The organism is Lelliottia sp. GFLA7, from assembly GCF_056490165.1.
In genome coordinates, this window is sequence record NZ_JBWLAQ010000011.1 from 1 (window position 1) to 57039 (window position 57039).

General features: G+C 54.8%; 55 protein-coding genes and 1 pseudogene (1 of these 56 only partly in view). 20 read left to right on the plus strand and 36 right to left on the minus strand.

From position 1 onward, the window contains the following. The first annotated feature begins 805 nt into the window (after positions 1-805). Positions 806-1252, plus strand: a complete 447-nt coding sequence (locus tag AC07RN_RS19300) for a hypothetical protein (RefSeq protein WP_478337076.1) — start codon at positions 806-808, stop codon at positions 1250-1252. A 198-nt stretch (positions 1253-1450) separates the two neighbouring features. On the opposite strand, the gene gntU is transcribed toward AC07RN_RS19300, so the two are convergent. From gntU to AC07RN_RS19325, 5 genes are all read right to left on the minus strand, one after another. After that, the gene (gntU, locus tag AC07RN_RS19305) at positions 1451-2791 is read right to left on the minus strand and encodes a gluconate transporter (RefSeq protein ID WP_015960804.1); all 1341 of its coding nucleotides are present in this window, start codon (positions 2789-2791) and stop codon (positions 1451-1453) included. A gap of 3 nt (positions 2792-2794) precedes the next feature. After that, on the minus strand, positions 2795-3322 hold the full coding sequence (gene gntK, locus AC07RN_RS19310) for a gluconokinase (protein ID WP_015960805.1): 528 nt from the start codon (positions 3320-3322) through the stop codon (positions 2795-2797). Positions 3323-3448: 126 nt separating this feature from the next. Further along, a complete protein-coding gene (gene gntR, locus AC07RN_RS19315) occupies positions 3449-4444 on the minus strand; it encodes a gluconate operon transcriptional repressor GntR (protein ID WP_133632469.1) in 996 nt (331 codons plus the stop codon). A gap of 225 nt (positions 4445-4669) precedes the next feature. Beyond that, positions 4670-5365 carry a pirin family protein gene (locus AC07RN_RS19320; protein ID WP_015960807.1) on the minus strand — a complete coding sequence of 232 codons (696 nt, stop codon included), beginning with the start codon at positions 5363-5365 and terminating at the stop codon, positions 4670-4672. Positions 5366-5487: 122 nt separating this feature from the next. Continuing rightward, positions 5488-6525, minus strand: coding sequence for an oxidoreductase (locus AC07RN_RS19325; protein ID WP_478337077.1), 1038 nt, complete (start codon positions 6523-6525; stop codon positions 5488-5490). Between the two features lie 428 nt (positions 6526-6953). Between AC07RN_RS19325 and yhhY the strand changes: the two genes are divergently transcribed. After that, the gene (gene yhhY, locus AC07RN_RS19330) at positions 6954-7442 is read left to right on the plus strand and encodes an N-acetyltransferase (RefSeq protein ID WP_015960809.1); all 489 of its coding nucleotides are present in this window, start codon (positions 6954-6956) and stop codon (positions 7440-7442) included. 190 nt (positions 7443-7632) lie between these two features. Here the strand turns inward: yhhY and ggt are convergent, their stop codons facing one another. After that, on the minus strand, positions 7633-9378 hold the full coding sequence (gene ggt, locus AC07RN_RS19335) for a gamma-glutamyltransferase (RefSeq protein ID WP_478337078.1): 1746 nt from the start codon (positions 9376-9378) through the stop codon (positions 7633-7635). Between the two features lie 122 nt (positions 9379-9500). Between ggt and AC07RN_RS19340 the strand changes: the two genes are divergently transcribed. Further along, positions 9501-9926 (plus strand): DUF2756 family protein, encoded by a 426-nt coding sequence (locus tag AC07RN_RS19340; RefSeq protein WP_478337079.1) that lies wholly within the window; start codon positions 9501-9503, stop codon positions 9924-9926. Here AC07RN_RS19340 and ugpQ read toward each other — a convergent pair. The 10 genes from ugpQ to livK form a co-directional block, all read right to left on the minus strand. Further along, positions 9907-10656, minus strand: a complete 750-nt coding sequence (gene ugpQ / locus AC07RN_RS19345; RefSeq protein ID WP_478337080.1) for a glycerophosphodiester phosphodiesterase — start codon at positions 10654-10656, stop codon at positions 9907-9909. The two genes, AC07RN_RS19340 and ugpQ, sit on opposite strands and share 20 nt — an antisense overlap. Next, a complete protein-coding gene (locus tag AC07RN_RS19350; protein ID WP_478337081.1) occupies positions 10653-11723 on the minus strand; it encodes a sn-glycerol-3-phosphate import ATP-binding protein UgpC in 1071 nt (356 codons plus the stop codon). Before AC07RN_RS19350 ends, ugpQ begins: the two co-directional genes overlap by 4 nt. A 1-nt stretch (position 11724) precedes the next feature. Then, positions 11725-12570, minus strand: coding sequence for a sn-glycerol-3-phosphate ABC transporter permease UgpE (gene ugpE / locus AC07RN_RS19355; protein WP_478337082.1), 846 nt, complete (start codon positions 12568-12570; stop codon positions 11725-11727). Beyond that, positions 12567-13454, minus strand: coding sequence for a sn-glycerol-3-phosphate ABC transporter permease UgpA (gene ugpA, locus AC07RN_RS19360; RefSeq protein ID WP_015960815.1), 888 nt, complete (start codon positions 13452-13454; stop codon positions 12567-12569). Before ugpA ends, ugpE begins: the two co-directional genes overlap by 4 nt. Positions 13455-13735: 281 nt before the next feature. Beyond that, the gene (gene ugpB / locus AC07RN_RS19365) at positions 13736-15052 is read right to left on the minus strand and encodes a sn-glycerol-3-phosphate ABC transporter substrate-binding protein UgpB (RefSeq protein ID WP_041689549.1); all 1317 of its coding nucleotides are present in this window, start codon (positions 15050-15052) and stop codon (positions 13736-13738) included. Between the two features lie 350 nt (positions 15053-15402). After that, the gene (gene livF / locus AC07RN_RS19370; protein WP_133632481.1) at positions 15403-16116 is read right to left on the minus strand and encodes a high-affinity branched-chain amino acid ABC transporter ATP-binding protein LivF; all 714 of its coding nucleotides are present in this window, start codon (positions 16114-16116) and stop codon (positions 15403-15405) included. A 1-nt stretch (position 16117) separates the two neighbouring features. Continuing rightward, positions 16118-16885 (minus strand): high-affinity branched-chain amino acid ABC transporter ATP-binding protein LivG, encoded by a 768-nt coding sequence (gene livG, locus AC07RN_RS19375; RefSeq protein WP_235134230.1) that lies wholly within the window; start codon positions 16883-16885, stop codon positions 16118-16120. Beyond that, positions 16882-18159 (minus strand): high-affinity branched-chain amino acid ABC transporter permease LivM, encoded by a 1278-nt coding sequence (locus AC07RN_RS19380; protein ID WP_015960819.1) that lies wholly within the window; start codon positions 18157-18159, stop codon positions 16882-16884. The genes livG and AC07RN_RS19380 overlap by 4 nt, the downstream gene beginning before the upstream one ends. After that, positions 18156-19082, minus strand: a complete 927-nt coding sequence (gene livH / locus AC07RN_RS19385) for a high-affinity branched-chain amino acid ABC transporter permease LivH (RefSeq protein WP_015960820.1) — start codon at positions 19080-19082, stop codon at positions 18156-18158. The genes AC07RN_RS19380 and livH overlap by 4 nt, the downstream gene beginning before the upstream one ends. A gap of 61 nt (positions 19083-19143) precedes the next feature. Next, positions 19144-20253 carry a high-affinity branched-chain amino acid ABC transporter substrate-binding protein LivK gene (gene livK / locus AC07RN_RS19390; protein ID WP_235134231.1) on the minus strand — a complete coding sequence of 370 codons (1110 nt, stop codon included), beginning with the start codon at positions 20251-20253 and terminating at the stop codon, positions 19144-19146. Positions 20254-20676: 423 nt separating this feature from the next. Between livK and panM the strand changes: the two genes are divergently transcribed. Next, positions 20677-21060, plus strand: coding sequence for an aspartate 1-decarboxylase autocleavage activator PanM (panM, locus tag AC07RN_RS19395; protein ID WP_015960822.1), 384 nt, complete (start codon positions 20677-20679; stop codon positions 21058-21060). Between the two features lie 466 nt (positions 21061-21526). Here panM and AC07RN_RS19400 read toward each other — a convergent pair whose 3' ends face one another. From AC07RN_RS19400 to ftsY, 6 genes are all read right to left on the minus strand, one after another. Next, positions 21527-22627, minus strand: coding sequence for a branched-chain amino acid ABC transporter substrate-binding protein (locus AC07RN_RS19400; RefSeq protein ID WP_015960823.1), 1101 nt, complete (start codon positions 22625-22627; stop codon positions 21527-21529). A 197-nt stretch (positions 22628-22824) separates the two neighbouring features. Then, positions 22825-24090, minus strand: a complete 1266-nt coding sequence (locus AC07RN_RS19405; protein WP_478337083.1) for a 4-aminobutyrate--2-oxoglutarate transaminase — start codon at positions 24088-24090, stop codon at positions 22825-22827. A gap of 160 nt (positions 24091-24250) precedes the next feature. Then, entirely contained in the window at positions 24251-25108 is an 858-nt protein-coding gene (gene rpoH / locus AC07RN_RS19410) for an RNA polymerase sigma factor RpoH (protein ID WP_015960825.1), read from the minus strand. A 269-nt stretch (positions 25109-25377) separates the two neighbouring features. Next, the gene (gene ftsX / locus AC07RN_RS19415) at positions 25378-26433 is read right to left on the minus strand and encodes a permease-like cell division protein FtsX (RefSeq protein ID WP_015960826.1); all 1056 of its coding nucleotides are present in this window, start codon (positions 26431-26433) and stop codon (positions 25378-25380) included. After that, complete coding sequence (gene ftsE / locus AC07RN_RS19420) at positions 26426-27091, minus strand: cell division ATP-binding protein FtsE (protein WP_015960827.1); 666 nt, start codon at positions 27089-27091, stop codon at positions 26426-26428. The genes ftsX and ftsE overlap by 8 nt, the downstream gene beginning before the upstream one ends. A 2-nt stretch (positions 27092-27093) precedes the next feature. Then, a complete protein-coding gene (gene ftsY / locus AC07RN_RS19425) occupies positions 27094-28620 on the minus strand; it encodes a signal recognition particle-docking protein FtsY (protein WP_478337084.1) in 1527 nt (508 codons plus the stop codon). 138 nt (positions 28621-28758) lie between these two features. On the opposite strand from ftsY, the gene rsmD reads away from it, so the two are divergent. Together rsmD and AC07RN_RS19435 are read left to right on the plus strand one after the other, a co-directional pair. Beyond that, entirely contained in the window at positions 28759-29358 is a 600-nt protein-coding gene (gene rsmD, locus AC07RN_RS19430) for a 16S rRNA (guanine(966)-N(2))-methyltransferase (protein WP_015960829.1), read from the plus strand. Continuing rightward, positions 29342-29623: a DUF1145 family protein gene (locus AC07RN_RS19435; protein ID WP_015960830.1), complete on the plus strand. Its 282-nt coding sequence runs from the start codon at positions 29342-29344 to the stop codon at positions 29621-29623. Before rsmD ends, AC07RN_RS19435 begins: the two co-directional genes overlap by 17 nt. 242 nt (positions 29624-29865) lie before the next feature. Here AC07RN_RS19435 and AC07RN_RS19440 read toward each other — a convergent pair whose 3' ends face one another. Then, positions 29866-30225, minus strand: coding sequence for a DUF2500 domain-containing protein (locus AC07RN_RS19440; RefSeq protein ID WP_015960831.1), 360 nt, complete (start codon positions 30223-30225; stop codon positions 29866-29868). 129 nt (positions 30226-30354) lie between these two features. On the opposite strand from AC07RN_RS19440, the gene AC07RN_RS19445 reads away from it, so the two are divergent. Further along, positions 30355-30981 carry a lysoplasmalogenase gene (locus AC07RN_RS19445; protein ID WP_015960832.1) on the plus strand — a complete coding sequence of 209 codons (627 nt, stop codon included), beginning with the start codon at positions 30355-30357 and terminating at the stop codon, positions 30979-30981. A 75-nt stretch (positions 30982-31056) separates the two neighbouring features. Next, positions 31057-33243, plus strand: coding sequence for a Zn(II)/Cd(II)/Pb(II) translocating P-type ATPase ZntA (gene zntA / locus AC07RN_RS19450; protein WP_478337085.1), 2187 nt, complete (start codon positions 31057-31059; stop codon positions 33241-33243). A gap of 135 nt (positions 33244-33378) precedes the next feature. Here zntA and AC07RN_RS19455 read toward each other — a convergent pair whose 3' ends face one another. The 4 genes from AC07RN_RS19455 to tusA all read right to left on the minus strand — a co-directional run bounded on the left by AC07RN_RS19455 (position 33379) and on the right by tusA (position 36586). Next, positions 33379-34665 (minus strand): TRAP transporter large permease, encoded by a 1287-nt coding sequence (locus AC07RN_RS19455; RefSeq protein ID WP_015960834.1) that lies wholly within the window; start codon positions 34663-34665, stop codon positions 33379-33381. Positions 34666-34675: 10 nt separating this feature from the next. After that, a complete protein-coding gene (locus tag AC07RN_RS19460; protein WP_015960835.1) occupies positions 34676-35185 on the minus strand; it encodes a TRAP transporter small permease in 510 nt (169 codons plus the stop codon). Positions 35186-35210: 25 nt separating this feature from the next. Continuing rightward, positions 35211-36194: a TRAP transporter substrate-binding protein gene (locus tag AC07RN_RS19465; RefSeq protein ID WP_186753669.1), complete on the minus strand. Its 984-nt coding sequence runs from the start codon at positions 36192-36194 to the stop codon at positions 35211-35213. A gap of 146 nt (positions 36195-36340) precedes the next feature. Beyond that, positions 36341-36586 (minus strand): sulfurtransferase TusA, encoded by a 246-nt coding sequence (gene tusA, locus AC07RN_RS19470; protein ID WP_015960837.1) that lies wholly within the window; start codon positions 36584-36586, stop codon positions 36341-36343. Positions 36587-36807: 221 nt separating this feature from the next. Between tusA and AC07RN_RS19475 the strand changes: the two genes are divergently transcribed. Together AC07RN_RS19475 and AC07RN_RS19480 are read left to right on the plus strand one after the other, a co-directional pair. Then, entirely contained in the window at positions 36808-37473 is a 666-nt protein-coding gene (locus tag AC07RN_RS19475) for a 7-cyano-7-deazaguanine/7-aminomethyl-7-deazaguanine transporter (RefSeq protein WP_478337086.1), read from the plus strand. Positions 37474-37545: 72 nt separating this feature from the next. Further along, positions 37546-38103: a DcrB family lipoprotein gene (locus AC07RN_RS19480; RefSeq protein WP_478337087.1), complete on the plus strand. Its 558-nt coding sequence runs from the start codon at positions 37546-37548 to the stop codon at positions 38101-38103. Here the strand turns inward: AC07RN_RS19480 and AC07RN_RS19485 are convergent. Further along, complete coding sequence (locus AC07RN_RS19485; RefSeq protein ID WP_186753664.1) at positions 38096-39325, minus strand: MFS transporter; 1230 nt, start codon at positions 39323-39325, stop codon at positions 38096-38098. The genes AC07RN_RS19480 and AC07RN_RS19485 overlap by 8 nt on opposite strands. Positions 39326-39469: 144 nt before the next feature. Here AC07RN_RS19485 and AC07RN_RS19490 point away from each other — a divergent pair, with 144 nt between their 5' ends. The 4 genes and pseudogenes from AC07RN_RS19490 to AC07RN_RS19505 all read left to right on the plus strand — a co-directional run bounded on the left by AC07RN_RS19490 (position 39470) and on the right by AC07RN_RS19505 (position 42245). After that, the gene (locus tag AC07RN_RS19490) at positions 39470-40519 is read left to right on the plus strand and encodes an AI-2E family transporter (RefSeq protein ID WP_449554967.1); all 1050 of its coding nucleotides are present in this window, start codon (positions 39470-39472) and stop codon (positions 40517-40519) included. A 23-nt stretch (positions 40520-40542) separates the two neighbouring features. After that, positions 40543-40798, plus strand: a pseudogene (locus tag AC07RN_RS19495) (beta-ketoacyl-ACP synthase); the annotation flags it as partial. Between the two features lie 2 nt (positions 40799-40800). Continuing rightward, entirely contained in the window at positions 40801-41382 is a 582-nt protein-coding gene (gene acpT / locus AC07RN_RS19500; RefSeq protein ID WP_015960860.1) for a 4'-phosphopantetheinyl transferase AcpT, read from the plus strand. Positions 41383-41450: 68 nt separating this feature from the next. Continuing rightward, positions 41451-42245 (plus strand): SDR family NAD(P)-dependent oxidoreductase, encoded by a 795-nt coding sequence (locus AC07RN_RS19505; RefSeq protein ID WP_478337088.1) that lies wholly within the window; start codon positions 41451-41453, stop codon positions 42243-42245. Positions 42246-42249: 4 nt separating this feature from the next. Here the strand turns inward: AC07RN_RS19505 and AC07RN_RS19510 are convergent, their stop codons facing one another. Further along, a complete protein-coding gene (locus AC07RN_RS19510; protein WP_015960862.1) occupies positions 42250-42765 on the minus strand; it encodes an NlpC/P60 family protein in 516 nt (171 codons plus the stop codon). A 239-nt stretch (positions 42766-43004) separates the two neighbouring features. On the opposite strand from AC07RN_RS19510, the gene AC07RN_RS19515 reads away from it, so the two are divergent. Then, entirely contained in the window at positions 43005-43667 is a 663-nt protein-coding gene (locus AC07RN_RS19515) for an HAD family hydrolase (protein WP_478337089.1), read from the plus strand. A 173-nt stretch (positions 43668-43840) separates the two neighbouring features. On the opposite strand, the gene AC07RN_RS19520 is transcribed toward AC07RN_RS19515, so the two are convergent. The 3 genes from AC07RN_RS19520 to AC07RN_RS19530 all read right to left on the minus strand — a co-directional run bounded on the left by AC07RN_RS19520 (position 43841) and on the right by AC07RN_RS19530 (position 46755). Then, the gene (locus AC07RN_RS19520; RefSeq protein WP_407439079.1) at positions 43841-44869 is read right to left on the minus strand and encodes a TerC/Alx family metal homeostasis membrane protein; all 1029 of its coding nucleotides are present in this window, start codon (positions 44867-44869) and stop codon (positions 43841-43843) included. Between the two features lie 164 nt (positions 44870-45033). Continuing rightward, complete coding sequence (locus AC07RN_RS19525; RefSeq protein WP_015960865.1) at positions 45034-45432, minus strand: potassium channel family protein; 399 nt, start codon at positions 45430-45432, stop codon at positions 45034-45036. 129 nt (positions 45433-45561) lie between these two features. Further along, the gene (locus tag AC07RN_RS19530) at positions 45562-46755 is read right to left on the minus strand and encodes a BaiN/RdsA family NAD(P)/FAD-dependent oxidoreductase (protein ID WP_478337090.1); all 1194 of its coding nucleotides are present in this window, start codon (positions 46753-46755) and stop codon (positions 45562-45564) included. 230 nt (positions 46756-46985) lie between these two features. On the opposite strand from AC07RN_RS19530, the gene pitA reads away from it, so the two are divergent. Further along, positions 46986-48485, plus strand: a complete 1500-nt coding sequence (gene pitA / locus AC07RN_RS19535; protein ID WP_478337091.1) for an inorganic phosphate transporter PitA — start codon at positions 46986-46988, stop codon at positions 48483-48485. A gap of 65 nt (positions 48486-48550) precedes the next feature. Here pitA and uspB read toward each other — a convergent pair whose 3' ends face one another. Next, the gene (gene uspB, locus AC07RN_RS19540; RefSeq protein ID WP_015960868.1) at positions 48551-48886 is read right to left on the minus strand and encodes a universal stress protein UspB; all 336 of its coding nucleotides are present in this window, start codon (positions 48884-48886) and stop codon (positions 48551-48553) included. A gap of 283 nt (positions 48887-49169) precedes the next feature. On the opposite strand from uspB, the gene uspA reads away from it, so the two are divergent. Further along, positions 49170-49607, plus strand: coding sequence for a universal stress protein UspA (gene uspA / locus AC07RN_RS19545; RefSeq protein ID WP_015960869.1), 438 nt, complete (start codon positions 49170-49172; stop codon positions 49605-49607). Positions 49608-49769: 162 nt separating this feature from the next. Here uspA and rsmJ read toward each other — a convergent pair whose 3' ends face one another. Next, positions 49770-50534, minus strand: a complete 765-nt coding sequence (gene rsmJ / locus AC07RN_RS19550) for a 16S rRNA (guanine(1516)-N(2))-methyltransferase RsmJ (protein ID WP_015960870.1) — start codon at positions 50532-50534, stop codon at positions 49770-49772. Positions 50535-50541: 7 nt separating this feature from the next. After that, positions 50542-52584: an oligopeptidase A gene (prlC, locus tag AC07RN_RS19555; RefSeq protein ID WP_478337092.1), complete on the minus strand. Its 2043-nt coding sequence runs from the start codon at positions 52582-52584 to the stop codon at positions 50542-50544. A gap of 212 nt (positions 52585-52796) precedes the next feature. Here prlC and AC07RN_RS19560 point away from each other — a divergent pair, with 212 nt between their 5' ends. The 3 genes from AC07RN_RS19560 to AC07RN_RS19570 all read left to right on the plus strand — a co-directional run bounded on the left by AC07RN_RS19560 (position 52797) and on the right by AC07RN_RS19570 (position 56991). Beyond that, complete coding sequence (locus AC07RN_RS19560; RefSeq protein WP_015960872.1) at positions 52797-53639, plus strand: 23S rRNA (adenine(2030)-N(6))-methyltransferase RlmJ; 843 nt, start codon at positions 52797-52799, stop codon at positions 53637-53639. 71 nt (positions 53640-53710) lie between these two features. Continuing rightward, positions 53711-55063, plus strand: a complete 1353-nt coding sequence (gene gorA / locus AC07RN_RS19565; protein ID WP_478337093.1) for a glutathione-disulfide reductase — start codon at positions 53711-53713, stop codon at positions 55061-55063. Positions 55064-55341: 278 nt separating this feature from the next. Further along, positions 55342-56991: an alpha,alpha-trehalase gene (locus AC07RN_RS19570; RefSeq protein ID WP_478337094.1), complete on the plus strand. Its 1650-nt coding sequence runs from the start codon at positions 55342-55344 to the stop codon at positions 56989-56991. Between the two features lie 24 nt (positions 56992-57015). Here the strand turns inward: AC07RN_RS19570 and AC07RN_RS19575 are convergent, their stop codons facing one another. Then, positions 57016-57039, minus strand: the 3' end of a protein-coding gene (locus AC07RN_RS19575) for an STY4199 family HEPN domain-containing protein (protein WP_478337113.1). It continues 1572 nt past the right edge of the window; only the last 24 of its 1596 coding nucleotides appear in the window; its start codon lies beyond the right edge, outside the window; its stop codon occupies positions 57016-57018.

Consider the following 57039-nt stretch of genomic DNA (forward strand, 5'->3'; position numbering starts at 1 on the left):
ATGGTATCTCTCGCATCCCACGGCATAAGCGACTCCGGAAAAGGGGTTCGTATGCCTTAGTTGTAAGTGTCTACCATGTCCCCGAACAAGTGTTCATGATGTCCCCGGACCGTACAGTGGGAGAGGGTTGGGGTGAGGGCATCAGCCCGCACGATCAGAGTACCCTAACCCCGTAGCCGAGCGGAACATGCGACTCCGAACCCTGTTCCGTTCACCTTACGAACTCAGTTCCTCTGTTAATACCATAACCGGTGAACGTGTTAAGGGGGCTATCGCCGCTCCCTTAACAATCCCGGCTCCCGGCAAGAAAATCGCCGCTTCGCGATACCTTCGTCTTATTCCTTACAGCCATCGGGGACGGGCGCTGCAACGTCCCTGTAAATGCGCCCTCGCCGCGCATCCATGCGCGTCGCCCTGGCCTTCAGTCAACGACTCAGCGATTTACAGCCGGACCAGATCGTCGCTGCCAGATAATGCTTAACTTACTGTCTCCATTGCTGAAGTTTAATTTCAGTTTCTGCGAGCCGCTTTCCAGAGCCTCTCTTGCCAGCCAATCAGCAAAGCAGTATCTTCTCGCCACGCCTGCAAAATCAGGCGTCGGGATTAGCCTCCTGAACTACTTCTTCGGTGACACAAGCACTTTTGTGTCGCGCGCTTAGCTACACTCCAATGGTGGGCCGAGCGGGGGCGTCGCAAGACGCGCCGGTATCCGAAGAGGCCGGTAAGGCTAACCCTGCTCGGTTCCACCGCCAGCGAGATTAGCCTCTCCAGTGGTGGATAAAAACAACTCTTTGGAGGCTGTCATATGACAAAGACCCTTAGCTATTCTCATTCTTTATTTACCGTTCCATTCGATAGCAACACCGATTTCACCGAGCTGGCCGACAACTGCGAGCGGTTTGTCGACGTGCTGGTTGAATGCGAAGACCCGACACAAAAAATGGCGTTGTGCGGACGGCTCTCAGCCTGCCTCGACCTGCTTCAGCCAACGCTGCTGGAACCAGTGCCTGAACATTTAAAAGCGAGCCTGACGGTCGATGATCTGCCGCTGGACGTGCCAGTCTTCGAGCCGGAAGTGGATCAACTGGGACGGTATTGCCAGCTGTTAACGCAACTGCTGTTGACTCGTTCGCTATCGGAAAGTGACGAAAGAGTGGCGGGAGATTTGCTGCAGGATTTGGTCGGGTTTTACAGCGATACGCTAAAAGCGCCGCGCTGGTTGCGCACTGACGAGGGTGTGGTGCTGATGTAAAAAGAGGGATTTTGCGGTTTGATGCCCTCACCCCTGCTCTCTCCCACAGGAGAGGGAGGACACATTAAAAACGACAACTGTTGTTGTCGTTTTACTTTGAGCTTGTGCGGCCTGATGCCCTCACCTTAGCCCTCTGCCACAGGGAGAGGGCGAGAAATTTAAAAAGGCAACTGACGTTGCCTTTTGCTTTCACCTTGTCTAGCTCAACAGCGTAAACGCAATCATCCCGACAATCGCACCTGTTGTGCCGAGGATGGTTTCCATCAGCGTCCAGGTTTTCAGGGTTTGCGCTTCGGTCGCGCCGGTAAATTTACCGAACAGCCAGAAACCGGCGTCGTTGACGTGGGAGACCACAATCGAACCGCCCGCGATACAGATAGACAGTGCTGCCATCTGCGCGCCGGAGTAGTTCAGCTGTTCAATCACTGGCATCACCAGGCCCACAGCAGTCAGACACGCCACGGTTGCGGAGCCCTGGATAATGCGCACCGCGGCCGCCAGCACGAAGCACGTCACGGCGATCGGCAAGCCCATCCCGGTCAGCGCTTCGCCCAGTGCGGGACCCACACCGGAATCTACCAGCACCTGCTTGAACACGCCGCCTGCACCGATCACCAACAAAATGATACCCGCTGGCTGTAGCGCAGCACCGCAAATCTCCATGACTCTGTCTTTCGGCATGCCCTGACGTATCGCCAGGCCGTAAATCGCCACCAGACACGCCACCAGGATCGCGGTAAACGGATGGCCAATAAACTCGAACCATTCGTAGGTGCTGGAACCGACCGGCACAAAGCGTGCGGCGATGGTTTTCAGACCGACCAACACCAGCGGCAGCAGGATCAGCGCCAGGCTAAACCCGAAGGAAGGCATTTTGCCTTCGCCAAGGTGCGGCTCGGTGATGTCGTCAGGGATGTGCAACTCAACGTAGCGACTGATGAAATTGCCCCACAGCGGCCCGGCGATAATCATCCCCGGAATTGCGGCGCACAGACCAATCAGGATCATCCAGCCAAAATCAGCGTGCATCTGGGACGCCAGGAGCATCGGCGCAGGCCCTGGCAGCAGGAACGCCGCCGCGGCCGCAACGCCCGCAAACAGCGGGATCACCAGCTTCACGAGGTTGGTTCCGGTATGACGCGCCATCGAGAACGCCACGCTAATCAGCAGCACCACGGCCACTTCAAAGAACAGCGGCAGCGCGCAAATCAGACCGGCCAGACCAATCGCATAATGCGCGCGGCTGTGACCGAAGGATTTGAGCATCTTGACCGCAATCTGATCGACCGCGCCCGTTTCATGCAAAATCTTGCCAAACATCGCGCCGAGCGCGACCACAATTGCCAGGAAACCCAGCGTGCCTCCCATCCCTTTTTCCATGGTCGCTGCGATTTTGTCGAGCGGCATTCCAGAAAAGAGACCTGCGCCAATAGAAACCACCATCAAAGCAACAAAGGCGTGCATACGCGCTTTCATTACTAAAAACAGCAGCAGCAAAACGGAGCCGACTGCTGTCAAAACTAACGTTAATGTACTCAAAACTTACTGCCTTTTAGTAATGACCTCGATGGTGCTGGCAACAACACCGTCCAGCGGCTGATCGATATCCACAATCAGTACATCCGCTTCGTCCGCGCCCGGTTCCTGCAACGCGTCAAACTGAGTGACCAGCATCTGGGTTTTGAAGAAGTGGCCTTTACGCGCTTTCAGACGGCTTTCAATCACCTCGAAATCGCCTTTCAGATAGATGAAAGAGAGATTCGGATTGCCGTCACGCAGCAGGTCACGGTAGGTCTTTTTCAGCGCGGAACAGACGATCAACGACACTTTATTGGTGCGCTGCATGGCAAACGCGGCGTCATTCAGCGCCTGCAACCATGGCTTGCGGTCATCATCGTTCAGCGGTTCGCCAGCGGCCATTTTGGTGATGTTGCTGCGCGGATGAAGGAAGTCGCCATCAAGAAATGCGGCCTGAAGTTGATGCGCCACTTCGCTGGCAACGGCAGATTTACCGCTACCGGAAACGCCCATCAGGACGTAAACGTGGTGATCGAGATTCGTCGTGCTCAAAGGGAGTCCCTCAGTCAATTGTTACGGGTAACAGTTATCGGTAACATTGTCCTGCTGGGGCAAAAGAGAAGCAATATCCAAACGTGCGCGAAGTGAATAAGTGTGAGCTAGTTCAAACTTGTCAGACTAAATTGATCCACCTGGTGACAAGGTGAAACCTAAATCTAACATTTTCGGCGTCACCACTTCTCCCCGAATGCGCGCCAGCAGGCGTTCCGCACCGATGCGGCCCATGCGTTCACGCGGCGTCAGGACGCTCGCCAGTCGCGGCTCCATCACCTGGCCGATATCGTGGCCGTGGAAACCGGCAATCGCGATGTCGTCAGGGATTTTCAGCCCCAGACGCTGGCATTCAAACGCAGCGCCAACCGCCAGGTCATCGTTGGTACAGAAGATGCCATCGAGCTGCGGATACTCGCGACGCGCCTGACGCATCAGCTCAATGCCGGACGAATAGGAAGACGATTGCTCCACCATCACGCTGTACGGCGTTAAGTTCGCGTCGAGCATTGCCTGCTCGTAGCCCTTCTGTTTGATGATAGTACGTTCATCCAGACGTGCGCCAAGATAGGCAACGTGGCGATGCCCACGCGCAAGTATGGCGGCGGTCATCTGGCGGGCGGCCTCAAAGTTGTCGAATCCGACGGCGATATCCAGACACGGGGACTGGCTGTCCATCAGCTCAACGACCGGAATACCGGCGACTTCAATCATTTTGAGCGTGCGAGGGGTGTGAGTTCGTTCCGTTAAAATCAGACCGTCAATGTTCCAGGAAAGCATGGATTCAAGACGTTCTTCTTCCAGTTCCGGTTTGTACCCATAGTGCGCGAGCATGGTTTGATAGCCGTAAGCATCGGTGACGCTTTCGATACCGCGCAGCACTTCGGCGAAAACCTGGTTGGTCAGGGAAGGAAGCAGAACACCGACCGCGCGACTGGTGGAGTTAGAAAGAATATCGGGGGCGCGGTTGGGGATATAACCCAGTTCATCGAGAGCAGCGGCAATCTTGCCACGCAACGCCAGCGAAACTTGTTCCGGGTTACGCAAAAAGCGGCTGACCGTCATTTTGGTCACACCGACGCGATCGGCCACATCCTGAAGTACGGGTCTTTTCTTTTTCATCGTCCTGAGAAATCTTGAGTGAGAGATTTTCTCAGTTTATCACGGACAAAGCCCAACCTTCCCCTGACAAATGGGGAAGGTTGGGCTTTTATCAAAATAAATACACTAAATCATCCAAGTTGCATCGAGGCGGCGACGCAGCAAATCCCCGGGAGCGTACATAAGTACGTGACCGGGGTTTGCGAGGAAAGCCAACGAAGATGCGGCTTTTAGGATGACGTGTATTTAGACTGGAGGCAGATCGAACAGCAGAATTTCACTTTCACTGTCGGCATGAACGGACAGTGCCTGCTCATCCCAAATCGCCAGACCATCGGCCGTGGTGGCTTTGGTGCCGTTAATGCTCACCTCACCTTTTACAACCTGGATCCACACGCGGCGGTCCGCGGCAATCTGGTGTACGGACTGTTCGTTTTTCGCCAGTGCCCAGCGATACAGTTCCATATCCTGATGCACTTTCAGCGAGCCATCACGAGCATCCGGAGAGAGCACCAGCTGTTTGCCCTGCTCTGCATCAAAGCGACGCTGCTCGTAGCGCGGCTTGATGCCAGTTTCTTCTGGAATGATCCAGATTTGATACAGGTGCAGTTTTTCCGTTTTGCTCGGGTTGTACTCCGAGTGACGAACACCGGTACCTGCGCTCATGATCTGGAATTCACCCGCCGGAACCTGCTCTTCGTTACCCATGCTGTCTTTGTGCGCCACGGCACCTTCGAGCACGTAGGTCAGGATTTCCATGTCTTTATGCGGATGAGTACCAAAGCCCTGGCCTGCATCAATCACGTCATCGTTAATCACGCGCAGTGCCGAGAAGCCCATAAAATTCGGGTCGTAATAGTCAGCAAACGAGAAGGTATGCCATGAGTCCAGCCAGCCATGATTTGCGTGACCACGTTCGTTAGCTTTGCGTAAGAAGATCATTGTTTTCACCCCAGTTCGTTTCGATGGGATAAGTGTGGACGCATTCGCTCCGGGATGATAGTGGGTGAAAATTGACTCCTCTGTTCAAAAATTGTGAACAAGTCCAGAGGAGCCATTTTTGCTTATTTCGCGAGGGTTACCGTAGCAGGAGAAGCCTGCTCAAAGGCGCGTTCAAGGATTTCCAGATTAGTCAGAACTTCAGTTTCCTTGACGTAATTTGGCGTGCCGTGGGTGAGGGTTTCAAACAGCGCATCATAGACGCGGCCATAGTCGCCAATTTCCGGTGCGATCTCTTCTTTGACCGTCACGCCGTCGGCATTGACGTACTCCAGAATACCGATGGAATCATCCGCCGCAAAACCGGTTTCGCCGGGCATGATATTGGCTTTCAGGCTGGTTTCCTGCTGGTCGATGCCGTATTTGATAAACGAGCCTTTGGTGCCGTGAACGATGAATTTTGGATAGTCGATTTTCACCAGATGGCTGGTTTTGACGATCGCTTTTAAATCGCCATAAAACAGCTGCGCCTCGAAGGTGTCGTCGGGGTTGGCTTTATTACGCAGGCTACGGATGTCGTACGCCACATGATCCGGGCGGCCAAACAGAGAAATAATCTGGTCCATGGTATGCACGCCAAGGCCGTAAAACGAACCGTCCTGCGGCAGGCCAGGTTTGGTTTCAGCAATCGGGCGGAAGTAATCAAAATGACTTTCGACTTCAACAATCTCCCCCAACTTTCCGCTCTCAATCGCTTTTTTCGCCGTCAGGAAGCAAGAATCAAAGCGGCGGTTCTGGTACGGCGTCACGGTCAGCCCTTTGCTTTTCGCCAGGGCGAACAGCGCTTTAGCTTCAGCTATTGTTGGGGTAAAGGGCTTTTCCACCAGCACGTTTTTGCCCGCTTCCAGCGCGCGTTTCGCGTAATCAAAGTGGCTGTCGGCGTGCGTGCAGACGATCACCAGTTTGACCTGCGGATCGCCCAGTACTTCATCCAGGTCGCTGGTGAAATGAATATGGGAATACTGCGGAGCCTGCTCTTCCGGCTTTGCGCTGCGGCGGTATATATGCGCCACATGCCAGCTGTTTTTACGGTTGAGAACATACGGCAGGTGATAACGGGTGGTGCTTTTGCCGAATCCAATAAATGCGCAATCTAGGGTCATGGTCCAGTCCTTTTTAAGGTTGCTGTTCCCCACCATAGCGCAATTTTGATGTTCACCCCAGCGTTCAGCGTTCATGCTCGCGCATCGGCCGTCGGCGTCGCAGGCGGTTTGCTCACGGCAAGCGCGCAGCAACCGGAGCGTACTTAATGTACGTGAGGATTGCGAGCACTTCCCGGGGGCAAAATGGCAAGTAAGCCAGGCTGAAACAGGATAAAAAAAAAAGCCAGCGTTAAGCTGGCTAAAGTAATACTGGAAGCAATGTGAGCAATGTCGTGCTTTCAGGTTTCCGTAGAGGTCTTCCTGAACGCGAGACAATAATAATCATTCTCATTCGCACTTGTCCAATACTTTTTGCAAAAAAGTGAGTTGACTCAAATTTCAAAGTCACTGATGTTAATTGAGACACCTAACTAACAGAGGACGAAGGAATGAGTGAGATTGTGATACGCCACGCTGAACCGAATGATGCCGCGGCCTTACGCCAGAATTACATGCATCCGGGGGTGTATCATGACACGCTACAACTACCTCATCCTTCTCTCGAAATGTGGCAAGAGCGCCTGATGGTTAAGCCTGGACAAAGACGTCTTGTCGCCTGCATTGATGAGAAAATCGTCGGCGATCTGGCGCTACAGGTTGAAGCCAACCCAAGGCGCAGCCATGTGGCGACCTTTGGCATCAGCGTGGCGGCGGATGCGCAAGGGCGCGGCGTGGGCAGTGCGTTAATGCGTGAGATGATCACTCTTTGCGACAACTGGCTGCGCATCGAACGTATTGAATTGACGGTGTATTCAGATAACCCTGCTGCGCTGGCGCTGTACCGCAAATATGGCTTTGAAATTGAAGGCACCGGCAAGCAGTTTGCGCTGCGCAACGGCGAGTATGTCGATGCGTATTATATGGCGCGACTGAAGTAGTCTGATGCCCTCACCCTACCCCTCTCCCATAGGGAGAGGGAACTGTTTGGCGCTGTCTTTCCTGTCGCCATTATCGAGTCAGAGAACTGTTCCGTGCTGTTTTTCCTATCACCATTATCGAATTAGAGACCTGCTCCGTGCGGCTTTTCCCCTCACCCCGATGGGAAGAGGAACGGGGTGAGGGGAAATATCAGTACCCTTCCGTTAAATCATCGACGGTGCGCGGATCGGATGCCCCAAACAGCGTGCCGTCCGGCCCAACCATAATGCTCTGGGTGCTGCCCATCGCCTCTTTCACCGCAATTTTCTGCCCGCGCTGTTCCAGCAGTTTTAAGGTATCCGGGCTAAAGCCTTTCTCCACGCGCAGTTCGTCCGGTAACCACTGATGATGGAAACGCGGTGCGTTAGTTGCTTCCGCCACGTTCATACCAAAATCAATGCTGTTCACCACCATTTGCAGCACGGTCGTGATAATACGACTGCCGCCAGGGCTGCCGGTTACCAGCCAGGTTTTGCCATCCTTCACCACAATCGTCGGGGACATCGACGACAGCGGACGTTTCTTCGGCCCAACCGCATTGGCGTCGCCGCCCACCAGCCCGTAAACGTTCGGCACACCCGGTTTGGCCGAGAAATCATCCATCTCGTTGTTCAGCAAAATACCGCTATTACCCGCCACAATCCCGGTACCAAAAATAGTATTGAGCGTGTAGGTTACCGCCACCGCGTTGCCGTCTTTATCCACTACCGAGAAGTGGGTGGTTTGATTGCTTTCGTACGGGGCCAGCTTGCCGGGACGAATCTGGCTCGACGGTTTCGCCTTGTTGATATCAATCTGATCCGCTAGCGATTTGGCATAGGCTTTGTTGGTCAACGCCTGCCACGGCACTTTAACGAAATCTGGATCGCCCAGATATTCCGAGCGATCCGCGTAAGCATATTTTTCCGCCTCGGCCATCACCTGCATCGTATCGGCACTACCAAAACCGAATTTGTGCATATCGAAGTTTTCAAGAATATTGAGGATCTGCACGATATGGATCCCACCGGAAGATGGCGGTGGCATTGAGTACACCTGATACCCGCGATAATCGCCGCTGATTGGCTCACGCTCGATCGCTTTGTATTCCGCCAAATCCGCTTTGGTGATAAGCCCGCCGTTCTTTTGCATCTCTTGCGCGATTTGGTCGGCAATCGCCCCTTTATAGAACGCGTCAGGGCCGTTTTCAGCAATCAGCTCCAGGCTTTTCGCCAGATTTTTCTGCACCAGCTTGTCGCCCTTTTTCAGCGGCTCGCCGTCTTTCCAGAAAATCGCTTTGCTGTTTTCATGATTAGGGATGACTTCACTGCCGTAGGTTTTGAGATCGTCCGCCAGCGCGTCGTTCACTACAAAACCGTCGCGCGCCAGCTTGATCGCAGGCTGCACCACTTTGTTCAGCGGCATCGTGCCGTATTTGTCCAGCGCGAGCGAGAAGCCCGCCACCGTGCCCGGCGTACCGGTTGCCAGATGTAAGGTGAGGGACTTTTTACTGTCCGGGTTGCCCTGATCGTCGAGGAACATATCGCGGGAAGCCTGATTCGGCGCCATTTCACGGAAGTCGATCGCCGTCGTTTTCCCGTCTTTGGTGCGCAGCATCATAAACCCGCCGCCGCCCAGATTCCCCGCCTGCGGATGGGTCACCGCCAGCGCATAACCCACGGCAACCGCGGCATCCACCGCATTACCGCCCTGCTTGAGAATGTCCACGCCCACGTGGGTTGCCATCGCGTCAACCGACGCCACCATGCCCTGCTTCGCGCGAACGGGATGAAAAACATCTTCTTCGACGCCATAGGAGACAGGCGGCGCGGCAGGAGGGTTGGCCGCCACGGTAAACGTCCCGCCAGCCATTAGCGCAGCAATCGCTACCCAGCGCATAAACGTTGGTTTTATCATTGTTATTCTCCAGGTGATGGGATCCATATTCCCGTTTAAGCCTGGTTCACAACTCCTAAAAAATCATCGTGGTGACAGAATCGAGATAAACTTAAGAGAAGCCTCAGAGGGAGGAAATGATAATGAAACGACTATTGATTATTACGGCGCTGCTCCCGTTTGCTGCGTTGGCACAGCCACAGCCACTGAATACGATGAATAACCCCAATCAGCCGGGTTATGTCATTCCGAGTCAGCAGCGGATGCAGACTGAAATGATGAACCAACAGCAACAGCAAAAAGGGATGCTCAATCAGCAGTTGAGGACCCAAACGCAGCTTCAGCAGCAGCATCTGCAGACGCAGATGAACACCAATACCCAGCGAATCCAGCAGGGTCAGATGCGTGAGCAACCGTTGCAGAACACCAACGGCGGGATGCTCAACAGCACGCCGCGTCAGAGTTCTGGCACGCTTCTGGGGGGTGACAACGGAGGGGTTGCGCCGCAGCAACAGCACATGCTGCCGCAGCGTCAGAACGGGGATTTACTTACTCCACCGCTGAATTAAAGTCTGGCCCAATCACGTCGATGGCATCGGTACAGATACAGTCAACGCCCCAGCGCAGCAGCTCTGCCGCGCGCTGGGGTTTATTGACGGTATAAACCAGAATGTGTAATCCGGCGTCTTTCAGCATTTTTACGCGCGCCTCATCCAGGAGTTTGTGATTCAGATGAATCGACACGCAGCCTAAACGCGTGGTCAATGCCTGCCAGTCGTCACGCCATTCATCCAGCAGCAAACCGCGCGGCAGTTCAGGTGCGGCCGCTTGCGCCGCTTCCAGCGCGTCGATTTGAAACGACGACAGCAGTGGCGCGGTCATGCCTTCCCACATTTCACGCGCCGCCAGCGCAATCACTTTGCCCGTCAGCGACCCGCTGCCGGTTGTCGGCTTGATTTCGATATTGGCCATCATGCCATGCTGACGACAGCGATCCGCCACTTCCGCCAGCAGCGGCAGCGGTTCGCCTTTGAATTTGCCGCTGTACCAGCTCCCGGCGTCCACTTTCAGCAGATCGCGCCACGGCAACTCTCCCGCCACGCCCCAGCCATTACTGGTGCGTTCCAGATTGTCGTCATGCAGCAGAAAGATTTCACCGTCTTGCGACAGCTTGGCGTCGAACTCAATCATCAAATGCCCGTAATGCGCACCGACGTCGATCGCCGCCAGCGTGTTTTCCGGTGCCAGTTTACCGCCGCCGCGATGGGCGACGATGTGAGGATAAGGCCAGTGACTCATACGCGTTGTCCTGTTTCGCCATCAAATAAGTGCAGATGATTTTCGGGCAGATGCAGCCACAGCGTGCTGCCCGCTTTAGGGCGTTCCTGATGGGCAAGACGCACCACCATTTTTTGATCGCCCCAGCGCCCGTGCGCCAGGTTATCGGCCCCCAGCATCTCCAGCGTGTCCATCACTAACGGCACGCCGCCGTCCGCCTGCGAGCTTAGCGCAATATGTTCCGGGCGGATACCCAGCGTCATTTTACGCCCGGCATAACCGCGATAAAACCAGTTGATGGGCAGCGCCATGCCGCTCTCCAGCTCGAAATGGGTGCCCGCGTGGCTTATCCGCCCTTCCAGCAAATTCATCGCCGGACTGCCAATAAAGCTCGCCACAAAGCGGCTGGCTGGTTTTTCATATACTTCAACCGGCGTACCGATTTGCTCGGCAATGCCTTTATTCATCACCATCACGCGCTGCGCCAGCGTCATGGCTTCGACCTGATCGTGGGTGACGTACAGCGAGGTGGTTTTCAGGCGACGATGCAAATGCTGTAGCTCAAGGCGCATCTGCACGCGCAGTTTGGCGTCGAGGTTAGAGAGCGGTTCATCGAACAGGAAAACCGCCGGATCGCGCACGATAGCGCGCCCCATCGCCACGCGCTGACGCTGCCCGCCGGACAATTCGCGCGGACGGCGTTTCAGCAAGCCGTCGAGTTCCAGAATGCGCGCCGCCTCTTTGACGCGCTCGTCGATGTGGCCCTTGCCCATCCCGCGAATTTTCAGCCCCCAGGCCATGTTCTCTTCCACGCTCATGTGGGGATACAGCGCGTAGTTCTGGAACACCATCGCGATACCGCGATCTTTCGGCTCCATTTCCGTCACGCGCTGACGGTCAATCCAGATGTCGCCGCTGGTCACGCGTTCCAGCCCGGCAACCATACGCAGTAGCGTAGATTTGCCGCAGCCGGACGGACCGACCATCACGATAAATTCACCGTCCGCCACGTCGAGCGTCAGCGGCTGAATAACCTGGGTTTTACCATCCCAGCTTTTGGTGACTGCCTGTAGTTTTAAACCCGCCATTTTATTTCTCACTGTCCACTAAACCACGCACGAACGCGCGCTGCATGGCTAAAACGATAACGACCGGAGGGATGAGGGTGAGCAGCATCGCCGCCATCACCTGATTCCAGAGAGTGGTGCCTTCGCCCGTGGCGATCATGCCTTTGATACCCGCCACGGCGGTGCCGAGATTGACGTCCTGCACAATCAGCAGCGGCCACAAATACTGGTTCCAGCCGTAGATAAAGGTGATCACGAACAGCGCCGCGAGGTTGGTTTTGGATAGCGGCAGCACGATGTCACGGAAAAAGCGCATCGGTGACGCACCGTCGATGCGCGCCGCTTCAATCAGCTCGTCCGGCAGCGTCATAAAGAACTGGCGGAACAAAAACGTCGCCGTTGCCGACGCCATCAGCGGCAGCGTTAACCCCGCGTAGCTGTCGAGCATTTTCAGGTTGGCGATCACTTCAACGGTCGGGAAAATTCGCACTTCAACCGGCAGCATCAGGGTGATAAAAATCATCCAGAAGAACAGGTTGCGCAGCGGAAAACGGAACCAGACGATGGCGAACGCGGAGAGCATCGACACCGTGATTTTGCCGACCGTGATGCCAAACGCCATGATGAAACTGTTGAGCATCATCAGCCAAAACGGTGCGCTGTTCGCGCCCACGCCCTGCGTCCAGATGGTCGCCATATTTTCAAATAGATGACCTCCGGGGATCAGCGTCATCGGTGTTTCGAACACGGCTTTGGTGTCCAACGTAGCGGCCACAAAAGCGATGTACAGCGGGAAGAGGATGACGACAATCCCCAGAATCAGCATGGTGTGGCTGAAAATCGTCAGCCCCGGACGGTTCTCAATCATTGGTAGCGCACCTTACTTTCGACATAGCGGAACTGAACCACCGTCAGCACAATCACCAGCAGCATCAGCACCACCGACTGGGCAGCAGACGCCGAGAGATCCAGACCAGCAAACCCTTCGCGGTAAATTTTATAAATCAGCGTCGTCGTGGCCTGCACCGGCCCTCCGGCGGTGGCGGCGTCGATCACCGGGAAGGTATCGAAGAAGGCGTAAACCAGGTTGACCACCAGCAGGAAAAAACTCACCGGGGCGATCAGCGGCAGTGCCAGCTTAAAGAAGCGCCGAATCGGGCCTGCGCCGTCAATCGCGGCGGCTTCGACCAGCGATCGCGGAATGGATTGCAGCGCGGCAAAGAAGAATAAAAAGTTGTAGCTGATCTGCTTCCAGACCGACGCGAAAACCACCAGGAACATCGCCTGGCCGCTGTTTTGCGCATGGTTCCAGTCGTATCCCATCTCGCCGAGGAAATGGGTTATCAATCCGCGTCCTGGGTTAAACAGGAAGATCCACAGCACGGCGGCAACAGCAGGCGCCACGGCGTACGGTAGCAGCATGAGCGTTTGATAGAGACGACTGCCGCGCACCACGTAATCCACCAGTGCGGCGAAGAACAGTGAGGCCAGCAGACCGCTGACAGTGACCATGGTGCTGAATTTTATCGTCGTCCAGAAGGAGTCGATGTAGTAGCTGTCGCGCCACAGCGCGGCGAAGTTATCCAGACCCACGAACTGGCTGGACAAACCGAAGGGATCGACGCTTTGTACCGAGTACCACAGCGCTTCGCCCGCAGGCCAGATAAAGAAGATGACGGTGATAATCAGCTGCGGTGCGACCAGCAGATACGGCAGCCAGCGCGAACGGAACACCGGACGGGAAGATGACATAGATTAGCTCTGCGTTAAGTAGCCCTCACCCCGGCCCTCTCCCACAGGGAGAGGGGGATTCAATTCCCTCAATCTTTGGGATTGGAAGAATCAGTCCCCCATCTTTGGGAGTGAGAGAACAGTTCCTCAATCTTTGGGATTGAAAGAATCAGTCCCCCATCTTTGGGAGTGGGAGAACAGTTCCTCAATCTTTGGGATTGAAAGAATCAGTCCCCCATCTTTGGGAGTGGGAGAACAGTTCCCTCTCCCCCTGGGAGAGGGTTAGGGTGAGGGTAAAAAGATTAAGACTTCGTTGACTGCTCAAAGCGACGCAGCAGCAGATTTCCACGCTCTACGGCAGAATCCAGCGCCTGCTGAGGGGTTTTCTTACCGGTCCACACGCTTTCCAGCTCTTCATCCACGATAGTACGAATCTGCGGCATATTGCCCAGACGCAGGCCTTTGGTGAACGGCAACGGCGGCTTGTTCATCATCTGACGTGTGGCAATATCAGCGCCTGGGTTTTTCTCATAGAAACCCTGCTCGCGAGTCAGATCGTACGCGGCTTTGGTAATCGGCAGATAACCGGTTTTCTGGTGCCATTCAGCCGCATTTTCCGGTTTCGCCAGGAAGTCGAGGAACTCCGCGACGCCTTTGTAAGTGCCCTTATCTTTGCCCTGCATCACCCACAGGCTCGCCCCGCCGATGATGGCGTTCTGCGGCGCGCCTTTCACGTCCGCGTCGTACGGCATCATGCCCACGCCGTAGTTGAATTTGGCGTAATGACGGATGTCTGCCAGCGAGCCAGAAGAGGCGGTCGTGATTGCGCAATCGCCGTTGTAGAACTTCTCGGTCGATTCGTCTTTACGCCCGAAATAGCTGAAATCACCCTTCTTGTTCAGCGCTTCCAGCAGCGCGATATGTTTGACCTGCTCTGGCTTGTTGAACTCAAGAACCGCGTCAGTGCCGTCGAAACCGTTATTTTTGGTTGCCACTGGCAAGCCATGCCAGGCGCTGAAGTTCTCAATCTGGATCCAGCCCTGCCAGCCGCTCGCGTAGCCACACTTCATGCCTGCGGCTTTCAGCTTCGCGGTGTATTCCGCCAGGTCCTGCCAGGTTTTTGGCGGTTGTTCCGGGTTTAAACCGGCTTTCTTGAAGGCGTCTTTGTTGTAATACAGCACCGGCGTGGAGCTGTTAAACGGCTGAGACAGCAAGTGCCCGGTTTTGGAATCGGTGTAGTAGCCGGAAACGGTCGGCACAAACTGGGATTCATCGAAGTTAATGCCCGCATCTTTGAACACTTCGTACACCGGTTTGATGGCTTTGGACGCCATCATGGTCGCGGTGCCGACTTCGTAAACCTGGAGCAACGCCGGTGCGTTACCGGTACGGAACGCCGCGATGCCTGCGCTCAGGCTCTGCTCATAGTTGCCTTTGTACACCGGCACAATTTTGTAATCCGGGTGGGTGTCGTTGAAACGCTGCGCCAGGGAGTCAACTTCTTTACCCAGTTCCCCTTCCATGGAGTGCCAGAATGGAATGGATGTGACAGCCATTGCGTTCGTCGCAAAAGCCAGACCGATTGCCAGACCCAAAGCTGTGTGTCGTAACGATGTCATTGTCATCTCTCTTATTGTGCCGGATGCGCGATATCACGCGTTTTATGCTCGCGAGGTAACATGACATGCTCGAATGACAGAAAAATAACTGTTTAATTACAAATAAGTGACAACCAAGAGGCAGAGGGATGATGGAACGGTGAAGGTAATGTGGCGGGAATAATAACTTCGTGCGGTCTGATGCCCTCACCCCAACCCTCTCCCACGGGAGAGGGAGTAAATACTAAAAAGGCAACGTGCGTTGCCTTTTGCTTTTACCTTGTGCGGTCTGATGCCCTCACCCCAGCCCTCTCCTACAGGGAGAGGGAGAAAACACTAAAAAGGCAACTTGCGTTGCCTTTTGCTTTTACCTAGCCACCCAGATAAGCGCTGCGCACCGCTTCGTTCGCCAGCAGCGCATCGCCGGTGTCTTCCAGCACCACGTGGCCGTTTTCCAGCACGTAGCCGCGATCGGCGAGTTTCAGCGCCTGGTTGGCGTTTTGCTCGACGAGGAAGATGGTCATGCCTTCTTTACGCAGCTGTTCGATAGTGTCGAAAATCTGCTGAATAATGATCGGCGCAAGCCCGAGCGACGGCTCATCGAGCAGCAGCAAACGCGGCTGGCTCATCAGCGCACGACCGATCGCCAGCATCTGCTGTTCACCGCCGGACATGGTGCCCGCACGCTGAATACGACGTTCATACAGGCGCGGAAAGAGTTCATACACCCACTTCATGCGGGACTGGTATTGGTCGCGTTCAACAAAGAAGCCGCCCATTGCCAGGTTCTCTTCCACCGTCATTCGCGAGAAGACACGACGCCCTTCCGGCACAATCGCTACCGCTTCGCGCATGATTTTCGCGGTCTGCCAGTCGGTAATGTCTTTTCCATCAAAGACGATACGCCCGCTGGTGGCGCGCGGATCGCCGCACAAGGTGCCGAGCAGCGTGGTTTTACCCGCGCCGTTCGCGCCAATCAGGGTGACGATTTCGCCCTGATTGATGTGCAAGCTCACGTCGTGCAGCGCCTGAATTTTGCCGTAGTGGGCGCTGACTTTGTCAAAAGATAACATCGCTTTTTCCATCTTATGCCTCACCCAAATAGGCGCGGATCACGTCCGGGTTGTGTCGAATTTCATCCGGCGTGCCGTTTGCCAGCGGCGTACCCTGGTTAACCACGTAAATACGATCGGAGATCCCCATCACCAGCTTCATATCGTGCTCAATCAGCAGGATAGTGGTGTCGTGATGGTTACGCAGCTCAACGATCAGCTCGTCCAGCTCTTTGGTCTCTTTCGGGTTTAAGCCTGCGGCCGGTTCATCCAGCATCAGAATTTCTGGCTGCGTCACCATGCAGCGGATAATCTCCAGACGGCGCTGATCGCCATAAGCGAGGTTGCTCGCCTGACGGTTGGCGTGCTGGAGCAAGCCGATGCGCTCGAGCCAGGTCGCAGCACGATCCAGCGCGTCGGCCTGCGCACGGCGGAAAGCCGGGGTTTTCAGTAAGCCCGAGAACACGCCGGTTTTGAGCTGCTGGTGCTGGGCTACCAGCAGGTTTTCAATCACCGTCATCTCACGGAACAGACGCACGTGCTGGAAGGTACGCACCACGCCCATCCGCGCAATTTGCTGGCCCGGTAAGCCTTCGAGATGCTTATCGCCCAGCATGATGGTCCCGCCCGTCGGCTTATAAAAACCGGTCAGGCAGTTAAAGACGGTGGTTTTCCCTGCGCCGTTCGGGCCAATCAGGGAGACAATCTCTTTTGGATGCAAATCCAGCGACACGTTGTTGACCGCCAGCAGGCCGCCAAAACGCATCATCAGGCCGTTCACGGTTAATAATGGCTGACTCATGCCTGCTCTCCTTTCGCCTGAGCGTTTTTCAGCTTCAGCTGTGGACGGGTCATCGGCAGCAAGCCTTGCGGACGCCAGATCATCATCAGCACCATCAAACCACCCAGCATTAACATGCTGTATTCATTGAAATCACGCATCAGTTCGCGGGAAACGACCAGCAAAATCGCCGCGAGAATAACCGCAAACTGCGAGCCCATTCCGCCCAGCACGACGATGGCCAGCACGAAAGCCGACTCGGCAAAGGTGAACGATTCCGGGCTGACAAAGCCCTGGCGCGCAGCAAACAGCGTTCCGGCAAAACCGGCAAACGCGGCGCTGATGGTAAATGCCGTCAGCTTGATGCGCGTCGGGTTCAGACCCAGCGAGCGGCAGGCGATTTCGTCTTCACGCAATGCTTCCCACGCCCGGCCCAGCGGCATCCGCAGCAGGCGGTTAATCACGAACAGCGTCACCACTACCAGCAGCAGCGCCACCAGATAGAGCCAAATCACGCGGTCGGACGGGTCGTATTTGATGCCAAAGAAGTTGCTGAACGTATCCCACCCGCCTTCGCGCGCGGTACGGCTGAACTCAAGGCCAAAGAACGTCGGTTTAGGGATCTGACTGACGCCATTCGGACCGCCGGTGATCTCGGTGTTATTCAGCAGCAGGATACGGACGATTTCACCGAAGCCCAGCGTCACAATCGCCAGATAGTCACCGCGCAAACGCAGCACCGGGAAGCCCAGCAGGAAACCGGCGGCAGCGGACACCAGCCCCGCCAGCGGCAGACAGGTCCAGAAACCGAGGCCGTAATAGTGGTTCAGCAGCGCAAAGGTGTACGCACCGATAGCGTAGAAACCGCCGTAGCCGAGCACCAGCAGGCCAGACAGCCCCACCACCACGTTCAGGCCAAGACCCAGAATCACATAAATCATGGTCAGCGTGGCGATATCTACCGTGCCGCGCGACACCATAAACGGCCAGGCCACCGCGGCGACCAGCAGTGCAATCAGGAACAGTTTCTGCTTAACGGATGAGCCATCAATCGCAGGCAAAACAAATTTTGGCCCAGAGACGTTTTTCAACGTTTTCTGGAAGACCGGGCGTAGCAGCTGGAACAAAAAGACCACTGCGGTACCAACAAACACCCACTGCCAGCGGATATCAGACGCGACATCCACCACCAATTTGGTGCCGTTAAGTTCTAACTGCACGCCCATGAAGACGCCCGCGAGAACAAAGAACATGGCAGCGGAGAGCAACGCCATCGCAAAATGCATCGGTTTCATACTTTTTCGACCTCCGGACGGCCCAGAATCCCGGTAGGCATCACCAGCAGCACGCCAATCAGCAGCGCAAACGACACCACATCTTTATATTCCGTACTCAGATACGCCGAGGAGAGCGCTTCGGCCACACCCAGAATCAGGCCGCCAATCATCGCGCCAGGAATGCTACCGATCCCGCCCAGCACGGCGGCGGTAAAGGCTTTCATCCCCGCCATAAAGCCGATGTATGGGTTAATCACGCCGTAGAACTGACCAAGCAGAACGCCCGCCACCGCCGCCATCGCCGCGCCAATCACAAAGGTCAGCGCAATCACGCGATCGGTGTTGATACCGAGCAGGCTCGCCATTTTCAGGTCTTCTGCACAGGCACGACAGGCGCGTCCCATGCGGGAATAACGGATAAAAATGGTCAGCGCCAGCATCGCCAGGAAGGTCACAATCCAGATAACCAGCTGCATGGTGGTGATTGAGGCAGAGAAGTTTTCACTCGCGCCGACAATCCACTGGCCATTAAACAGACTAGGCAGCGCCACGTCGCGAGAGCCTTCGGTCAGGCTGACGTAGTTTTGCAGGAATATTGACATCCCGATGGCGGAGATCAGTGCGATCAGGCGTTTGGAGCTGCGTACAGGCCGATAGGCCACGCGTTCGATACTCCAGCCATAGGCGCTGGCAATCACAATCGCCCCCACAAATCCGGCGCCGACCAGCAGCCAACTGCTGTCGATGCCCATCATCATGAGTGCGGCAATGATCATAAAGGAGACATAACTGCCGATCATGTAGACCTCGCCGTGGGCGAAGTTGATCATGCCGATAATGCCGTAAACCATCGTATAGCCGATGGCGATCAGCGCGTAGGTGCTTCCCAGCGTGACGCCGTTAAACATCTGCTGCAAGAAATAGAGAAACTGCTCTGACATAAGGAAACCTTTTTAAATCCGCCCGCTAAATGCGGGCGGCGGGATAACTTGTCTTCAGGCGTTATTTCGCGACGGTTGACGAACCGTCGGCATGCCACTGGAAGACACCAAATTCAAATCCCTTCAGATCGCCTTTCTCATCCCAGTTCAGCGGCCCAATCACGGTATTCGCACCGTGAGCTTTTAAATCTTTGATTAAATCCAGCGGCTCTTTGCTGCCGGTGCGTTCCAGGGCGGTAGCCAGAGACTGCACGGCGGCATAGGTGATCCACACATACGGACCGCTCGGATCTTTTTTCTGCGCGTTGAGCGCGTCTACGATAGCTTTATTCGACGGTTCCTGGTCATAGCGTTTTGGCATCGTCACCAGCATGCCTTCGCCTGCATTCCCCGCGATGTTAGACAGCGAGGCGTTACCCACGCCTTCTGGCCCCATGAACTGCGTTTTCAGCCCGGTTGCCCGCGCCTGGCGCAGCATCTGGCCCATTTCCGGGTAATAACCGCCGTAATAAACGAAGTCGATATTCTCTTTTTGCAGACGGGCCAGCAGCGCGGAAAAATCTTTCTCGCCCGCAGTGATACCGTCGAAGAAGACCACGTTAGCGCCGCCTTTTTTCAGGCTTTCCTGTACGGAACGCGCCAGGCCTTCGCCGTATTGCTGTTTATCGTGAATGATCGCGATGCGCTGCGGTTTCACTTTTTCCAGAATGTATTTCGCCGCTGTCGGTCCCTGTGAAGAGTCCAGACCGGCGGTACGCATGATGTGCTGATAGCCACGCTGAGTCAGCTCCGGGTTGGTCGCACCGGGCGTGATCATCAGAATGCCTTCGTCTTCGTAGATGTCGGAAGCGGGCTGTGTGGAGGAGGAGCAGAGGTGACCGATCACATACTGAATGCCATCGTTAACAATTTTGTTGGCAACGGCGACGGCTTGTTTAGGGTCACAGGCGTCGTCATATTCCACGCCGACCAGCTTGTCGCCCTTGATGCCACCGTTGGCGTTGATGTCTTTGATTGCCTGACGCGCGCCGTTAAATTCCATATCACCCCACTGGGCAACCGGACCGGACATCGCACCCACCACGGCAATTTTAATCTCTTCCGCCATAGCTGCCTGCGAAATCGCCAGTGCAACCATTCCCGCGATAAATGCTTTCGCGTTCCTTTTCATCTCTGAATCCCCATTCGTGATGTCGTGTATATATTTTGTTTTATTATGGTTAAAAAGCATTCTGTACTTTTAATGAACAACGCTATTTTTACCAGTGCCTTTAATGGTTTAGCGCAGTTTTTTGCTAAAAACCAGACTAAAATCTCTATTTTTCAGGCGATTAAGCAAAGATAATATTCTGAAATCAGACAGAGATAAACAAATAAAAGCGCGGTTTGCAGCATAAAATAACGGTACAAAGCGCCGAATAATTCACTGCCATTCAGGTTAAAATTCTGCTTATTTTTCGATCCCTGCGTTTTATAGCTACTCTTGTTGCTGCCAAAAAAGTAATCACCTGGAGAATGGATTTAAAAAGTGGAAGCCGCTGGCGAGATAAATTGAGTACACTGCCTTACTCTTTTTGATTTGGACAAGCAGCTAATGAAACTGACTATCCTTCGTCTGGTGTCCTTTAGCGACCAGGATCTTATCGACCTGGGCAAAATCTGGCCGGAATATTCCTCTTCTTCACTCGCCGTTGATGAACATCACCGTATCTACGCCGCCCGTTTTAATGAACGCTTGCTGGGCGCAGTGCGCGTCACGCTGAGCGGTACGCGAGGCGCGCTGGATTCACTGCGCGTGCGTGATGTCACCCGACGTCGCGGCGTGGGGCAATATTTGATCGAAGAAGTGATTCGCCATCATCCCGATGTGACGTCCTGGTGGATGGCCGATGTCGGCGTTGAGGACCGCAGCGTAATGGCGGCGTTTATGCTGGCATTGGGGTTTGTGGATGTGGAGATGGGCTGGGAAAAGCGCTAAGTTTTTTGCGGCCTGATGCCCTCACCCCGCCCTCTCCCACGGGGAGAGGGAGAAAAGATTGCACCGAGCAATTCCCCTTTCACGGGGAGAGGGAGAAAAGATCGCACCGAGCAATTCCCCTCGCACGGAGAGAGGGAGAAAAAGTCGCACCGAGCAATTCCCCTCGCACGGGGAGAGGGAGAAAAGATCGCACCGAGCAATTCCCCTCGCACGGGGAGAGGGAGAAAAGATCGCAACGAGCAATTCCCCTCGTACGGGGAGAGGGAGAAAAGATCGCACCGAGTAATTCACCTCGCACGGGGAGAGGGAGAAAAGATTAAAAAAGGCAACTTACGTTGCCGTTTCACGAGAATTTCGTGTTGCAGGCAGGCGGCCAGTGATGAAATCCCCAGCAGCTTACATCAGTAAGTGACCGGGGTTGAATCACGCAGCCAACGCACCTGCGGCACGAAAGGCGATGGGAAAATTATTTGGCGTCAGTCGCCGAACCATCCGCATGCCAGGTAAAGACACCGAACTCAAAGCCTTTCAGATCGCCTTTCTCGTCCCAAGACAACGGCCCCATGACGGTTTCAACGGTATTCGCTTTCAGGTATTTCGCGATTTCAGCCGGATCGGCTGACTGATTCAGACCCGCCTGCAAAGACTGCAGCGCAGCGTAGGTGGTCCACACGAACGCGCCGCTCGGATCTTGTTTCTTCGCTTTGATCGCTTCTACGATTGGTTTGTTTGCCGGTACCTGATCGTAGTTCTTCGGTTTAGTCACTAACATGCCTTCTGCAGATTCACCGGCAATGTTAGACAGTGAAACGTTGGCCACACCTTCTGGGCCCATAAAGTGGGTTTTCAGGCCAGCGGCGCGCGCCTGACGCAGAATCTGACCCATTTCCGGGTGATAGCCACCGTAGTAAACGAAATCGATATTTTCTTTCTTCAGACGCGCCACCAGCGTAGAGAAGTCTTTCTCGCCCGCAGTGATACCGTCAAAGAACACCACGTTAGCATTGGCTTTCTTCAGGTTGTCCTGCACGGAACGCGCCAGGCCTTCGCCGTACTGCTGTTTATCATGAATGATCGCGATGCGCTTCGGCTTCACTTTCTCCACGATGTATTTTGCCGCCGTTGGGCCCTGATCGGAGTCCAGACCGGTGGTACGCATCACCATTTTATAGCCGCGAGCCGTCAGCTCTGGCGCAGTAGCGGCCGGGGTGATCATCAGAATGCCTTCGTCTTCGTAGATATCAGACGCGGGCTGAGTAGAAGAAGAGCACAGGTGACCGATAACGTATTTGATCCCGTCGTTCACCACTTTGTTCGCGACCGCAACCGCTTGTTTCGGGTCACAGGCATCATCATATTTTACGATCTGCAGCTTTTCGCCTTTGATTCCGCCTTTGGCATTAATGTCTGCAACCGCTTGTTCTGCACCTGTAAATTCCTGATCGCCATACTGCGCTACCGGACCGGACATCGCACCGACAACGGCCACTTTAATATCTGCCTGAGCCATTGTGCTAAATGCCAACGCGATACATCCTGCCAGTAACGCTTTACCCTTCATATTCATCCTGAGATTCCCCATTATTATGGTTATAACGATTGTTGTGATGTTGTTGTGTAGCGCTTTATTTCAATTATAGGTGTGCCGTTCGCGCTTATTCAGCACACTCTGCTAAAACATACCCCATTTTTATGATTTTGGAATAGCTAATTTGAAATGAATATATGATAAGCCCGACAGCGTTGGCTGCCGGGCGGAGCGCTTTAACGTGTCAGCGAGGCAGAGATAATATCCAGCGCTTTGCGGAACTGTGCTTCAGGAATGGTGAGCGGATAGAGGAAGCGAATCACGTTGCCGTACACGCCGCAGCTCAGCAGCAGCAGACCTTCCTGCAACGCGCGGTTCTGCACCTCGCGGGTAAATTCTGGGGACGGCTGTCCGGTTTCCGGGTCATTGAATTCCACCGCCACCATCGATCCTTGGGCGCGAATATCGGCGATAAACGGGCAATCAGATTTGGCTTTGTTCAGCACTTCCACCAGATGATGACCGAGATGCGCCGCGCGGGTGCAGAGATCGTCTTCGTCGATGACGTCCAGCACCGCCAGCGCGGCGGCGATCGCCAGCGGGTTACCGGCGTAAGTCCCGCCCAGACCACCAGGCGCAGGGGCATCCATCACGTCAGCGCGACCCGACACTGCTGAGAGCGGCATTCCGCCCGCCAAACTTTTCGCCATGGTGATTAAATCAGGTTTCACGCAGTGGTGTTCCATCGAGAACAGTTTGCCGGTACGGGCAAAGCCGGTTTGCACCTCATCTGCGATCAGCAAAATGCCGTGGGTATCGCACAGCGCACGCAGCCCTTGCATGAAATCGGCCGGCGCAACGTTAAACCCACCTTCACCCTGAACCGGTTCAAGAATGATAGCGGCCACCTGATCGGGTGCGATATCCGCTTTGAAGATACGCTCAACGCTTTTCAACGCCTCTTGCGAGCTAACGCCGTGCAGCATGTTGGGGTATTGCGCGTGGTAAACCGAGCCGGGGAACGGGCCAAAGCCAATTTTGTACGGGGCCACTTTGCCCGTGAGCGCCATGGTCATAAAGGTACGGCCATGGAACGCACCGCCAAAGGTGATCAGTCCGGGGCGTTTGGTGTAAGCCCGCGCGATTTTGACGGCGTTTTCCACCGCTTCAGCGCCCGTCGAGAAGAACGCCGTTTTTGCTGGCCCGTCGATCGGCACGCGGGCGTTGATACGTTCCGCTAAGGAGATGTAACTCTCGTAAGGCACGATCTGATAGGCCGTATGGGTGAAGGATTGCAGCTGGTGTTCAATGGCGGCGATCACTTTGGGATGGCGATGACCGGTATTGAGCACCGCGATGCCCGCCGCGAAGTCGATCACTTCGTTGCCTTCCACATCCCACAGGGTCGCATTTTCGGCTTTGTCGGCGTAGAACCCACACATGACGCCGACTCCACGTGGCGTGGCCTGTAAACGCCTTTCATTCAATTCGTTATTTTTCACCCCATCCCCCTAAAGTTGTCAGCAAGCTAAACCTACAGCGCATCTGTAAGTGTTTGCCACGGGGGAGAAATTCGCCAGAGCGGCGCAGAAAAATAAGCGGAGAGCAGAAAAGCAAAACCCCCAGATTTTCATCCAGGGGTTATCGGGGACTTCGCGGGAATTACGCTTCGATAGCGGCGCGAAGTTTTTTCATGGCGTTCTTTTCAAGCTGACGTACACGTTCAGCGGAGACGCCGTAGCGGTCTGCCAGTTCCTGCAGCGTGGACTTGTTGTCTTCGTCCAGCCAGCGGGCGCGGATAATCGCCTGGCTACGCTCGTCGAGACCTTCCATTGCGTGGGTCAGTTTGTTCGCGGCCTGATCTTCCCAATTGTCCTCTTCAATACCGTCGGCAAAGTTAGAGGTTTTATCCTGGAGATACAGAACCGGTGCCATCGGCTGGCTATCCTGCGCATCGTCGTCGGAAGACATATCAAACGTCATGTCCTGCGCGGCCATACGGGACTCCATCTCGCGCACGTCTTTACTGGAAACACCCAGCTCGCGCGCTACCATTTCGACTTCTTCCTGGTTGAACCAGCCCAGACGCTGCTTGGCTTTACGCAGGTTGAAGAACAGTTTGCGCTGCGCTTTGGTGGTCGCCACTTTCACGATACGCCAGTTACGCAGAACGTATTCGTGAATTTCAGCTTTAATCCAGTGCACGGCGAAAGACACCAGTCGCACACCCACTTCTGGGTTGAAGCGACGCACAGCCTTCATGAGGCCGATGTTGCCTTCCTGAATCAAGTCCGCCTGCGGTAGGCCGTAGCCCGAATAATTACGAGCAACGTGAACAACAAAGCGCAGGTGAGACAGGATCAGCGTCTTAGCTGCTTCCAGATCGCCCTGGTAATGCAGCTTTTCAGCAAGCTCCTTTTCTTCCTCGGCCGTCAACATCGGCCAAGTGTTAGCGGCCCGGATGTAAGATTCCAGGTTACCAACAGGGGCTAAAGCTAAAGTTTGCATTTCTTTGGTCATTCATTCCTCTCAATTTAGTGTCTTCTGGCGGTGGTTTGTCCCCATCAGGCAACAAGCATGCCAAAGCATTTGAGCAGCGAGACTAACATTCACTCTTTTATCCACTCTTTTATCAGACCGTGATTTTATCCACAAGTTCCATGCACTGCGGTGAATAGATTACGCACAAAATGTGACATGGATTGCGGTTCGCGGGAGGAGAGTGAACAGATACTCTTTCCCTGCCGAGTGAAGTACTCATTGCAGGGAAAGATTATATCAGAAATTTTTTATTGGGGGGTAAAGTGGCGTAAATGTTGGACGGTCGCAAGCCATGCTGCGATCCAGCCGATCATCGAACACACCAGCAGTAACAACAGGCACTCATCAAAGCCTAACCCACTGATATCAAACTTAGTTCCAAAAACTTGTGCCACTTCCGTCACCGCAGAAGAGAGCCGCATCACCAAAATTTCTGACAATATCAGTGAAAGAAATGCACCGGAAAAACCGAGCAATGCGCCGCCGTAAAGGAACGGGCGCAGGATGAATCCATCCGTCGCACCAATCAGTTTTTGCACGTTAATCGTATCGCGACGGGCAAAGATACTCAGACGCACGCTGTTACCGATGACGAGGAAGACCGCCGCCACCATCAATACGCCAATCATTGCCGCCACGCGGCCAACCAGTCCGGTGAGTGATGCCAGACGCGCAAACCAGCTGTCGTCCATGCGCACTTCATCAATACCCTTCACCTGGCTGATGCGATCGCGCAAGGTGTTCAGCGATTCTGTACCCTGGAAATCAAGCTTGGGAATGACCACCGCCACAGCAGGCAACGGGTTTTCTTCAAGCATATCCAGCGCCCCACCAAAGCCAGACCAGTTGCGGAACTCACCCAGCGCTTCGTCACGCGAGAGATAGTTAACCTTTTCCACGCCCTGTTCAGACTGGAGTTGTCCCACCACCTGCGCCGCGGCGTTATCGTCGAGAGCTTTATCCAGATACACCGTAATTTGCGGCGAAGGATAATATTGCGACGCGGCCTGATTAACGTTTTTGTAGACCATGTAGCAAACGCTCGGCAGCGTCAGGGAGATGGCAATCACCATCACCGTCAGGAACGTGGCCAGCGGTTTGCTTTTCAGATCCTGCAACGCGCCCTGGAAGGCATAGCGCACCTGCTCATTAAACACGTTGGTTTTCCGCGACTGCGGTTTCGGCGACGATTTGGCGCGTTTCGGCGCGTTTCGGTTGCCGTCACCACCGCCCTGCGAAGGACGGAAACGGTCAAATCGATTACCAAACTGACGAATCTGGTTTATTGCATCGCGCTTATTCACTCAGGCCTCCATGCAAATGACCGTCGCTCAGCGACAGCATGCGGTACGAACGGCGAGAGATAAGGCCGATGTCGTGCGTTGCCATCAGTACCGTCACGCCAACGCGGTTAAACTCCTCAAACAGACGCAAAATCCCTTCCGAGAGCGCATCGTCCAGGTTACCGGTCGGTTCGTCCGCCAGCAAAACAGCGGGTTTGTTCACCACTGCACGGGCAATACCCACGCGCTGTTGTTCACCGCCAGAGAGCTGGATCGGGAAATTTTTCGCTTTGTCCAACAGCCCCACTTTGTCCAGCGCCGCTGAAACGCGACGGCGGATATCATCAAAACTGGCACCCGCGATAATCAACGGAATGGCCACGTTATCGAAAACAGTGCGATCCATCAACAGGTGGTGATCCTGGAAAATCATCCCGATCTGGCGACGTAAAAACGGCACCTCACGGTTTTTCAGGCGGCTAATATCATGGCCGCCAAATAAAATTTTCCCGGCGCTTGGCCGCTCGATCCCACAGATAAGCTTGAGCAGGGTACTTTTTCCCGCGCCGGAATGGCCGGTCAGGAATGCCATCTCGCCTGGCTGCAGGTGAAATGTCACTCCCTGCAACGCTTGTCTCCCACCGAGATAGGCCTTGCTGACATGTTCAAAGCGAATCATTGTTAATCCTCTCGGGCAAAAAGTGCCTCAATAAAGTCGTCCGATTTAAACGGACGCAAATCCTCGATACGTTCGCCGACACCAATGTAGCGGATTGGAATACCGAACTGATCCGCCACGGAGAAGATCACTCCCCCTTTCGCGGTGCCGTCCAGTTTAGTCAGCGTAATGCCGGTCAGCCCTACCGCCTCATGGAACAGCTTCGCCTGGCTGATGGCGTTCTGCCCGGTGCTGGCGTCCAGAGTCAGCATAATTTCATGCGGTGCGTCTTCGTCTAGCTTCTTCATCACGCGGACGATTTTCTTTAATTCTTCCATCAGGTGCGATTTGTTCTGCAAACGCCCTGCGGTATCGGCAATCAGCACATCCACGTTACGCGCCTTCGCCGCCTGAATGGCATCGAATATAACCGACGCGGAATCTGCGCCCGTATGCTGCGCAATCACCGGAATGTTGTTGCGCTGACCCCAAACCTGGAGCTGCTCAACGGCCGCCGCACGGAAGGTATCGCCCGCCGCCAGCATGACCGATTTGCCCTGCTGCTCAAACTGACGCGCCATCTTACCGATCGTGGTGGTTTTACCCACGCCATTGACGCCGACCATCAGAATAACAAACGGTGTTTTGCCTTCAATATTAAGTGGTTCGTCAACTTTTGCGAGAATTTCGCCCATCTCGTCTTTCAGCAGACCGTACAGCGCCTCGGCATCGCGCAGCTGTTTACGGCTCGCGCCTTCGGTCAGACTGGCGATGATTTTACGGGTTGTCTCTACGCCGACATCGGCGATCAGCAGCTGTTCCTCCAGCTCCTCGAACAGATCATCGTCGATCTTTTTACCGCGGAACAGACTGATAAATCCGGAACCGAGATTTTCTTTCGTCTTAAGCAGGCTGCGTTTCAGGCGCGCGAAGAAACCTTCTTTGGTGGGTTTTTCCTGCTCCTGAACGATCTCTTCGACAGGCTCGTCCGCTTCCGCGACCGGAACAACGATGACCGCTTCTTCTGCGGCAACCGCTGCCAGCGCCTGCGCTTCCAGCTCTTCATCAGTAATTACAGGTTCGTCGTCGGCCTCTTCAGCCGCCTTTTGTTCGACGAACGCGTCTTCAACCGTTTCGACGGTTTCAGCTTCTGCCTGCCACTCTTCCGGTAAAATTACTTCGGCTTTCACCTCTTCCGGCAGCGGCAACTCTTCGTGTTCAACAACAGCGCGCGGGGTTTCTTCAACCACCGGCTCAACAATTGCCTCGACTACAGGCTCTGCAATAACCGGTTCGGCTTCAACATGCTGCGGTTTTTCACTTTCCTGAACCTGCTCAGTGACCTCGACAACCTCTTCGGCGAAGGCTTCAGTCTCTTCTTTGCTGTGAGTCTGTTCTTCCGCTTCGACTACCGCCGCCGTTTCAACGGGCGTTTCTGGCTGCGATTGTTCTTCAACCGCCTGTTGCTCTTCGGTTTTCTGTTCTGTTTCTTGCTCTTTTTCACCAAAGCCCAACCAGGAAAAGAAGCCACGTTTTTTTTGTTTTGCCATCTGCGACTACACCCCTTGCGGTTAATTTCTGGCGCTATATACATGGAAGCTATAAAAATGATGAAATAGTCTAACACTTTACTTAATTGACATCACCGCCTGGAATCGCAGGCCAATTGTTAGCAGAGCTTTCCAGAAATGAAGAAAACAAACCGCCCGGCCGGACAAATTCGCATTATCGGTGGCCAGTGGCGTGGCCGTAAACTGCCTGTGCCCGATAGCCCAGGTCTGCGCCCCACGACCGATCGCGTCAGAGAAACGCTGTTTAACTGGCTGGCCCCATCGATGGTAGACGCGAAATGCCTGGATTGCTTCGCCGGAAGCGGTGCGCTGGGCCTCGAAGCCCTGTCGCGTTATGCCGCCAGCGCCACGCTGCTGGAGATGGAACGTGGCGTTGCGCAGCAATTACAGCAAAACCTCGCTACGCTCAAAGCATCGAATGCCAGGGTGGTTACGACCAACACGCTTGCGTTCCTCGCGCAGCCGGGCACACCGCACGACGTGGTGTTTATCGATCCGCCGTTCCGTAAAGGGCTGCTGGAAGAGACACTCACGCTGCTGGAAAATAATGGCTGGCTGGCGGATGACGCGCTGATTTACGTCGAAAGCGAAGTCGAAAATGGCTTACCGCCGGTGCCCGTGCACTGGAACTTACATCGTGAACAGGTTGCCGGGCAGGTTGCCTATCGTTTATATCACCGTGAAGTACAAGGAGAGTCTCATGCCGATCCTGATTAACGTTGGGCGCGTGCTGATGGTAGGCGTTTGGGCGTTTCTGATCCTGAATCTGGTCCATCCGTTCCCGCGCCCGCTGAACATTTTCGTCAACGTGGCGCTAATATTCACCGCGTTTATGCATGCCCTGCAGATGGTGATGCTGAAAAACGGCTTACCGAAAGACAGCCCGCCGATGACGGGTTGGCAGCAGCTGCGCGTGTTTATTTTTGGTGTGTTCGAGCTGCTGGTGTGGATGAAAAAGTTTAAGGCACAGGTTAAGAAATAAGCGGTCTGATGCCCTCACCCTAACCCTCTCCCACAGGGAGAGGGAAAAAAAGAACGCATCCGCATTGCCAGAAACCGCACCCTAACCCCCTCCCACAGGGAGAGGGAAAAAAGAACACATCCGCATTGCCAGACACCGCACCCTAACCCTCTCCCACAGGGAGAGGGGAAAAAAGAACGCATCCGCATTGTCAGACACCGCACCCTAGCCCTCGCCTCTTAGAAGGTCAGGGTAAGGGGAAACTACGGCTCCGCCGTAAACCCCTCAAACCGCGATCCCTTGTAACTCAGCGTCCCTTTCTCCCCTACCGTGAGCTGATGATAGTGCTTTTCATCGACGCGAAAGGTCATCTCCAGCCCGCCGCTTTGCGGCTTAAAACTCACTTCATAACGCATCGCTGTGCCAGCGGGCGTCACCTGCTGCTGGCGAGAGCGTCGGTTATCGAGCGCTTTCTCGCGTTTGTTGCTCACCACCACGCGTTTTTGCAGAAGCGGTGCGGCGTCGTTATCGGCCCTTTCGCGGCGCTGCTGCACAAAACGAAACGAGGCGGCAATCACAATGACCACCACCACGATAATCAAAAAAATCGGCATTTTGCTCATTGTTGAATCCCATCAGATTATGCGGAAATCAGGATACCTCGCCGGATCCGGCATTGCCAAACGCCCGCCCGCGTCACTACACTGAATCAGAGAATGTTTATTCAAAAATAACAGATACAGGGAGTTAATATGCTTTGGTCATTTATCGCTGTCTGTTTTTCCGCATGGCTCTACGTCGATGCGTCGTATCGCGGTCCCGTGTGGCAGCGCTGGTTGTTTAAGCCCGTCACGCTACTGCTGCTGCTTTTGCTCGCCTGGCAGGCGCCAATGTTTAACGCGGTGAGTTATCTGGTGCTGGCTGGCCTGTGCGCCTCGCTGATTGGCGATGCGTTAACGCTGCTCCCGCGTCAGCGCGTGTTATACGCCGTCGGGGCATTTTTCCTCTCACATCTGCTTTACACCATCTATTTCGCCAGCCAGATGACGCTGTCCTTCTTCTGGCCGCTGCCGCTGATTTTGCTGGTAATCGGTGCGCTGCTGGTCGCCGTTGTCTGGTCGCGCCTTGAAGAGATGCGCTGGCCGGTGTGTACGTTTATCGCCATGACGCTGGTGATGGTCTGGCTTGCCGGTGAACTGTGGTTCTTCCGCCCAACCGCACCTGCGATGTCGGCTTTCTTTGGCGCCACGCTGCTATTGCTGGGGAATATCGTCTGGCTGGGCAGCCATTATCGTCGTCGTTTCCGCGCGGATAACGCCATTGCGGCGGCTTGCTACTTCGGCGGCCACTTCCTGATCGTGCGTTCGCTGTATATCTAATAACGCTTGACTCTGGAGCCGACTCCAGAGTGTATGCTGCGGTTAATGAGAAAATTATCATTACCGGAGAGTGCCATGTCGACTCCAGACACATCTAAAAAAGTGCCGCAATTTTCGGCACTCAAACTCAGCCCCGTCCCCGCGAAAGAAGATTGCTGCAGCGCAGGTACGTGTGACACACAAAGCGCTCCAGTACTGCCCGCCAGCGGTGAGCGTTACACATGGGTCGTCAACGGAATGGACTGCGCCGCCTGCGCCCGCAAAGTGGAAAACGCGGTAAAACAGGTCGCGGGCGTCAACCACGTCCAGGTGCTGTTCGCCACGGAAAAGCTGCTGGTCAGTGCAGAAAATGACGTGAGCGCCGCCGTCGAATCGGCAGTCACCAAAGCCGGGTATTCCCTCAGAGCCGAAGATGCGCCCGCCGAAAAAGTCTCTCCGCTGCGTGATAATCTGCCGCTCATCACCCTCATCATCATGATGGCGTTAAGCTGGGGGCTGGAGCATTTCAATCATCCATTAGGCAATCTGGCGTTTATCGCCACCACGCTGGTGGGGCTGTTCCCGATAGCCCGTCAGGCGCTGCGCCTGATGAAAAGCGGAAGCTGGTTTGCAATTGAAACGCTGATGAGCGTCGCGGCCATCGGCGCGCTGTTTATCGGCGCGACGGCAGAAGCCGCAATGGTCCTGCTGTTGTTCCTGGTGGGTGAACGCCTTGAAGGCTGGGCCGCAAGCCGCGCGCGTAAAGGCGTCAGCGCTTTAATGGCATTAAAACCCGAAACCGCTACGCGGGTATTCAACGGCGAGCGTCAGACCGTGGCCATCAACACGCTGCGTCCGGGCGATGTGATTGAAGTGGCTGCCGGAGGGCGTCTGCCTGCCGATGGCACCTTAATCACCGCCACGGCGAGTTTTGATGAAAGCGCACTGACCGGCGAATCCATTCCCGTCGAGCGCGCGACGGGCGAAAAAGTGCCTGCGGGTGCCACCAGCGTTGACCGTCTGGTGCAGCTCAGCGTGCTCTCGGAACCGGGCGAAAGCGCCATCGACCGCATTCTGAAACTTATTGAAGAAGCCGAAGAGCGCCGCGCGCCCGTCGAGCGTTTTATCGATCGTTTCAGCCGAATTTACACCCCCGTGATTATGCTCATCGCCCTGCTGGTAACGATTATCCCGCCGCTGCTCTTTGCCGCCTCCTGGCAGGAGTGGATTTACAAAGGGCTGACGTTGCTGCTGATCGGTTGTCCGTGCGCGCTGGTGATTTCGACGCCTGCGGCGATCACTTCCGGTCTGGCCGCTGCGGCGCGCCGTGGGGCATTGATCAAAGGCGGCGCGGCGCTGGAACAGCTTAGCCAGATTCAGCACGTCGCTTTCGATAAGACCGGCACGCTCACCGTGGGCAAACCGCAGGTCACCGGCGTTTATCCGCTTGAATTGACCGAGGACGCCCTGCTGACGCTGGCCGCCGCCGTCGAACAGGGCTCCACTCACCCGCTGGCGCAGGCCATTGTACGTGAGGCGCAGTCGCGCGGCTTAACCCTTCCGGCAGCCAGCGAGCAGCGGGCGCTGGTCGGTTCAGGAATCGAAGCCGATGTAGACGGCAAAAAAGTGCTGATCACCGCCGCCGATAAATTCCCGTCGCAGGCACTGAGTCAGCAAATTAGTGAGCTGGAACAGGCCGGGCAGACCGTCATCATTGTGGCCGTAGATGGCGTCGCAAAAGGCGTTCTGGCGCTGCGCGATACGTTGCGTGACGATGCGAAAGAGGCCGTTGCTGCGCTGCATCAACTGGGTATTCAGGGTGTGATCCTGACGGGGGATAATCCGCGCGCAGCTGCCGCTATTGCCAATGAGCTGGGCCTTGAATTCAAAGCCGGATTATTGCCTGCCGATAAAGTGCAGGCCGTTACCGAGCTCAACGGCCAGGCACCGCTGGCGATGGTGGGCGACGGCATCAACGACGCTCCGGCGATGAAAGCCTCGACCATCGGGATCGCGATGGGTAGCGGTACAGACGTGGCGCTAGAAACTGCCGACGCTGCGCTGACCCATAACCGTCTGACCGGACTGGCGCAGATGATCGGCCTGGCGCGCGCGACGCGTGCCAATATCCGCCAGAACATTGGCATTGCGCTGGGGCTGAAAGGGATTTTCCTGGTCACCACGCTGCTTGGCATCACCGGGCTGTGGCTGGCCGTGCTGGCGGATACTGGTGCGACGGTGCTGGTGACGGCGAATGCACTGAGGCTATTGCGAAAGAAATAGAGTGGCCTGATGCCCTCACCGCAGCCCTCTCCCACAGGGAGAGGGAGAAACACTAAAAACGGCAACCGAAGTTGCCGTTTTCTTTTCATCCGTGCGGCCTGATGCCCTCTCTCGCAGGGAAAGGGAAAAGACAACTCACTGCATGCCCAGTACCCCCGGAAGCCACAACGATATCGCCGGGATATACGTCACCATTCCCAGCACCACCAGCAGCATGGCGTAAAACGGCAGCATCGCGCGGACCACGGTTTCGATGCGCTGTTTACTCACCGCACTGGCGACAAACAGCACCGAACCCACCGGCGGCGTAATCAGTCCGATCCCCAGATTGACCATCATGATCATGCCGAAATGCACCGGATCGATACCCAGCGAGTTGGTCACTGGCAACAGCACCGGCGTCAAAATCAGAATCAGCGGCGCCATGTCCATCAGCGTGCCAATCAGCAGCAACATGATGTTGAGGTACATCAGGATCACGTACTTGTTATCCGACAGCGACGTGAAGAACTCGGTGATCCGCGTCGGGAGCTGCATGTAGGTCATCACCGCGCCAAACGCCGCCGCAAAACCAATCAGGATCATCACGATCGTGACCGTTTTCACCGTGCGGCACATCAGCTTCGGCAGCTCTTTCCACTTGTAGTCGCGGTAGATAAACATGGTGACGAAAAACGCCCACAGGCAGGCGACGGCCGCCGATTCTGTCGCTGTGAAGATGCCGGACAAAATCCCGCCCAGAATAATCACCACCGTCAATAGCCCCCACAGCGCATCGAAGAAAATCTTCACCGCCTGCTTAAACGGGATTTTTTCGCCCTTCGGATAGCCGCGCTTATGCGCGAAACCGAGGCACAAAATCATCAGGCAGAAACCGAGCAGCAGCCCCGGTAACACCCCCGCGATAAACAGCGTGGCGATCGACACCGTACCGCCCGCCGCCAGCGAGTAAATCACCGAGTTATGGCTGGGCGGAATCAAAATCGCCTGCACCGATCCGCTGGCCGTCACCGCTGCAGCGTACTCGCGCGGATACCCCTTTTTCTCCATTTCCGGGATCATCACGCTGCCGATTGATGCCGTATCCGCCACCGACGATCCGGAAATCGCGCCAAAAAACGTTGATGCGACGATATTGACCAGCGACAGTCCGCCACGAATGAAGCCGACGAAAATGTACGCGAAGTTCACCAGCCGTCGCGCAATGCCTCCTTCCGCCATGATCGCGCCCGCCAGGATAAAGAACGGGATCGCCAGCAGCGTGAATTTATTCACCCCGCTGGTAATCTGGATCATCAACGCTTCCAGCGGCAAATCAATCCACAGCGCACCTGCAACCGCACTTAGCCCGACAGCAAAAGCCACCGGCATCCCCAGCGCCAACAAAATGGCGAGGGTGAATAACAAAATAAACGCATCCATTGTTCACCCCTTAACTGTGGTTACCGATCAATACGACCGGGCGGTTTTCCTGCGAGCCAAACAGCAAGCGCTCGATGACAAACAGGATCAGAATGGCCGAACCTACCGGCAACGGCAGATAGCTTTCACCCGACGTGAGGATGGGGAACTCTGCGACGGGCTGTTCCCACAGTTCGATACACAGCAGCAGGCTGTACCAGAAGATCAGTGCGGAAATCAGCAGCATCAGCAGATCCACTGCCCTGGCGCACAGGTTTTTGAGCATGTCGGGCAAGCGATCGGTGAGCATATTCACGGCGATATGCGACCCGGCGCGGTACCCCACCGCCGCACCGATAAAGGTGAAAGTCACCATGCAAATAATCGCGATCGGTTCCGGCCAGGATTCCCCGCGATTGAGCACATAGCGCGAGAAAATGCCGATGGGGATAACAATCGTCATGACCAGCAGCGACACGCCCGCGACGGCCATAGCGAACAGGTACAGGCGGTCCATCCACTTCAGGTAGAGTTCGGACATACGTCCTCCACGAACACGTTAGGGTTTACTTGACGTCCGCGATGGCCTGCATCAGTTCCTTGTGCTTATCGCCGTACTGCGCGCGCACCGGTTCTGTCGCTTTGATAAACACCGCTTTGTCGATATCGTGGAATTGCACGCCGCCCGCTTTCATTTTATCCAGCGCCTGCTGGTTGTAAGCGTCCCAGAGTTTGCGCTGTTCAAATTGCGCTTCACGGGCCAGAGTTTTGATTTTCTGCTGCTCATCAGCGCTGAGTTTGTCCCATTTCACTTTGGAGTACAGGAGCATTTCCGGCGTGATGAAGTGGCCGCTGAGGGTGTAGTTTTTGGCAACCGGCATGTAGTTATGCGCCACAAAGGTTGGCGGATTGTTTTCCGCGCCGTCGATCACCCCGGTTTGCATCCCGCTATAGACTTCGCTGACGCCCATCGCCACCGAGTTTGCCCCCATCGCTTTCAAGGTCGCCAGTGCGACAGGGCTGCCCTGCACGCGGATTTTCTTGCCTTTCAGGTCTTCTGGTTTGACGATCGGCTCTTTGGTGATCAGATTACGCGTGCCGGAGTCCATCCAGCCCAGAAACACCAGGCGCGATTTCGGGTTAGCCGTGAGTTTTTCGCCAATCTCTTTGCCGATATCACCGTCGATCACCTTGTGCATATGGTCTTCATCGCGGAACACGTAGGGCAGTGTGAACACTTCGATATCCGGCAAAATCGCCGCAACAGGTGCCATTGAGACGCGAATGATATCGATAGCGCCCATCTGCGCCTGCTCAATCATTTGCTTTTCGTCGCCCAGGACACCGCCAGGGAAGACTTTGATCTCCAGCTTGCCATCGGTTTGTTGGTTGAGTTTTTCACCCATGTTTTGCACGGCCACCACGTTTGGGTAGCCTTCAGGGTGAACATCAGCAGCTTTAATCGTTTGCGCTGCCGCCGTGGTGGCGAACAGCAGTGACGCGGTGGACAGGCACAAAGAGGCCAGTAACGGCTTGAGGGTCGTTTTCATCGGGTCAACTCCAGGGTAGTGAGATAAGCGTTAAAACGTTGTTTTAGTTTTACGCTTAAAAATTAGACTACGTCCTGGAAAGCAGAGGTGAAGCAACTCACAAAAGCGATAAGTTTTGAAACGATGGTTTGAAATCGTAGATTCGATCACGCGCCTTTGCGTAAAAGATAGCGATACGGCAGCGCTTCGGTCTCTTGTGCGATCAGCTCATGTTCCATAAAAGTACAGAAACCGGGGATGTCTCGCGTGGTCGCCGGATCGTCGGCAATGATTAAAAGCGTTTCGCCGGTTTGCATCGTGCGCACGGTTTTACGCACCATCATAACAGGCTCCGGGCAGCGAAGGCCCTGGGCATCAAGGGTGTGGTCTGGAGTGGAAAACAGGTCGGTCATCATCGCCTCAATCATCTAAAAACGGCTGTAGTTTACGCCGCGTTTTTGGCAAAGCAAACCAGGTTAACGATTGCGTGAAAATTAGCCATTGCAATGTGTTGTCAAAGCAGTATTATGCGGCCGGTTCAGAATCTGGACCATCAGGCGTTGCTGTTGAAGCCTAAGGTGTCAGATTCAAATTGGGTTCCCTCACCCCAAACATTAATCAAAAAGGTCACAATATGACGCAGTTCTCTCAATCGCAGCGCGTAAAAGCGTTGTTCTGGCTATCGCTTTTTCATCTGCTGGTGATTACCTCCAGCAACTATCTGGTGCAGCTCCCGATCTCCATTTTTGGTTTTCATACCACCTGGGGCGCGTTCAGTTTTCCGTTTATTTTCCTCGCGACTGATTTAACCGTGCGCATTTTTGGCGCGCCGCTGGCCCGACGCATTATTTTTGCGGTGATGCTGCCTGCGCTGTTCGTGTCGTATGGGATTTCATCACTTTTTTATATGGGATGCTGGCAAGGTTTCGAGGCGCTGTTGCACTTCAACCTGTTCGTCGCCCGTATCGCCGCCGCGAGCTTTATGGCCTACGCGCTGGGACAGATTCTTGACGTCCATGTGTTTAACCGTCTGCGTCAAAACCATCGCTGGTGGATGGCGCCGACCGCCTCCACGCTGTTCGGTAACGTGAGCGACACGCTGGCCTTCTTCTTTATTGCTTTCTGGCGCAGCCCCGATGCGTTTATGGCTCAGCACTGGATGGAAATCGCGCTGGTGGATTACGGCTTCAAAGTGCTTATCAGCATCGTATTCTTCCTGCCGATGTACGGCGTTCTGTTGAATATGCTGCTGAAAAGACTCGCAGATAAATCTGAAATCACCGCATTGCAGGCTGGTTAAACGTTCGCTTTATCAGTTGTGATAAGATGGATGAATGAGCCGTTATGGCCGTTTATCGAAAGGAAGAAGTCAATGCGCAATCTGGTTAAATATGTGGGGATTGGCCTGCTGGTTGTGGGTCTTGCGGCCTGTGATAATAGCGACACCAAAACACCTGTTCAGGGCGCGGCCGCAGAAAGTAATGCGACCGGTCAGCCGGTCGAGCTGATGGAGGGCAAACTCAGTTTCGCCCTGCCAGCAGATATGACCGATCAGAGCGGTAAGCTGGGGACGCAGGCGAACAATATGCACGTTTATTCCGATGCTACCGGACAGAAAGCCGTCATTGTGATTGTGGGCGACGACTCCAACGAAGATCTGGCCGTGCTGGCGAAGCGTCTGGAAGATCAGCAGCGTAGCCGCGACCCGCAGCTCCAGGTCGTGACCAACAAATCTATCGAACTGAAAGGCCGCACTCTGCAACAGCTGGACAGCATCATCTCCGCAAAGGGCCAGACCGCTTACTCTTCCGTAGTGCTTGGTAAAGTAGACGGCAAACTGCTGACCCTGCAGATCACGCTGCCAGCAGAAGATCAGCAGAAAGCACAGACCACGGCTGAAAACATTATCAATACCATCGTCATCAAGTAACGTTTGATGAGGATTCAACGGCCTCCGGCGTTTGCGTCGGAGGCCGTTTTTTTAAGCGCCATGTCAGCAGGAATGCCGCACCCACCAGCCCCGCTGCCGCCAGATAAATCACCGGTACGCCCGCCCACGCCATGAGCAACCCTGCCAGTGGCCCGGTTACGCCCAGGGACATATCCATAAATACCGTATAGGTCGCCAGCGCCGAGCCCTGATTTTGCTGCGGCACTGCTTTAACCGCCACCACACCGAGTGCCGGAAAGACCAATGAAAACCCTGCGCCCGCGAGGAACACACCGATTTTTGCAACCCATGGCTCGTCGGCGATCCCGGTCAGCAGAAGGCCGATAATCTCAACGGCGAAGCAAATCATCGCCACATTCAGGCCGCCCAGACGGTTGATGCCGTTCGGGAACAGTAGACGCGCCCCGACAAACGCGCAGCTAAACAGCGTCAGCGCAAACGCTGCGCCGTCCCAGCCTTTCGCGTCGTAGAACAGCGTGATAAAGGTGGCGATCACGCCGAAACCGGCGGAGGCCAGCGCCAGCGCCATGCCGTACGGCCAGACGCGCCCGAGCACGGCGCGAAACGGTAGCGGCTTGCCTTTCGTGGCTTTGACTTTCGGTCGCGGAATCGCCAGTAAAATGGCAATAAACGCGACGGCCATAATGGTTAACGCCAGCCCGTGCAGCCCGCCCCACGCATAGCACAGCACGCCAAGCGGCGCGCCGAGTGCCATCGCGCCGTAGGTGACAATCCCGTTCCACGAAATCACGCGGCCAATGTGCGCATTACCGACGACGCCTACGCCCCACAGCGTTGAGCCGGTTCCCGCCAGGCTTTGCCCTATCCCCAGAATCACTCGCCCAAGGCACAGCAGCGCCAGACTCATTATCGGCCAGCCGCTGGTGGTGGCCGCCAGCAAATAGCTCAGGCCGCTCAGGAAACAGCCGCATAACCCGACGACGACAATACTCTTTGGCCCAAACAGGTCGGCATATCGCCCCGACTGTGGACGGCTCAACAGCGTGGCGAAATATTGCAGGCTGATCACCAGCCCCGCCCAGAAAGCGCTATACCCCATCACGTCGTGGACGTAACCGGGCAAAACCGCCAGCGGCAGACCGATGGTGAGATAGCTGGCGAAATTAAACATGACAACAGAAACGATGCGCAGATTGAGGCGCAATCCGCTAAGTGCCGGTTCGGCGGCAGGTACGGGCATGACTTTCTACCTGGATTTTTGCAACAGTGTTTCACTATTACCACGTCACGCGGTGAAAATCAGCCGCGAATTTCAGATTAACAGCCTCAAGCGAAGCGCATCGCAGGCACTACACTTAACGAGCACACAACATAAGGAATCAGCATGACATCCGCTCAGCCCGATAAAACGGGTCTCCATATTCTGTTAAAACTCGCCTGTCTGGTGGTGATCCTCGCGGGGATCCACGCCGCAGCCGACATTATTGTTCAACTTTTACTGGCGCTCTTTTTCGCTATTGTTCTCAATCCATTAGTCACCTGGTTTATCCGTCGAGGCATCAAACGGCCGGTGGCGATCACCATCGTTGTCCTGGTCATGCTGATCGTGCTGACTGCGCTGTTCGGCGTGCTGGCAGCATCGCTCAGTGAATTTTCTACGATGCTCCCCAAATACAACAAAGAGCTGACCCGCAAGGCGCTGGAATTACAGGAGATGCTGCCGTTCCTCAATCTTCATATGTCACCTGAGCGCATGTTGCAGCGTATGGATTCAGAAAAAATCATGACCTTCGCCACCACGCTGATGACCGGGCTTTCGGGCGCGATGGCCAGCATTTTGCTGCTGGTGATGACGGTGGTCTTTATGCTGTTTGAGGTGCGCCATGTCCCTTACAAGCTACGCTTTGCGCTGAACAATCCGCAAATTCATATTGCGGGCCTGCACCGCGCGCTGAAAGGCGTATCCAAATATCTGGCGCTGAAAACGCTACTGAGCCTGTGGACCGGGGTGATTGTGTGGCTGGGGTTGACGCTGATGGGCGTACAGTTCGCACTGATGTGGGGCGTGCTGGCGTTTCTGCTGAACTACGTGCCAAATATCGGCGCGGTGCTTTCCGCCGTGCCGCCAATGATCCAGGCGTTTCTGTTCAATGGTATTTACGAATGTATGCTGGTCGGCGCGCTGTTCCTGGTGGTGCATATGATATTGGGAAATATTTTAGAACCACGCATGATGGGCCACCGCCTGGGCATGTCAACGATGGTCGTCTTCCTGTCATTATTAATCTGGGGATGGCTGCTCGGCCCGGTGGGTATGCTGCTTTCCGTACCACTCACCAGCGTCTGTAAAATATGGATGGAAACCACCAAAGGCGGTGGAAAACTGGCGATTCTTCTTGGGCCAGGGCGACCCAAAAGCCGGCTTCCGGGCTAAATATATCTTCATGAAACCCTTGCTACAGTGATACCGTGCCCCTCTCGTCATCAACGCATTATTATGCGTGATACGATAGGGGCCTGCGGGGCGATAGAAGCGCGGATAGGCCTGCAGAGGGTTCGCCCCGACGCGCAATTTAAGACAACCTGATGAGCAATTTGGCGCTTTAGATTATATTATGGGGTGGCACGTCAGATTGACTGTGAATATCTGCAAAGCAATAATTTCGCCTTTGGCGGCATTAACACCTCCATCATCATTAAACGTTGGGCGTAACTATGTACCAGTTGGTACTGGGAAAAATTTCGACTCTTACCGCTGACCCTTTGGTGTCAGCGCTTGCAGACAGGGCGCCACAGGGTGCCCGTCGCGCCCGCTGGCTGGCGGGCCGTACGCTGCTTGCGCGTGCGTTGTCTCCCGCCTCGTTGCCGGAAATCGTCTTTGGCGATCAGGGGAAACCCGCGTTTGTCGATGCAAAGCCATTCTGGTTCAACCTGAGCCATAGCGGGGATGACATAGCCCTGCTGATGAGCGACGAAGGCGAAGTAGGCTGCGATATTGAAGTGATTCGACCGCGCGATAACTGGCAAGCCCTCGCCAATGCCGTGTTTAGCGTGGCGGAACATGATGAGCTGGAGCGCGAAATGCCAGAAGAAAAACTGTCGGCGTTTTGGCGCATCTGGACGCGCAAAGAGGCGATAGTGAAACAGCGCGGCGGCAGCGCCTGGCAAATTGTCAGTATCGACAGCACCTTCAAATCCGCCCTGAACATCAGCCACTGTCAGTTTGGCGCGCTGAGTCTGGCGGTCTGCACCCCTACCCCCTTTACGCTGGACGACAACGCCGTCACGTTCCTCTGATTCCTGCGCAGACGTTCCCCTCTGCTACGCTTTATGGTCTGCACTTTTATCATCAAAAGGAACAGACCATGAAAATCGATCTTACGGGGAAAGTCGCACTCGTCACCGCCTCTACCGGCGGCATCGGATTTGCCATTGCACGCGGCCTGGCAGAAAGCGGGGCTGAAGTGATTATCAATGGCCGCAGCGTAGAGTCCGTCAATAAAGGCATTCAGCAGCTTCAGCAGGTTGTGCCTGGCGTTCAGGTTCGCGCGGCGATTGCCGATCTCAGCTCGCCTGACGGCGTCGAATCGCTGCTAAAAGTGGCGTCTAATATCGATATTCTGGTGAACAACGCCGGGATTTACGGCCCACAGGATTTTTACGCTACCGACGACGACACCTGGAATAACTACTGGCAAACCAACGTGATGTCCGGCGTGCGGCTGTCGCGCGCATTGCTTCCTGGCATGGTGCAAAAAGGCTGGGGCCGCGTGGTGTTTATCTCTTCTGAATCAGCGCGCAATATTCCGGCTGACATGATCCACTACGGCGTGACGAAAACGGCGCAGCTCTCGCTCGCGCGTGGTCTGGCGAAATTCGTCGCCGGAAGCGGCGTCACGGTGAACAGCGTCTTGCCGGGACCGACAATGTCAGACGGTTTTGCCGAGATGATGAAAGACGAGATGGAGAAAACCGGGAAATCACTGGAAACGCTGGCGAAAGAGTTCGTGATGGCCCATCGCCCAAGTTCGGTTATCCAGCGCGCCGCCACGGTGGAAGAAGTGGCAAACATGGTGGTTTATGTTTGCTCAACTCAGGCTTCCGCCACCTCCGGCGCGGCGTTGCGCGTCGACGGGGGTGTGGTGGACGATATTATCTAATGGCTCAACCGGTGATCCGGCGAGCGGTAATAAAGTGCGTATGCCAGTAATCGTTCGCCAGCGTGGAGACCGTGACGCCCTGACTGGTGGAGGCGTGGATAAACTGGCGATTGCCGATATACACCCCAACGTGGCGGCGGTTTGGCCCGGTCTGGAAGAAAATCAGATCCCCGGCTTTGAGGCGGTGTTCCGCAACCTGAACGCCACGGTGGATCTGCTCCCCCGTAGTACGCGGCAGCGAAAGATGCGCCGCGTCGCTAAATAAATGCTGCATCAGCGCGGAGCAATCCACGCCACGATGGCTGGTGCCGCCCCATTTGTAGTCCGTCCCTTTCCATTTTTGGTATTGCGTCAGGATCCGTCCACGAAGCGGGCCGGTTTCCTTTTGCTCCAGCGCGGTCTTCGCGGTAGACGCAGAAAGCGGGTGATGTTGCGATAACATCGATGCAGGCAGTTGAAAACTCAATGCAGCAGAGGCAAAACTTAACGCGAGTATTGAAATAAGAAGTCTAAAAATCATAACGATAACTTAAATTGAGTGAATTTTTCCTTACCAGTGAGGAGACAGCGTTCCCCCGAATCACCTTTCGAGACGGCGATAATATAGACAGATTGTTTTTTGAACAAAGCCTGAGGAATCCATTATCGGACTCACTAGCAGGTCGCAAGAATGAGAAAAAAATAGGCGCGGTATAAGGACTGGAGAGGTAAAGCAGGTAAACTAATGAGCAGAATGTGTATTTCAGCTAAGACGTATTTATGACCAATATGATTGCCGATGAGGCAGTGGCCAAATCCAGAGTGCTGTCCGTTTTTGATTTTGATGGAACGTTGACGCATCACGACAGTTTTATCCCTTTCCTGCGTTTTGCCTTTGGTAAACGTTATTTTGCTGGGCGTTTGGTGCGTATGGCGCTGCCAACGCTTCACTGCGTGCGTCGCAAACTGACGCGCGATGAGCTCAAGGAAGTGCTGATTAAAACCTTCCTGACGGGCGTGGATGAGCACTGGATGCGCCAGCAAGCGGAACTGTTTTGCGAAAAATACTGGAACAAACTGATGCGTCCGGCGGGGGTTCTGGCGGTTGCGGCTGAGGTGAATTCAGGTGCGGAAGTGACGATCTGTTCAGCGTCGCCCGCGCTGGTTCTTCAGCCGTGGGCCGATAAGCTCGGCATTAAGCTGATTGGCACGCAATTGGAAGTGGCAGACGGCAAACTGACCGGGCGTATTACCGGGCACAACTGCCGCTGCGCGCAGAAGGTGGCGCGGCTTGAGCTGGTGTATGGCAATCTGAACGATTACCACCTGCGCGCCTGGGGCGACACCCGTGGAGATCATGAGTTGCTAGCCGCGGCACAAGATCCGCACTGGCGGCATTTCCATCCGCCTAAAGCGCGTCGTCGTTCGCCGATTAAAAACTAGCTGCGATCTGATGCCCTCACCCTAACCCTCTCCCACAGGGAGAGGGGAAAACACAAACGGCAACCTCAGTTGCCGTTTTGAATTTACCTTGTGCGGTCTGATGCCCTCATCCCAACCCTCTCCCACAGGGAGAGGGGAAAACACAAACGGCAACCTCAGTTGCCGTTTTGTTTTTACCTTTCGGCGCGTTTCCCAGGGAACATCACGCTCGCGATAATTCCCAGCGCCAGTACGCCCAACACCACAAACAGGCTTGCCGTGGCGGAAATGCTATAGCCGTGATGCCAGAAGTGATCCGTCGCGTTCAGCCCCAACTTAAAGGCCACGAAGAACAGCAGCAGAACCACTGATTTCTCCAGATGCACCAGATACTGTTTCAGCGCTTCGAGCACAAAATAGAGCGTACGTAATCCGAGAATCGCGAACATCATGGCGCTATAAATAATCAGCGGTTCACGGCTAACGGCGATAATCGCGGGTACGGAGTCGAATGCAAACATCACGTCAGACAGTTCAACCACCGCGACGCACAGCAGCAGTGGTGTGGCGTAGCGTTTCGCTTTCTTCACGCGCCCAACCATCACGTCCTGGTTTTCGGGTTTCTCAAGCTCCGCATCCACCTCTTTTTGCGTCAGAAGAAATGCGTTACTGCTGATCTTCGGCCAGACAGGATAAAAGCGTTTCACCAACCGATAGGCCAGATGATGCGAGTAATCCTCGACCTCGTCGCTCTCTTCGTTGCGTCTGAGCATCATCAGCGCCGTCCAGCCCACCACCAGCGCGAAGACCACTTCCACGTACGGCCCAAGGCTCAACAGGCTGGTGCCGATGGCGACAAAAATCCCGCGGAACACAATCGCCCCCAAAATGCCCCAGTACAGCACCCGGTGACGATATTTATCCGGCACCCCGAACCAGGCGAAAATCGCCATCATCACAAACAGGTTATCAACCGAGAGCACCTCTTCCAGCGCATAACCGGTGAGGAATAAACTCGCCACCTCTGCGCCGTGGTGAACGTACAGGAATCCCGCAAACGCCATTGCCATCATGACCCAAAAAATGGACCACATCGCCGCGCTTTTTAACGAAATAGGTTTGTCGTGACGGTGCATGAAGAGGTCGATAAACATCGCCCCCACAGCCATCACAACAAAGACAACGACGGTTTCCGTCGGGAAACCGAGATGAGCAGAAGCCATAAACAACCCTTTTTGAGGACAAAACACAAACCATGCAGACTGGGGTTAACCAGCAATTGAAAAGGACGGACTGTTGACCAGTTTCTACGCCCTCAAAGCCGCGACAGTGACGCTCGCGCAAGCTGCCTACTTTACCTCAGAGAAGGGTGCCTTGCATCTGCCGATTAGGCACTCATCCCGCGTAATCTCTGCAACACCGCAACCAATACCGCGACCGACCAGCCAACCATTAAGGCGCCGACGAGCCCTTCAACACCGCCTATCAAACGCCAGTGTTCGGGTAGCGTGACGTCGCCGTATCCCACCGTGGCATAGCTCACCAGCGAGAAGTAAAAACTGGTATTCCAGTCTTTGAAAGCATCGACAAAATAGTAAAAACCCGCAAACAGGCTGGCTTCTATCAGGTGCGCAAACAGCATGGAAATGACGATCGCGACGTTGCGAAAGACGATACGAAACACCGCGTCAACGTTCAGGTTGATGAATTTCAGAACGATAAACATCCACACGGAGTGAATGACCACCGTCAGGGTGAGCAAGATAATGATGCTAATTAGCTGCATGGGAAACTCTGAGTGAGAGACTAGATGGCCGCATGCTTTCAAGAGGAAAGGATGCGGCGAATGGTACAGGTCTCATCAAAGCTTAGCGGAACGGCGAAAGAAAAAGCGCGCAATAATTGCGATGGGTTATTATTTTTGTGCCAGCGCCTGCGCACATGCCCATGCGCTCGCCCACGCCCACTGGAAGTTGTACCCACCCAGCCAGCCGGTCACATCCATCACTTCACCAATAAAGTACAACCCCGGCACGTTGCGGGCTTCCATGGTGCGTGAGGAGAGTTCATCGGTATCGACACCGCCGAGCGTTACTTCCGCCGTGCGATACCCTTCGGTGCCGTTTGGCTGAACGCGCCAGTTTGTCAGCGTGTCGACCAGCGCTTGCTGCTCGCGGCTGTTGAGCTGCTTGAGCGTCACATCCGGAATTTGCCCCAGCAGCTGCAGGCACTCAATCAAACGCTTCGGCAGTTGCATCGCCAGCGTATTTTTCAAACTTTGATTGGGATGCTCAGCGCGTTGCTCGTTGATAAAGCCGTCCAGATCGCAATCCGGCACTAAATTCACCGTCACAAACTCACCCGGCTGCCAGTAGCTGGAAATTTGTAATACCGCCGGACCCGAGAGACCGCGATGGGTGAAGAGCAGATTTTCGCGGAAAAGCGTCCCGTCTTCCGCGGTGATGGTGGACGAAACCGACACGCCGGAGAGCGTCTGGAGCTGTTCCAGCAGCGGCTTGTGCAGCGTAAAGGGCACTAGCCCGGCGCGCGTTGGCAAGACCTTCAGACCAAACTGCTCCGCGATTTTGTAGCCAAACGGCGTGGCACCTAATCCAGGCATCGACAGACCGCCGCTGGCAATCACCAGATTATCGGCACTTACGGTGTCGCCGTTCAGTTCGAGGGTATAGCCGTCGTCATCGCGGGTCACGTTCAGGACTTCGGTGCGCAGGCGCGTGATAACGCCGCCTTTCTCGCATTCGGCCACCAGCATATCGACAATCTGCTGCGCGGAGTCGTCGCAAAATAGCTGTCCCAGCGTTTTCTCATGCCAGGCGATGCCGTGTTTTCCCACCAGTTCAATGAAATCCCACTGGGTATAACGCGCCAGGGCAGATTTGCAAAAATGTCGGTTTTGGCTCAAATACGCGGCGGGTTCAACATATAAGTTGGTAAAATTGCAGCGCCCTCCGCCGGACATCAGGATCTTGCGTCCAGGCCTCTTGCCATTATCCAGCAGCAGCACGCGACGACCCGCCTGTCCGGCCATTGCCGCACAGAACATTCCCGCCGCACCGGCACCAATTACAACGGCATCAAACCTTTCCACATCAAAATCCTCTTGTTTTACCGGCGCGAATTGTAAAGTTTCCTATGTGGTCGCACCAGCGCAAATATCCAATATCTCAGTCATTTACTTGAAATATAAAATATATTTCTTTACTGGAAGTATACGAAGCAGAAGGTATATCAAAAAAAAGCTATATTTCACTTTGCCCGTTGCGCGTTTGTCCTGGATAATGCGCCGCGTTCATGTCCTCCAAAATGGCGTAACGTCCTATGCTACATTTGTTTGCTGGTCTGGATTTACATACCGGACTTTTATTATTGCTTGCTCTGGCATTTGTCTTGTTCTACGAAGCTATCAATGGCTTCCACGATACGGCGAACGCAGTAGCTACCGTTATCTACACTCGAGCGTTACGATCGCAAGTTGCGGTTGTGATGGCGGCTGTATTTAACTTCTTTGGTGTTCTCCTTGGTGGTCTAAGCGTAGCCTACGCCATCGTTCACATGCTGCCTACAGACCTCCTTCTGAATATGAGTTCAGCCCATGGTCTGGCGATGGTATTTTCAATGCTGCTTGCCGCAATTATCTGGAACCTCGGAACCTGGTATTTCGGTCTGCCTGCATCCAGTTCTCACACGCTGATCGGCGCGATTATCGGTATTGGGTTAACCAACGCCCTGATGACCGGTACGTCAGTCGTTGATGCGCTGAATATCCCGAAAGTTATTGGTATTTTTGGTTCGCTTATCATTTCCCCGATCGTGGGTCTGGTCGTTGCAGGTGGATTGATTTTCATCCTGCGTCGTTACTGGAGCGGAACCAAAAAACGCGCCCGTATTCACCTGACGCCAGCAGAGCGTGAAAAGAAAGACGGCAAGAAAAAGCCGCCATTCTGGACCCGTATCGCATTGATCATTTCAGCCATCGGCGTGGCCTTCTCTCATGGCGCGAACGATGGCCAGAAAGGCATTGGTCTGGTGATGCTGGTACTGATTGGCGTGGCACCAGCAGGTTTCGTGGTTAACATGAACGCGTCCGGCTACGAAATCACCCGTACCCGCGATGCCATCAATAACGTCGAAGTTTACTTCCAGCAGCATCCTGCGCTGTTGAAGAAAGCCACCGGCGTTGACCAACTGATTCCTTCACCTGAACCGGGTGCGGCGACCGCGCCGGGCGAGTTCCATTGCCATCCGGCAAACGCGATCAACGCGCTGGAACGCGTTAAGGTTATGCTGGGTGATATCGAAAGCTACGACAAACTGTCCGTCGATCAACGTGGTCAGCTGCGTCGTATCATGCTCTGCATCTCTGATGTGACCGATAAAGTCGCGAAGTTGCCAGAAGTGAACGCAGACGATAAGCGCCTGCTGAAGAAACTGAAAGGCGATATGCTCAATACTATTGAGTACGCGCCAATCTGGATAATCATGGCGGTCGCGCTGGCGCTGGGTATCGGTACGATGATTGGCTGGCGTCGTGTTGCCACCACTATCGGTGAGAAGATCGGTAAGAAAGGCATGACGTATGCGCAAGGTATGTCCGCACAGATGACGGCGGCCGTGTCTATCGGTCTGGCGAGTTACACCGGTATGCCGGTCTCCACCACGCACGTTCTGTCTTCGTCCGTGGCGGGTACGATGATTGTTGACGGTGGCGGTCTGCAACGCAAAACCGTGACCAATATTCTGATGGCCTGGGTGTTTACCCTTCCGGCGTCAATTCTGCTGTCAGGCGGTCTGTACTGGGTCTCCCTGAAGCTGATTTAACCATCAGAGTGCATAAAAAAGCGGGTCAGGAAACTGACCCGCTTTTTTTATACTCATTTTCATACTCAATGCCAGATCAGGAGCGCCACCATGCTCACCACAACCAGCCCACACAGGGCGCTGGTCAAAATGAACTGACAACGTAAACGCTCGCAACGACGGATAAATTCGTCGTCATGATGATCGCGATAGCGTTGGGCGTAGATGTACCACACCAGACGCATCTGTTTGCTGGGCTGTCCATGCGACGTGAAGAAGCCTCCACCATCCACATACTGATAAAGCAACGGATCGCAACCACGAAGTACCACTAATAGCGCGCGTAACGATGAGAAATAACGCGCCATATTCACTATGCAAACCACACATAACGCCCAAAACAATGCGACGGTGCTAATCATACTTCCTCCCCGGCGTCCGCCCACGAAGCAAGGCTTCTGGACAACCGCACTCCAATGCCCTGACAGACAGTTCAGTGAAAGAATGACGAAAGTCGATCGGGTTCACGTTTAATTATCCGAACGGCTCATTAAATAGTGTAGGAGATCCGCTACTTTTTTTGCCACAAGGTTAATCGTTATCAACACCAAAGCTTGAAAATTTTCGTTAACTGGGCCGTAATAAAGACAGATAGACGACGGCTTAACTCATGGGTCATCGATAACTTAAGGAAGGAGTAACACTATGGCTTACAAACACATTCTTATCGCGGTAGACCTCTCTCCTGAGAGTAAAGTGCTGGTTGATAAAGCGGTATCCATGGCACGTCCCTATAACGCGAAAGTTTCTTTGATTCACGTTGATGTGAATTACTCTGATCTCTACACCGGCCTCATCGACGTCAATCTCGGCGACATGCAGAAGCGCATTTCTGAAGAAACTCACCACGCGCTAACTGAATTATCCACAAACGCAGGATACCCAATTACCGAAACCTTGAGCGGTAGCGGCGATCTCGGCCAGGTGCTGGTTGATGCGATTAAGAAATACGATATGGATTTGGTGGTTTGCGGTCATCACCAGGATTTCTGGAGCAAACTGATGTCTTCAGCGCGTCAGCTGATCAACACCGTTCACGTTGATATGCTGATTGTTCCACTGCGTGACGAAGAAGAAGAGTAATTCTGAATTCCCTCTCCCCATAGGAGCGAGTAAAAACAGCGCCGGTTAATTCCCTGTCCCCTTTTGGGAGAGGGTTAAGGCATCAGACCGCACAAGGCAAAAGAAAACGGCTACTTAGGTTGCCGTTTTTTGTGTCTTCACCCTCTCCCGTGGGAGAGGGCATCAGACCGCACTCACCTCAGCCGTTCCCGAATAGATATCAAACCGGTGCCCTTTGGTCGTCACCGCATTCGTCGTCGCCACATCCGCCAGCGGCGGCGCGTAATCAGGGCGCTTCACCACCACCCGTTTTGTGGCCAGCAATCGCGCAGGTTCCAGCAAACCATCCGCATCTAAATCCGGTCCCACCAGCGACTGAAACACGCGCATCTCTTTTTTGACCAGCGCGCTTTTCTGCTTGTGCGGGAACATCGGATCGAGATACACCACCTGCGGGCGCGGCGTGATATCCGTCAGTGCCGTCAGGCTCGACGCGTGAATCAACTGTAAACGTTCCTGTAACCACGCGCCAATCTCAGGATCGGCATAGCCGCGCGCCAGACCATCGTCGAGCAGCGCCGCCACCACAGGATTGCGTTCCAGCATTCGAACGCGACAGCCAACAGAGGCCAGCACAAATGCATCGCGCCCCAGCCCTGCCGTGGCATCCACCACGTCGGGCAGATAACTCCCTTTGACACCCACCGCTTTCGCTACCGCTTCACCGCGACCGCCGCCAAACTTACGCCGATGCGCCATCGCGCCGTCAGCGAAATCAACAAAGATGCCGCCGAGCTTGGGCTCATCACGCTTACGCAGTTCGAGATGTTCCGGCGTCATCACCAGCGCCATCAAATTTTGTTCATCGTGTTCAAGCCCCCAGCGGGCCGCAAGAACAGATAAGGCGCCGTCTCCGGCGCCTGTTTCATCTACTAAGCAGATTTTCACGCTGCGATTAGCCTTTGATTCCGTAATGCTCAAGCATCGCATCCAGCTGCGGCTCGCGGCCACGGAAGCGTTTGAACAGCTCCATTGGCTCTTCGGAACCTCCGCGCGTCAGGATGCTGTCCAGGAACGACTGACCGGTTTCGCGGTTGAAGATCCCTTCCTCTTCAAAGCGCGAATAGGCATCGGCTGCCAGCACGTCGGCCCACAGGTAGCTGTAGTAACCCGCCGCATAGCCACCAGCAAAGATATGGCTGAACGCGTGCGGGAATCGACCCCACGTTGGACCAGGAATCAGTGCGACCTGCTTTTTAATTTCAGCCAGAGTTTCCAGGATTTTCGCCCCCTGCTCTGGGCTGAATTCAGCGTGCAGACGGAAATCGAACAGACCGAACTCCAGCTGGCGCAGGATAAACATCGCCGCCTGGTAGTTTTTCGCCGCCAGCATTTTATCCAACAGCTCTTTTGGCAGGGGTTCGCCCGTTTCATAGTGACCGGAGATAAACGCCAGCGCGTCCGGCTCCCAGCACCAATTTTCCATAAACTGGCTTGGTAGCTCGACGGCATCCCACGGCACACCGCTGATACCCGACACGCCCGCCGCTTCAATACGCGTCAGCATATGATGCAGACCGTGACCGAACTCGTGGAACAGGGTGATCACTTCGTCGTGCGTGAACAGCGCAGGCTTGCCGCTGACCGGACGGTTGAAGTTACAGGTCAGGTAAGCAACCGGTTTTTGCAGCGAGCCGTCGGCTTTACGCATCTGGCCGACGCAGTCGTCCATCCAAGCGCCGCCACGTTTGTTTTCTCGCGCATACAGATCCAGATAGAAACTGCCGCGCAGTTCGTTTTTCTCGTCATACAGCTCGAAGAAACGCACTTCCGGATGCCAGACATCCACATCAGTACGTTCTTTGGCGGTGATGCCGTAAATGCGTTTTACCACTTCAAACAGGCCGTTAACGGCTTTGTTTTCTGGGAAGTACGGGCGCAGCTGTTCATCGCTGATGCTGTACAAATGCTGTTTCTGTTTTTCGCTGTAGTACGCGATGTCCCACGGTTGCAGGTCGTCGACGCCAAATTCAGCGTTCGCAAATGCGCGCAGCTGTGCCAGCTCTTTTTCGCCCTGCGGACGTGCACGTTTTGCCAGATCGGTTAAGAACTCCAGAACCTGCTGCGGGTTTTCTGCCATTTTGGTGGCGAGAGATTTATCCGCGTAGCTGTCGAAGCCCAGCAGCTGTGCCAGCTCGTGGCGCAGCGCGAGGATTTCTGCCATCACCGGGCTGTTATCCCATTTCCCGGCATTAGGGCCCTGGTCTGACGCACGCGTGCTGTACGCGCGGTACAGCTCTTCGCGCAGCGCCTGATTGTCGCAATAGGTCATCACCGGCAGATAGCTCGGGATATCGAGCGTTAACAGGAAACCGTCCTGCTCTTTCGCTTCGGCCTGCGCTTTAGCCGCCGCCAGCGCGCTCTCCGGCATGCCGGCCAGCTCGGATTCGTCGGTGACCAGCTTCGACCAGCCCATGGTGGCATCAAGCACGTTGTTGCTGTACTGATTGCCCAGCTCTGACAGGCGCGCCGCGATTTCGCCGTAGCGCGTTTGCTTCTCTTTCGGCAGGCCAATCCCGGACAGTTCAAAATCACGCAGCGCGTTATCGACCGCTTTTTTCTGCGCGATATCCAGTTTGGCGTAATTTTCACCGTCGCGCAGATCGCGATAGGCGTTGTACAACCCTTCGTGCTGGCCCACCCAGGTGCTGTATTCCGACAGCAGCGGCAGGGTTTGTTCGTAGGCTTCGCGCAGTTCCGGGCTGTTTTTTACAGAGTTCAGATGGCTGACCGGTGAAAAAAGGCGGCCCAACACGTCATCCACTTCGGCTAGCGTCTGGCACAAATTCTCCCAGGTGTACGGTCCGCCCTTCGCGACCACGCTTTCTACCGCCGTGCGGCAATCGTCCAACGCTTTGGTGACGGCTGGAACCACATGCTCTGGCTGGATTTTAGAAAATGGCGGTAACGAGAAAGGCGTCAGTAATGGATTGGTCATAAGCGCTGTCCTGTAGAAAAGATGAATGAAGCGCGCATCCGGCGCTGTGCATATTGTTTGTAGAATGGGGTTAAGTGTAGTGAATTTCAATGCCAAACGTTGCGCTTTCGCGGCGAGGGTGACTTTTCTGTATACTGTGGCGATATGCTTTTTTTTGCCTGACCGCGCACCGCGATCCGGGCCTACGTTTACTTACTGGAACACCTTTACCCATGCTCAGTTATCGCCACAGCTACCACGCGGGCAACCACGCCGATGTCCTCAAACATACCGTTCAGAGCCTGATTATCGAGTCTCTGAAAGAGAAAGATAAACCCTTTCTCTATCTGGACACCCACGCTGGCGCAGGCCGCTACCAGTTAAGCAGTCAGCACGCGGAGCGTACCGGTGAATATCTGGAAGGTATCGCTCGCATCTGGCAACAGGACGATCTGCCTGCCGAGCTGGAGCCATACATCACCGTGGTGAATCATTACAACCGCAGCGGCCAGTTGCGCTACTACCCTGGCTCCCCGCTGATTGCTCGCCAGCTGTTGCGCGAACAGGACAGCCTGCAACTGACCGAACTGCACCCAAGCGATTTCCCGCTGCTGCGATCTGAATTCCAAAAAGACGCCCGCGCACGCGTGGAAAAGGCCGACGGTTATCAGCAGCTCAAATCCAAACTGCCGCCGGTATCCCGTCGCGGTCTGGTGCTGATTGACCCGCCATACGAAATTAAAACCGATTATCAGGCGGTTGTGACCGGCATTAACGAAGGCTACAAACGCTTCGCGACCGGGACTTACGCGCTGTGGTATCCGGTGGTGCTGCGCGCGCAAATCAAACGCATGATCAAAGAGCTGGAAGCGACGGGCATCCGTAAAATAATGCAAATTGAACTGGCCGTGCGTCCTGACAGCGATCAGCGCGGCATGACCGGTTCCGGCATGATCGTGGTTAACCCGCCGTGGAAGCTCGAAGCACAAATGAACAACGTGCTGCCATGGCTGCACAAAACGCTGGTGCCCGCCGGAATTGGCCATGCGACAGTCAGCTGGATCGTGCCTGAGTAATCGCAGTCATCGGTGGAAACTATTTATTTCAGGTATACAATCGCGGCAATCAGAAATTAAGGACATGACCCATGAGCAAGCATTATGACTACATCGCCATTGGCGGCGGCAGCGGCGGAATCGCCTCTATTAACCGTGCAGCCATGTACGGCCAGAAATGTGCGCTGATTGAAGCCAAAGAGCTGGGCGGCACCTGCGTTAACGTCGGTTGTGTACCGAAAAAAGTGATGTGGCACGCTGCGCAAATCCGCGAAGCCATCCACATGTACGGCCCGGATTACGGTTTTGACACCACCATTAATCACTTCGATTGGGACAAGCTGATTGCCAGCCGTACCGCCTATATCGACCGTATTCACACCTCGTACGATAACGTGCTGGGTAAAAATAATGTCGATGTCATCAAAGGCTTTGCACGCTTTGTCGATGCCAAAACGATCGAAGTGAATGGCGAGACGATCACCGCCGATCACATCCTGATCGCCACCGGCGGCCGTCCGAGCCACCCGAATATTCCGGGCGTGGAATTCGGTATCGACTCTGACGGTTTCTTCGAATTGCCAGCGCTGCCAAAACGCGTTGCCGTGGTTGGTGCGGGTTATATCGCCGTGGAACTGGCGGGTGTGATTAACGGTCTGGGCGCGGAAACGCATCTGTTTGTGCGTAAACATGCGCCGCTGCGCAGCTTTGATCCGCTGATCGTCGAGACGCTGGTAGAAGTGATGAACGCCGAAGGCCCAACGTTGCACACTCATGCGGTGCCGAAAGCCATCGAGAAAAACGCCGACGGCAGCCTGACGCTGTCCCTGGAAGATGGCCGTAGTCAGACCGTCGATTGCCTGATTTGGGCGATTGGGCGTGAACCGGCTAACGACAACTTCAACCTGGCGGTGACCGGCGTTAAAACGAACGAGAAAGGTTATATCGACGTCGATAAATTCCAGAACACCAACGTTCCGGGTATTTATGCGGTCGGCGATAACACCGGTGCCGTTGAGCTGACGCCTGTTGCCGTGGCGGCAGGTCGTCGTCTGTCCGAACGTTTGTTCAATAACAAGCCGGACGAGCATCTGGATTACAGCAACATTCCGACCGTGGTCTTCAGCCATCCACCAATCGGCACCGTCGGTTTAACCGAACCGCAGGCGCGCGAGCAGTATGGCGACGACCAGGTGAAAGTGTACAAATCGTCGTTCACCGCGATGTACACCGCCGTCACGTCGCATCGCCAGCCGTGCCGTATGAAGCTGGTTTGTGTGGGGCCGGAAGAGAAAATCGTCGGCATTCACGGCATCGGCTTTGGTATGGACGAGATCCTGCAAGGCTTTGCGGTAGCACTGAAAATGGGTGCGACGAAGAAAGACTTCGACAATACCGTGGCGATTCACCCAACCGCCGCAGAAGAATTTGTCACCATGCGCTAACCCCAATGCCCCTATCCAGAGGGGCATTTTGTTTTAACATACATAAATCGTTGCAAAACGAATGCTCTGAATTTCACGCGTCCGCCATTCTGCAAAAACCATCAATAACCCACGTAAATTCAAATCATTACGTCAATTTTCTTTGCTCATGGGATATTATCGAAACGTGATCAACCGCACACTTCGTACCCCAGACACCGAAGCGAGTGTCTAAGCTTAGTCAATACCCAAGCAATACCCGTCTTTGTGACAATGCAAAACCGGAGGTCCTAACCACCATGTTCAACCAGAAATTACATGCTGCAGACATTATCGAGTTCGAAATCGCAGAAGAGCTGCGTTATGAGACCGATCCCTGCGAATTGAAACTGGATGAGATGATCGAGGCGGAGCCGGAACCGGAGATGATTGAGGGGCTGCCCGCATCCGATGCGCTCACCCCTGCCGATCGTTATCTGGAACTTTTTGAGCACGTACAATCGACGCGCCTGTTCGCGGACAGCAAAACGTTCCCAGACTGTGCGCCGAAGATGGATCCGTTGGATATTCTGATTCGTTACCGTAAGGTTCGGCGTCATCGCGACTTTGATTTGCAACGCTTCGTTGAGAATCACTTCTGGATGCCGGAAAACCTGACAACCGAATATGTCTCGGACCCGAGCCTGTCGCTCAAAGAACATATTGATAATCTGTGGCCGGTGCTGACGCGCGAGCCGCAGGATCACATCCCATGGTCATCGCTCCTGGCGCTGCCGCAGGCGTATATCGTGCCGGGCGGTCGATTCAGCGAAACTTACTACTGGGATTCGTATTTCACTATGCTGGGCCTGGCGGAAAGTGGGCGCAACGATCTGCTCAAGTGCATGGCGGATAACTTCGCGTGGATGATTGAGCGCTACGGCCATATCCCGAACGGCAACCGAACCTATTATCTCAGCCGCTCACAGCCCCCGGTATTTGCGCTGATGGTCGAGCTGTTTGAAGAGGACGGCGTACGCGGGGCGAAGCGTTATCTGGATCATCTGATGATGGAGTATGCGTTCTGGATGGACGGCGCTGACTCGCTGATTCCGAACCAGGCCTACCGTCACACGGTGCGCATGCCGGACGGCTCATTGCTCAACCGCTATTGGGATGACCGCGATACCCCGCGCGATGAGTCGTGGATAGAAGACGTTGAAACCGCCAAACACTCAAGTCGTCCGCCGAACGAAGTGTATCGCGATCTGCGCGCAGGCGCGGCGTCCGGCTGGGATTACTCCTCTCGCTGGCTGCGCGATGCCGGACGGCTCGCCAGCATCCGCACCACGCAATTTATCCCGATCGATTTGAACGCGTTCTTGTTCAAACTCGAAAGTGCAATTGCCAATATTTCAGCATCGAAAGGCGATAAAGAGACGTCTGAGCTATTCCGTCAGAAAGCCAATGACCGCCGTGCCGCCGTAAACCGTTTCCTGTGGGATGACGTGGGCGGCTGTTATCGCGATTACGATTGGCGTCGCGAAGAGATGGCGCTCTTTTCTGCCGCCAGTATCGTCCCGTTGTATGTGGGCATGGCGACGCATGAACAGGCCGACCGCCTGGCGGATACGGTCAAAGCCCGCTTGCTTACGCCGGGCGGTATTTTGGCGACCGAATACGAAACCGGCGAGCAGTGGGATAAACCGAACGGCTGGGCACCGCTGCAATGGATGGCCATCCAGGGGTTCAAACAGTACGGCAATGATTCGCTGGGGGATGAGATCGCCTGGAGCTGGCTGCAAACGGTGAATCACTTCTACAAAGCGCATCACAAGTTGATTGAAAAATATCACATTGCCAGCAGCACACCGCGCGAAGGGGGTGGGGGTGAATATCCGTTGCAGGATGGCTTTGGCTGGACGAACGGCGTGGTGCGGCGTTTGATTGGACTGTACGGGGAACCGTAGTTCCCCTCTGTTCAACGAATATCTTTAGCGAATCACATCGTAAATATC

What these genes read in the sequence shown, in the direction of transcription:
- prlC (WP_478337092.1), bottom strand. Translation starts at nt 52,584, where the DNA reads ATGACCAATCCATTACTGACGCCTTTCTCGTTACCGCCATTTTCTAAA.
- AC07RN_RS19320 (WP_015960807.1), bottom strand. Translation starts at nt 5,365, where the DNA reads ATGATCTTCTTACGCAAAGCTAACGAACGTGGTCACGCAAATCATGGC.
- AC07RN_RS19475 (WP_478337086.1), top strand. Translation starts at nt 36,808, where the DNA reads ATGACGCAGTTCTCTCAATCGCAGCGCGTAAAAGCGTTGTTCTGGCTA.
- gorA (WP_478337093.1), top strand. Translation starts at nt 53,711, where the DNA reads ATGAGCAAGCATTATGACTACATCGCCATTGGCGGCGGCAGCGGCGGA.
- zntA (WP_478337085.1), top strand. Translation starts at nt 31,057, where the DNA reads ATGTCGACTCCAGACACATCTAAAAAAGTGCCGCAATTTTCGGCACTC.
- livH (WP_015960820.1), bottom strand. Translation starts at nt 19,082, where the DNA reads ATGTCAGAGCAGTTTCTCTATTTCTTGCAGCAGATGTTTAACGGCGTC.
- acpT (WP_015960860.1), top strand. Translation starts at nt 40,801, where the DNA reads ATGTACCAGTTGGTACTGGGAAAAATTTCGACTCTTACCGCTGACCCT.
- AC07RN_RS19435 (WP_015960830.1), top strand. Translation starts at nt 29,342, where the DNA reads ATGCCGATCCTGATTAACGTTGGGCGCGTGCTGATGGTAGGCGTTTGG.
- ugpB (WP_041689549.1), bottom strand. Translation starts at nt 15,052, where the DNA reads ATGACATCGTTACGACACACAGCTTTGGGTCTGGCAATCGGTCTGGCT.
- AC07RN_RS19480 (WP_478337087.1), top strand. Translation starts at nt 37,546, where the DNA reads ATGCGCAATCTGGTTAAATATGTGGGGATTGGCCTGCTGGTTGTGGGT.
- AC07RN_RS19400 (WP_015960823.1), bottom strand. Translation starts at nt 22,627, where the DNA reads ATGAATATGAAGGGTAAAGCGTTACTGGCAGGATGTATCGCGTTGGCA.
- AC07RN_RS19300 (WP_478337076.1), top strand. Translation starts at nt 806, where the DNA reads ATGACAAAGACCCTTAGCTATTCTCATTCTTTATTTACCGTTCCATTC.
- AC07RN_RS19520 (WP_407439079.1), bottom strand. Translation starts at nt 44,869, where the DNA reads ATGGCTTCTGCTCATCTCGGTTTCCCGACGGAAACCGTCGTTGTCTTT.
- AC07RN_RS19560 (WP_015960872.1), top strand. Translation starts at nt 52,797, where the DNA reads ATGCTCAGTTATCGCCACAGCTACCACGCGGGCAACCACGCCGATGTC.
- AC07RN_RS19380 (WP_015960819.1), bottom strand. Translation starts at nt 18,159, where the DNA reads ATGAAACCGATGCATTTTGCGATGGCGTTGCTCTCCGCTGCCATGTTC.
- AC07RN_RS19525 (WP_015960865.1), bottom strand. Translation starts at nt 45,432, where the DNA reads ATGCAGCTAATTAGCATCATTATCTTGCTCACCCTGACGGTGGTCATT.
- ggt (WP_478337078.1), bottom strand. Translation starts at nt 9,378, where the DNA reads ATGATAAAACCAACGTTTATGCGCTGGGTAGCGATTGCTGCGCTAATG.
- AC07RN_RS19325 (WP_478337077.1), bottom strand. Translation starts at nt 6,525, where the DNA reads ATGACCCTAGATTGCGCATTTATTGGATTCGGCAAAAGCACCACCCGT.
- livF (WP_133632481.1), bottom strand. Translation starts at nt 16,116, where the DNA reads ATGGAAAAAGCGATGTTATCTTTTGACAAAGTCAGCGCCCACTACGGC.
- AC07RN_RS19570 (WP_478337094.1), top strand. Translation starts at nt 55,342, where the DNA reads ATGTTCAACCAGAAATTACATGCTGCAGACATTATCGAGTTCGAAATC.
- livK (WP_235134231.1), bottom strand. Translation starts at nt 20,253, where the DNA reads ATGAAAAGGAACGCGAAAGCATTTATCGCGGGAATGGTTGCACTGGCG.
- AC07RN_RS19350 (WP_478337081.1), bottom strand. Translation starts at nt 11,723, where the DNA reads ATGGCGGGTTTAAAACTACAGGCAGTCACCAAAAGCTGGGATGGTAAA.
- pitA (WP_478337091.1), top strand. Translation starts at nt 46,986, where the DNA reads ATGCTACATTTGTTTGCTGGTCTGGATTTACATACCGGACTTTTATTA.
- AC07RN_RS19505 (WP_478337088.1), top strand. Translation starts at nt 41,451, where the DNA reads ATGAAAATCGATCTTACGGGGAAAGTCGCACTCGTCACCGCCTCTACC.
- uspA (WP_015960869.1), top strand. Translation starts at nt 49,170, where the DNA reads ATGGCTTACAAACACATTCTTATCGCGGTAGACCTCTCTCCTGAGAGT.
- AC07RN_RS19515 (WP_478337089.1), top strand. Translation starts at nt 43,005, where the DNA reads ATGACCAATATGATTGCCGATGAGGCAGTGGCCAAATCCAGAGTGCTG.
- uspB (WP_015960868.1), bottom strand. Translation starts at nt 48,886, where the DNA reads ATGATTAGCACCGTCGCATTGTTTTGGGCGTTATGTGTGGTTTGCATA.
- AC07RN_RS19445 (WP_015960832.1), top strand. Translation starts at nt 30,355, where the DNA reads ATGCTTTGGTCATTTATCGCTGTCTGTTTTTCCGCATGGCTCTACGTC.
- livG (WP_235134230.1), bottom strand. Translation starts at nt 16,885, where the DNA reads ATGAGTCAGCCATTATTAACCGTGAACGGCCTGATGATGCGTTTTGGC.
- AC07RN_RS19485 (WP_186753664.1), bottom strand. Translation starts at nt 39,325, where the DNA reads ATGCCCGTACCTGCCGCCGAACCGGCACTTAGCGGATTGCGCCTCAAT.
- ftsY (WP_478337084.1), bottom strand. Translation starts at nt 28,620, where the DNA reads ATGGCAAAACAAAAAAAACGTGGCTTCTTTTCCTGGTTGGGCTTTGGT.
- panM (WP_015960822.1), top strand. Translation starts at nt 20,677, where the DNA reads ATGAAACTGACTATCCTTCGTCTGGTGTCCTTTAGCGACCAGGATCTT.
- ugpQ (WP_478337080.1), bottom strand. Translation starts at nt 10,656, where the DNA reads ATGAGTCACTGGCCTTATCCTCACATCGTCGCCCATCGCGGCGGCGGT.
- AC07RN_RS19510 (WP_015960862.1), bottom strand. Translation starts at nt 42,765, where the DNA reads ATGATTTTTAGACTTCTTATTTCAATACTCGCGTTAAGTTTTGCCTCT.
- tusA (WP_015960837.1), bottom strand. Translation starts at nt 36,586, where the DNA reads ATGACCGACCTGTTTTCCACTCCAGACCACACCCTTGATGCCCAGGGC.
- ugpE (WP_478337082.1), bottom strand. Translation starts at nt 12,570, where the DNA reads ATGATTGAGAACCGTCCGGGGCTGACGATTTTCAGCCACACCATGCTG.
- gntR (WP_133632469.1), bottom strand. Translation starts at nt 4,444, where the DNA reads ATGAAAAAGAAAAGACCCGTACTTCAGGATGTGGCCGATCGCGTCGGT.
- AC07RN_RS19465 (WP_186753669.1), bottom strand. Translation starts at nt 36,194, where the DNA reads ATGAAAACGACCCTCAAGCCGTTACTGGCCTCTTTGTGCCTGTCCACC.
- AC07RN_RS19440 (WP_015960831.1), bottom strand. Translation starts at nt 30,225, where the DNA reads ATGAGCAAAATGCCGATTTTTTTGATTATCGTGGTGGTGGTCATTGTG.
- yhhY (WP_015960809.1), top strand. Translation starts at nt 6,954, where the DNA reads ATGAGTGAGATTGTGATACGCCACGCTGAACCGAATGATGCCGCGGCC.
- AC07RN_RS19490 (WP_449554967.1), top strand. Translation starts at nt 39,470, where the DNA reads ATGACATCCGCTCAGCCCGATAAAACGGGTCTCCATATTCTGTTAAAA.
- AC07RN_RS19460 (WP_015960835.1), bottom strand. Translation starts at nt 35,185, where the DNA reads ATGTCCGAACTCTACCTGAAGTGGATGGACCGCCTGTACCTGTTCGCT.
- ftsE (WP_015960827.1), bottom strand. Translation starts at nt 27,091, where the DNA reads ATGATTCGCTTTGAACATGTCAGCAAGGCCTATCTCGGTGGGAGACAA.
- AC07RN_RS19455 (WP_015960834.1), bottom strand. Translation starts at nt 34,665, where the DNA reads ATGGATGCGTTTATTTTGTTATTCACCCTCGCCATTTTGTTGGCGCTG.
- rsmD (WP_015960829.1), top strand. Translation starts at nt 28,759, where the DNA reads ATGAAGAAAACAAACCGCCCGGCCGGACAAATTCGCATTATCGGTGGC.
- rpoH (WP_015960825.1), bottom strand. Translation starts at nt 25,108, where the DNA reads ATGACCAAAGAAATGCAAACTTTAGCTTTAGCCCCTGTTGGTAACCTG.
- AC07RN_RS19340 (WP_478337079.1), top strand. Translation starts at nt 9,501, where the DNA reads ATGAAACGACTATTGATTATTACGGCGCTGCTCCCGTTTGCTGCGTTG.
- ugpA (WP_015960815.1), bottom strand. Translation starts at nt 13,454, where the DNA reads ATGTCATCTTCCCGTCCGGTGTTCCGTTCGCGCTGGCTGCCGTATCTG.